The sequence below is a fragment of the Oleispirillum naphthae genome, assembly GCA_027864655.1.
GTDB classification, from domain to species: Bacteria; Pseudomonadota; Alphaproteobacteria; order Rhodospirillales; family Rhodospirillaceae; genus Oleispirillum; species Oleispirillum naphthae.
Genome location: JAQAZG010000017.1, coordinates 1 through 42,049 on the forward strand (window position 1 = coordinate 1; position 42,049 = coordinate 42,049).

A 42,049-nucleotide genomic window follows, 5' to 3' on the forward strand; every position below is an offset into this window, starting at 1 on the left:
GTGGAGCAGCCCGGTAGCTCGTCAGGCTCATAACCTGAAGGTCAGAGGTTCAAATCCTCTCCCCGCAACCAAATACCCCCTCATGCCACCGCATGAGGGGGTTTTGCTTATGGGAACGCGGTGAAGGAACCCCCGGGTCCGTCTGCGGGATGAGGCTCAGCGGTCCATCGGGGTGGAGAGCGGCTTGGTGACGCCTTCGAGCCCGACCATGGCGAACAGCGCGATGAGCAGGCGTCCGGCGTGTTCCGCCTCGTACGCGTGGCTGTACCATTCCGCAGTGGAGTGCAGGTTGCCGCCAAGGCCGCCTCCGCCGAGACCGGTAGCGGGCACGCCAAGGCTCATCGGGATGTTGGCGTTGGTGCCGAGGGGCGGCCAGAGGAGGGGTTCCAGCCCCACCGCTTCGGTGGCCTGCCACAGCGCCTGGATCAGCGTCTCCTCCTCGCCGGTGTGCCCTGCCGGACGGTTGCCGATGCGGCGGAATTCCACGGCGATCGGTTGCCCCTTCCAGCGCGCGTTCTCCGCGGCGACGGCGGCGTGGACGATTTCCTTGATCTTCGCGTCGATGTCGTTCAGCACGTCGGGATCGACGGAGCGGATATCGAGCTTCGCCCGGCATTCGGCGGGAATGGAATTGACCGTGGTGCCGCCGGTTACGGTGCCCAGGTTGAAGGTGGTCTTCGGCTCCGTCGGCGGCACCAGTTCGGAGAGTGCTGCGCCGGCCCGGCACAGCGCCTGGATCGGGTTGGGCATGCCGAATTCGAGCCAACTGTGCCCGCCCTTGCCGGTGAAGATCATCTCGTAGCGGTAGACGCCGATCGCGGTGTTGATGATGGCACCCGGTTTGTCCAGGGTTTCCAGGCAGACGCAGGTGTCGATGTCGCGGTCGTCCTCGAAAACCTTGCGGACTCCCTGGAGGTCGCCCTCGCCCTCGTGGCGCACCGTGCCGGTGAGCATCAGGCGGCCGCACGGCACCAGCCCGGCATGGCGGATCGCCCGCAGGATGGAGAGGTTCATCGCCAGGCCCGCGGTGTCGTCGGACATGCCGGGGCAGTTGAAGACGCCGTCCTTTTCGGTGACGGTGAGCGGCACCTCGGGGCCGAACACGGTGTCGAGGTGGGCGTCGAACATTACCTTCGGCCGCGGCGCGGCACCGTTGACGAAGCCACGGACGTTGCCGATTTCGTCTTCGCAGCAGTCTTCCGCGCCGTATTTTTCCAGCTTGGCCTTGTAGAGCGGCGCGCGCGCTTTCTGTTCGGCGAAGGTGGGCGAGGCCACCTGCACCAGTTCCTTCAGTTCCTCCAGGGTGTTCGCGGCGTCCTCCTTGAGGAAGGCGAGGGCCTTTTGGATCTTTTCATCGGCGGCCAGAGCCGCGATGGCCTGCCGCACGGGCTTTGAAACGGAAATCGGCATGTCGTTTCCTTCCATCGTGGGGTTCGGGATATCCCGACCGCCGCGGCGGAGCGCAAGCGGCCGGGAAGGGGAGCGCCTAGACGACGAACAGCATGTTGCCGATCAACACGGCGACCATGCCGAGCGCACAGGGAATGGCGGTGCGCTTGACGATATCCATGGTGCCGACCCCGGCGACGCCGGCGACGATGACGATCACTCCGGCCACCGGAGAGACCGGGCGCAGCATCTCCGCGGCGAACTGCATCGGGATGATCATCGAGATGCCCGCATGGCCGAAGGAGGCGGCAACCGTGGGGGCGAGCCCCGCCAGCGCCGAGAACGCGGCCACGCCGCTGCCGGTGAGGATGGCGATCAGGCCGATGCACAGCGACAGGATGATCGTGGTGCCGGTCAGGCCCATGCCGCTGCTCTTCGCGCCGTCGATCATCAGGGAGACCAGCCCGGTGTTGGAAAGCCCGGCGGCGAAAAGCTGGGCGACGAAGATGAGCGACACCACCGTGGTCAGCACGCCGCCCATGCCCTTGAACATGTGCATGCCGTCGTCGAACGTCTTGCGGATGTCGCGGAAGCGCAACATGTCCACGCACATCGCGAAGGTCCATCCGATGAACAGGGCGGTGGAGATGTCGAGCACGATGGTCTTCGACACCAGCTTGTTGAAGATGCCGATGAGAACCAGCGGGAAGATCGGGAACAGGGCGTAGTAGACCGGAATGTGCGCGCACTTTTCTGCGAACTTGCGCTCCTGCTCCGCGTCCGTCGCCGAGCCCTGAGCGGCGCCTTCCTTGCGGTCGAAATAGCTCTGCACGATGACGTGGGCGATGGTGATCACCGCCACGGCGCAGAGGGCGACGGGAAGCTGGTACTTCACCAGATAGACGATGAGATCCACCCCCACGGTCCTGGACCCCAGGATGGCCATCGCCGATGATGGAGCATAACTCATGCAGCAGGTGGTGCCGATGATCGCCGCGGCGCTCGCCTTGGAAACGCCCAACCCGGTGACCAGCAGGGGATACATCGAGACCACCAGCACCATGGCCAGGCCGGCGGCGCTGGGCACCACCACCACCAGGGCGTGCCCCAGCAGGAAGGCGCCGCCCAGCAGCAGATAGCGGTTCTTGAAATAACGCAGGGGGCGGATGCAGATCTGCACCAGCTTGCTCGAGGCGCCGATGCGTTCCATGTAGGTGGCGAAACCGCCGGCGACGAGGATCAGGAAGCCGATGTGGGAAACCTGATGGATCGAGATGGTGCGGAGGAGGTCGAAAAGATCGAACCCGATGAAGCCGGTGGACTTCTGCGAGGCGGGAAGAATTTTTGAGGCGCCGCCGAGGATGGCGAGAAGGTTGAGGCCGAGACCGGCAAACAGCAGGGTGATGTTGACGTTGTATTTCTTGATGATGGCCCATGCCGTGAGGGCTGTCCCGGCGATAGCGATATAGGGAATTATAGGTAGCATAAAACCGACTCCCTTGATTCAAGGTTTATTTTAGAATTGTTTTACAATACGCTAATTCTCGATCGCTGACGGACTGCGAGAACGAAATCAGAAAATACTTATGAGATTAGTTGGCGTATTTTATTATTTATTCAGAGTTTCTACTCTCATTCCGTCGGCAGGGTAATTTCTTGTGTTTGATTTTATCCTTCCACGATTTTTATGATTACCTCATGAATATGAGGCGGATGTGAAGGCTGTGCCGTGTGCGATCACCCTGCCGAAGATCGATCTGGATGCGTATTCGGCATCCGCGAGGGGAGCGGAGCGGCCATCGAAAACCATCCTCAGCCGTGGCTGTGTATGCACGTAACAGCTCGTATCACCTTGAAACGGATACGCTTCGGAACGGCTGTATTCTAGGATAATCGCCATTATCGGATGCATACCCCCATGCACCAGAACTGCATGGGGTCGTGTGCGGTGGTGCATGGCGGTATGCACGGATGCATGGCGGTATCGCCTGTCGATCCTGTGCTCCTCGATGACCTCGGCGGGCCGCCGCGCCCGCAGAACGGCGGCCAACGGCTGTTCCACCCGATCAGCCGGTTCTGCGCGCAATGCCGTCGTCGCTCCCCCCCTTCCTTCGGTTTTTATTGCGCCGTCCAGCCCCCGTCGATGGTGATCGCGGCGCCGCGGATCTGCGTGGCCGCGTCCGAGCACAGGAACGACGCCAGTTCGCCGATCTGGGCGGGTGTGGCGAAGTCGAGGGATGGCTGCTTTTCCGCCAGCAGCCGGCGCCGCGCCTCTTCTCCGGTCAGCTTCTCCCGCTCGGCGAGCGCGTCGATCTGCGCCTGGACCAGGGGAGTCAAAACCCAGCCCGGGCAGATCGCATTGGCGGTGATGTCGTGCGCCGCGGTTTCGAGAGCCGTGACCCTGGTCAGGCCGATGACCCCGTGCTTGGCCGCGACGTAGGCGCCTTTGTCGGGCGACGCGACCAGCCCGTGCGTCGAGGCGATGTTGACGATCCTGCCGAACCCCCGGTGCTTCATGCCGGGCAGCGCCGCGGCGGTGGCGTGGAAGACGGCGCTGAGATTGAGGGCGATGATCGTGTTCCAGCGTTCCGTCGGAAAGTCTTCCAGGGGGGAAACGAACTGCACGCCCGCGTTGTTGACCAGTATGTCGAGGCGGCCGAAGCGGGTTTCGGCGTCGGCGATCATGCTGCGGGTTTGCTGCGGGTCGGACAGGTCGGCCGGATTGAAGGCGACGTCCACGCCGTAGGTGCGGGCGATGCGGGTGCGGATTGCCTCGATCGCGGTGGGATCGCCGAAGCCGTTGAGGACCACGGAGGCGCCTTGTGCGGCCAGGGCCTCCGCGATGCCCAAACCGATGCCGCTGGTCGAGCCGGTGACGACGGCGATTCTACCTGTGATGGCCATGCTCAAATCTCTCCTTGTTCGTCGGGGTTCGGGGGGCGGGCGGCATGTCCGGCGTGCCGGTTTCGGCCGTAAAGACGGGGAAATCGCGTGGAGAGGGCGTGCGGGCTGCGGAGGTTGCGTTCGCAGTCGCGACCTGAAATAATAGTAAATCCTCATGCTTGACAAAGATGCGGCGCATTCCGGCGTCGGTCTTCGGAGCGATGCAGTCATGCCATACGCCACAGACTGGGAGCATGCCGTCGGCGGGAAGAGTCCCGACTGGCAGGACATCCGGATCTTTGCCGAGGTCGTCGATACGGGCAGCTTTTCCGAGGCTGCGCAGTCTCTCGGGATCAATCAGGCGACGGTCAGCCGCCGCATCGCCCGCCTGGAGAAAAGCGCCCGCACCATCCTGTTCGAGCGATCCGGCAGCGGCGTCACGCTGACCGCCGCCGCGGCGGAGCTCGTGGAGATCGCGCTGCGTGCCCGCCGTCTCACGCGGGAGTTTGAGGAGGAACTGAACGGCCTGCGCTCGACCAACGTTAGGGTCCGCATCAAGGCGACCGAACGCATCTACAACTACATGCTGACGCCCTTGAAGACCGGGGTGCCCATGGGGCCGTTGCAGGACGCGATCGCACGCCATCCCGACCTGCTGATGCCGGGCATCCAACTGGTCAGCGCCGAGGCAGGCGGAGAAGCGGATATTTCCCTGATCTGGTCCGGCGTCGATGAGATGCCGCCGGAGGCCGAGCCGGACGACAAGATCCAGCTTCTGGCGCGCCTGCGTTACGGCATTTTCTATGCCGAGCCGTATTTTGCCGGCGGGCGTCCGGTGCCGCGTGTGCTGGACGATCTGGCGCATGGGCATTCCCTTGTCAGTTTGCCGCATATTCGTGGAACCGAATCCCCCTCCGCGTGGGGACGATGGTTTTCGGTGGTCGATCGGGCGGGTGACCGGGCCACCGTCGTCGAATGGGCCAGCGTCAGCGAGCGCCTTGTCCTCTCCGGCTCCGCCCTGGCGCTTCTACCGGTCTACACGCCGTGCCTCAGTCCTTCCCTGCGCGAGCTGCGGCTCGAAGACGAGCCGCTGTATCTCAATCTCTGGAAGGCGACGCGACGGGGCGCCGCCCGCAACGCGGACGTCCGCGAGATCTCCGACAAGCTGGTTGCGGCGTTCTCGGATGTGGATTGGACGGTGACCCGGAACAACTTTTTCGGGCTCCATGCGTTTCCGGAAGGCGCGGTCGCTTTCCCCGACTGACCCTCCACGGGCCGAGTTCCGCGTACGCTGCGTTTTTAAGAAAGCAGGCGTCGCTTGCCGTCGAATGCTGCGGTGTAAGTAATAGTTCGTGTCGTCTGGAAACGAATACGCTTATGGATGGATGCGTTCTAGGACAATCGCCATTATTTCATGCATACCCCCATGCATCAGAAATGCATGGGGGTATGCATGTTTGGCGCATGAAGTCATGCATGGATGCACCGCCGTATCGTCTGTCGAAACCCCATCGGAAATATTAGGGGCTGAAGCAGCTGAGGCCTGAAATAAGGGCTGTAGAGTTGCGATATGCGAGCGACGAGGCCGAGGTCTGGCCGCCGAGAGACGCCGCAGCGCAGCGAAGGCGGTCCGAGGGCCGAAGCCCGAGGATGAAAACCGCCCCGCAAACCCAAGCCCGCCGACCCCGGCGGGAGAAGGGCTGCTGATTTCATAACTTTCATAAGTGCCTCATTAATTCCCGATGCTCCAACAGCGCCTGGCTGCGGCATATGCTCGCTCGAGAGGACGTCTGGCAATTCACTGCAATCTGCGAGAGGTGCCGTATGAATATCGAAATCATGGGAATGAAGCTTCCCCACATGCTTGTGCTGTCGGTTCTGGTCGGTCTCGCCTGTGCCCTCGGCAAGCTGCCCGGAGGCATGGCCGGCGGCTTTGCCATCACCATGTCCATGGGTTTTCTTCTTGATTGGTTGGGAGCGCGGACGCCCCTGGTGAACAACTACCTCGGAGGCGGTCCGCTTTTTTGCATTTTCGTCAGTGCCGCGCTCGTGTATTTCGGCATCATGCCCGCGAGCGTCAAAAAGGTTATCGACGGGTTCATGAAGCCGTCGAATTTTCTCGATTTCTATATCGCGGCCCTGATCTGCGGCTCGATTTTCGGGATGCAGGCCAAGCTGCTGGTCAAGGCGGGCGTGCGTTTCGCGGTGCCGATCTTTCTGGGTCTCGCCGCGGCGGCCTTCCTGGCCGGCGTCGTCGGGTTCGTCACCGGCTTCGGCTGGAGCAAGGCGATCGCCTTCGTCTGCTACCCGATCATGGGCGGCGGCCTGGGCGCGGGCGTGCTGCCGATGTCGGAAATCCTGCACGGCAGCACCCAGATGGATACGAAGCAGATTCTGTCCATGCTGATCCCCCCGATGGCGATCGCCAACGTTCTGGCGATCATCTCCGGAGGGCTGCTGGACCGTCTGGGCAAGAAGTATCCGAAGCTCACCGGCAACGGGAAACTCATCCGCAGCGGCGACGAGGACCACGGCCCCGCCGTCTCCGTCCCGGTGACCGTCCAGACCCTCGGCGTGGGGTTGTTCACCGCCTGCTGCATGCTTCTTCTCGGCCATGTGCTGGCGAAGTTCATCCCCCTGCACTACTACGCGCTGATGATCATCAGCGTGGCCCTTCTGAAGGTCTCGGGCGTGGTGCCGCAGTCCTTGCAGGAATCCTGTGCGGCCTGGTTCCAGTTCGTCGCCAAGTACATGACCGCCCCATTGCTCATCGGCGTGGGCGTGACCTACACCGACCTCGGCGTGGTGATCAACGCCTTCACCTTCCAGACCTTCTTCCTCGTCCTCTCCGTCGTCCTCGGTGCGGTTATCGGCGCCGGTTTCGGCGGTCTGCTGGTGGGCTTCAACTTCATCGAATCCGCCATCGCCGCGGGGCTGTGCATGGCGAACATGGGCGGCACGGGCGATGTGGCGGTGCTGTCCGCCGCCAACCGTTTCGAACTCATGCCCTTCGCTCAGATATCCTCAAGGCTCGGCGGAGCGCTTATTCTGATCGTCGTCGGACTGACCGTTCCCTTGCTCTACTAGGATATCCGCGATCATGCTCGCCCAGGGATACAACCATATCGTCACGCCCCGCGAACGCGCCGCCGCCGCCGAGCTGCTGCGGGAGGCGGGGCTCGATATGCCGGAAGGCATCGACACCGGGCTCGGCTTCTACGAAGACGGCCGTCTCGTCGGCGTCGCCTTCCTCGCGGGCAACGTGATCTGCGGCGTTTGCACCAGCAGCACCCACCAGGAACAGGGGCTCGCCTCGTCCCTGGTGGGACGTATTCTGACGGAAGCGCTGGGCAAGGGGTTCGGCAGGGTCTGCATCTTCACCAAGCCGGAAGAGGCGCCCAAATTCGCGGTGATGGGGTTTCACCTCGTGGCCGCCACCGAGGCCGCGGCCCTGCTGGAATTCGGTTCCCCGGACTACGCCGCGTGGATGCGGCAAACCCGGGCCGAACTGGCGCAGGGGGAAAACGTTCCCCTGGGAGCCGTGGTGATGAATGCGAATCCCTTCACCCTCGGCCATCGCGGTCTGGTCGAGGAAGCCGTGCGCCGGTGCCCGCAGGTGGTGGTTTTCGTCGTCGAGGAGGACGCGTCCGCCTTTCCGTTCGCGGACAGGCTGGCCCTGGTCCGCCACGGCGTGTCCGGCATCGCCGGGGCCGCCGTGCTTCCGGCGGGGCCGTACATGGTGTCGCGGGGGAGCTTTCCCGCCTATTTCTCCGGCAAGGCGGCGCACGCCGCCGTGCACGCCGGGCTGGACGCCGAGATCTTCGCCGCCAAGGTCGCGCCGGACCTGGGAATCGCCATCCGCTTCGTCGGCGACGAACCCTACTGCCCGGCGACCGCCACATACAACGCGGTGATGCGCCGCGTGCTGCCCGCCCACGGCATCGGGTTTTGCGAAATGCCGCGCCGGTGCGGCGGCGAAGGCATCATCAGCGCGTCCAAGGTGCGGGAGATACTCCGCGACGAGCGCTACGGGCAACGCACCGAAGAGCTGAGGCAACTCGTCCCGGAGACGACGCTGGAATTTCTCCTGTCGGACAAGGGGCGCGGCATCGCCGAGGCCCTGCGCGGCAGGAGCGGCCGCCACTAGCGGCGGACCGGGGACGTTCGGACACACAACACGGCCGACCGGCCGGAGGAGGATGACAGTGGGGCAGATAGCGAGCGCCCAGGCAGGAACCCTGGAATCCAACGACATCTTCATCAGGATGACCGCCGCGCCGGATGGGAAGGGCGGCTCCATCGCCGTCGAGAGCATTGTCATGCAGCAGTTCGGCGACGACATCCTGCAGACCATCAAGGACTGTTTGGCGGCGGCCGGGCTCGACGGCGTGGACATCCACGCGAACGACCGCGGCGCGCTGAAATGCACGATCGTGGCGAGGATGGAAGCGGTGGCGGCACGCTACAAGGAGGCGCGGCGATGAAAGCCTTCCGGACGATGCTGTTCATGCCCGGGAACAACCCCGGCATGCTGGCCAGCGCCGACAGCCTGGGCGCGGATTCGGTGATCCTGGATATCGAGGATGCGGTCGCGAAGTCGGAAAAGGACGCGGCCCGCATCCTGGTGCGCCACAGCCTCACCGATCTCAGGCCGCAGGGCGTGATGTGCGTGGTGCGCATCAACGGCCTGGAGACGCCGTTCTGGCGCGACGACGTGGCCGCGGCGGTGGCCGGACGGGCGGATGTCGTCCTCCTGCCCAAGTGCGAGCGCCCGGATGACCTGCGCGAGATTTCCGCCTGTATCGACGCCGCCTCCGGCGGCGGGGATGGCATCCGCCTGATGGCCCTGGTGGAAAGCTCCCGCGGCATCGAGAACGTCTCGGCGATCGCCGCGTCCGGCGGCCGCCTGGCCGGCATGCTGCTCGGCGCGGAGGACCTGACGGCGGAGATGGGCGCGCGGCGGACGCCGGAGGGCGCCGAAATCGCCTACGCCCGGGGGCGCATGCTGATGGCCTGCAAGGCTTGCGGCATCGCGGCGGTGGATACGCCGTTCCCCTTCGTCACCGACATGGAAGGGCTGGCGAAGGATGCCGCCTGCGCCGCGCAGTTCGGGTTTTCCGGCAAGGCGCTGATCTCGCCGCACCATGTCCATGCGGTCAAGGAGGCGTTCATGCCGACGGAAGCCCAGATCGCCTGGGCGGCCCGGGTGATGGACACGGCGAAAGCGGCGGAGCGGGACGGCAAGGGGGCGGTTTCCCTCGACGGCATGATGATCGATCTGCCGATCATCAAGCGCGCAGAACGCATCCTGCAGATGGCCGAATAGGAGGTACACCGTGACTCAGAAATTCCTGCCCGATCTCGTTTCCGCGCTGCGGGAAGCCGGGCTTCGCGACGGTATGACCCTGTCCTTCCATCATCATCTGCGGAACGGGGACTTCGTCGCCAACATGGTGCTGGAGGCCGCGGCGAAAATCGGGGTCAAGGGCCTGACGATCGCCATGTCCTCTCTGTTCCCCATCCACAAGGCGATGATTCCGCACATCGAAAGCGGGCTGATCGCCGCCCTCGACACCGACTACATGAGCGGCCCCCTGGCCCAGGCGGTGAGCCGGGGGATCCTGGAAAAGCCGGTGGTGTTCCGTTCCCACGGCGGCCGCCCCAGGGCGATCGGCGAGGGCTCGCTGAAGATCGACATCGCCATCGTCGCCGCGCCCTGCGTGGACAGATACGGCAACATCAACGGCACGCAGGGGCCTTCGGCCTGCGGTTCCCTCGGCTACATCCTGCCGGATGTGGACCACGCGCAGAAGGTCCTGGCGGTCACCGACTTCGTCTCCGAGGCGGCGCTGACCCGGGTGTCGATCCCCCACAACCGGGTGGACCACGTGGTGGTGGTGGACAGGATCGGCGATCCCGCGGGAATCGTCTCCGGCTCCATCAGCCTCACCCGCGACCCCCTCGCCCTGGCCATCGCCCGCAACGCGCAGGCGGTGATCCGTGCCTCCGGGCTGCTGCGCAACGGCTTCAACTACCAGACCGGAGCCGGAGGCGCGTCGCTTGCCGCCTCCCTCTTCCTGCGCGAGGACATGCGGCGGCTCGGCCTCAAGGGCGGTTTCCTGCTCGGCGGCATCACCAAATACATGGTCGAGATGCTCGAGGAAGGCCTGTTCGAGAACATCTTCGACGTGCAGTGCTTCGATCTCTCCAGCGTGCACTCGATGCGGGACAACCCGCGGCACCAGGAAATCTCGGCGGACACCTACGCCAACCCGAAGCAGAAAAGCTGCTGCGTCGATTTCCTCGATGCGGTGCTCCTCGGCGCTTCCGAGGTGGACACCGGCTTCAACGTCAACGTGCTCACCGACTCCAACGGCATGATCATCGGCGGGTCGGGCGGACACAACGACGCCGCCGCCGGGGCCAAGCTGACGATCATCGTCGCGCCGCTGATCCGGGCGCGCCTGCCCATCGTCGTGGAACGCTGCACCACCATCACCACGCCCGGCCGCACGGTGGACGCGCTGGTGACCGAGCGGGGGGTCGCGGTGAATCCGCGGCGGGCCGACCTGATCGACCGTCTCAAGGAGGCGAAGATTCCGGTCTGTTCCATCGAGGAACTGCGGGAAACCGCCCTGCGCATCACCGGCGTGCCCAAGGCCCCGGCGCGGACCGGCAAGGTCGTCGGCGTGGTCGAATACCGGGACGGCACGATCGTGGACAAGGTCTATGGGGTGTAGCCGCGCCGACCGGACGGATCGGGCGCAGCGCCCGGCGGCGATGCCGCCGGGCGGGGCGGCGGTTCTGGACGCGCGCGAAGCGCGGTGGCTGCGCAAGACGGCGCTGGCGGAGCGCTTCGGGGCAAGCGTGCTCGCCTTGGCGCTCAACATTCCCGGGCCGGACAAGAACCTTCCGGGGGTGCGGGAACTCCTGGCGGACCTGAGCGCCTGCCTGGACCGCCTGCTGGCGGCCCGGGAGAACCCCGGGTCCATCCTCCACGACGAAACCGCGCACGGCGCGGACGGTCCCTATCGCCTGCTGGTTTCGGACATGGCCCCGCTCGAACTCAAGCGGCTGGCGGCCCGGCTGGAGGAGGAGCACCCCTTCGGCCGTCTGGCGGATGCGGACGTGCTCTCTCCGGACGGCGGCCCCGTCTCGCGCCGCGACATCGGCCTTGCCCCCCGGAAGTGCTTCCTGTGCGGCGAGGACGCAGCGCTTTGCCGCGCCCGCGCCGGCCATTCCACCGACGAACTGAGACGCCATGTCGAGGCGACGCTGGATGCGGCGAAGGCGGCCTCCGCCGCCGCGTGCCGGGACCGGAGGCGGCGTTCGTAGCGCCGCGCCATCCCTTTCCTCGTGTCTTGCTCTCGCTTTCTCCATAATGGTGCGGTGCAATCAGCAGTCGGAGGCACGGCATGCGGTTCAACTGGCTCTCCTCCCTGTTTCGCAAGACGCGCCTGCGGACCAAGCTCATCCTTCTGGTCTGCGTGATGTTCGTGCCGTCGGTCATCCTCCTGCACATTCATGTGCGCTATCTGATCGATTCGGAATACCGCCAGGTGGCGGGCGCCCAGGCGATGAACGTGGCGGAAATCACCGTGCACATGCCCCTGGTAAAACGCTTCATGCAGGGCGAACGGGATCTCTTCCCCGCCGTCGCAAGCGAACTGAGCCTGCTCTCCAAGGCCAGCCAGGTGCGGTTCATCGTGTTGATCGATATGCACGGCATCCGGGCGTACCACCCCACGCCGAGGAACATCGGCAAGCATGTCGTCGGCGGCGATGCGGGCGACGTTCTGGAAGGGAAGAGCTACATTTCGTTCGCCACGGGCACGTTCGGCCGTTCCCTCCGCGCCCTGGCGCCGATCCACGCCGACGACGGTAGACAGGTCGGCGCAGTCGTCGTCGGCATCATGTCCGATTCCATCGAAAGGACGATCAGCCGGTTCGTGGCGCCGATCTGGCCCGCCCTGTTCTTCCTGATGCTGGGCGGCGTGATCCTGGCGGTTCTGTTCTCCCGGGGCATCATCAACGTGCTCCACGGCCTGGAACCGGAGGAGATCGCGCGGAGCCTCGAAGAGCGCGTCGCCATGCTGAGCACCGTGCGCGAGGGGATCGTGGCGGTGGACAAGGACGCCCGCGTCACCATCGTCAACGAGGCGGCCGCCCGCATCCTGAACAACGTCGGCGTGTGCGGGGAATTTCTCGGCAAGCCGGTGGAGGAGGTGGTGCCCAACTTGCGGCTGCGCGAGGTCCTTCAGACCGGCCGCGCCGAATTCGACAACGAGCAGAACCTCCACGGCACGGCCATCCTCACCAACCGGAGGCCGATCATGGTCAAGGGCATCCTGGTGGGGGCGATCGCCACGTTCCGGGATATGACCGAGGTCCGCCAGCTGGCGGAGAACCTGACCGGCGTGAACCGCTACGTCGATGCGCTGCGCACCCAGTCCCACGAGTTTCTGAACCAGTTGCACGTCATCTACGGCCTGCTGCAGAAGAGGCAGCACGCCGCGCTCTCGGACTACCTTTCGACCCTCATCGGCGTACGGCTCAAGGATCACGCCAGCATCACGTCCGGGATCAAGGATCCGGTGATCGCGGGATTTCTTTCGAGCAAGTTCGCCAAGGCGCGGGAGTTGGGGATTCACGTCGATCTCGAAATCGAGGGTATCCTGCACGAGATAGGGGACCCGAAACTGCGCAACGGCTTCGTCACCATCGTCGGCAATCTCTTCGACAACGGCCTCGACGCCATGGCCGACACGGCCGAGAAGACCATGGCGGTGGCCTTCACCCTGGACGACGACACCATGTGGATCATGATCAAGGACACGGGCGAGGGCATCGACGACGACCTGATGGATAAGATCTTCGCGCGCTACTTCTCCACCAAGGGGCACGGGCGCGGCCTCGGCCTCTACCTCGTCCTGCTCACGGTGGATTCCCTCGGCGGCACGCTGGAAATAGACTCGGCGCGGGGGAAGGGAACGACCGTCACGGTGCAGTTGCCGCTACAGGCGGATCACGGAGCGAACGCATGATCGATGTCGTCATCGTCGAAGACGATCCCATGGTCGCAGCGATAAACGGCGAATATCTCGCCCGCCTCAATGCGTTCTCTCTGCGCGGCAGTTTCACCACCGGCAAGGATTGCCTCGAATTTCTGAAGGAGCACAAGATCAACCTGCTCCTGCTGGACGTGTTCATGTCCGGGATGGACGGCCTGCAACTGCTCCAGCGCGTCCGCCATGAACACCCGCGGGTGGATGTCATCATGATCACCGCGGACCGCAGCAGCGAGGACATCAAGGCGGCGCTCCGCCTCGGAGTCATCGACTATCTGATGAAGCCCTTCACCTTCGAACGCTTCGAGGCGGCCCTGGTCTCCTACCGCGAGAGGCGCAGGCTGCTCGACTCGCACACCGAACTGGACCAGGGCCTCCTGGACAGGCGGGTGTTCATCCGGGCGAAGCCGTCGCTTCCCAAGGGGGTGGACATGAGCACGCTCGAAATCATTCAAACGTACCTCGAGAGCCAGCCGGAAAGCTGTAGCATCAAGGGCATGGAGCAGGCCGTCGGGTTGTCCCGGGTGTCCATCAAGAAATACCTCGTCTACCTCGAGTATACGGGAAAAGTGGTCAGTCATTTGGAGTATTCCGCCGTCGGCAGACCCGTCCGCAAGTACAGGCTGCTGTAGCCGCGGAGGACGAACCTCACGGCGTTCGGAGCATACGCTTGTTCCGATATGGCGGCGGATGAAGGCGGCCGCGGGCAGCGGCGAAAGAACCGCCCGGTGCGCGGGGCGGCAACGCCGCCGAGAGACGCCGGAGCAGGACGCAGGCAGCCCGAGGAAAAAGCCCGGGAATAAAAACCGGCCAAAAGCCGGTGCCTGCAAAGCCCCCGCAACCGACCGGAGCGGAGACCGCCTCCAAGTGAACGACAACATTCCGTAAGGGCTGATTGTTTCAACCCACGCCCCTGCGGGAGGGGCGACCCGCGGCGCTCTCCATACGGGCGCGCGCTATGGGGTTTCAATCCACGCCCCTGCGGGAGGGGCGACCCGGAGCGGAGGCGCGCCGCGCGCGCCGCGAGGCCGTTTCAATCCACGCCCCTGCGGGAGGGGCGACTTGACGATTTCCGGGTTCATTTCGTTGTACTTATCGTTTCAATCCACGCCCCTGCGGGAGGGGCGACATGGGCAAGGTCATCGACCTTGGCGAGGTTGAGAAGTTTCAATCCACGCCCCTGCGGGAGGGGCGACCTGTCCAAGGCGCTGGACCACCTCGCCAGCGCCGCGTTTCAATCCACGCCCCTGCGGGAGGGGCGACTCGCAGGGGGTTCGGCGTGGGCTGGAGCAGAGAGGTTTCAATCCACGCCCCTGCGGGAGGGGCGACTACCCGGCGCCCCGGCTGGGACGCTTGGGGCAACGTTTCAATCCACGCCCCTGCGGGAGGGGCGACGCACCTGTCGCTGGAGGAGCACGGCGCGTACATGTTTCAATCCACGCCCCTGCGGGAGGGGCGACCCGCCAGTCGCCGCCGCGCACGTCTCCCTCGATGTTTCAATCCACGCCCCTGCGGGAGGGGCGACTGATGGGCTTGTGGTTGCCCTGCATTTCCAGCTTGTTTCAATCCACGCCCCTGCGGGAGGGGCGACTCGGCATAGGTCTTGAGCTGCTTCACCGCGTCCTTGTTTCAATCCACGCCCCTGCGGGAGGGGCGACCTCAGGGGCGCGGTGCAGGCCGGTGTGTGGAAGGTTTCAATCCACGCCCCTGCGGGAGGGGCGACCCGGCCCCTATGGCAGCCGCAGCCGCTACAAGCTGTTTCAATCCACGCCCCTGCGGGAGGGGCGACGCGTACGACCATGGCCACGACCGGCCCGGCAAGAGGTTTCAATCCACGCCCCTGCGGGAGGGGCGACGCGCACACGCCGATGCCGCGCGCGCCGTAGTACTGGTTTCAATCCACGCCCCTGCGGGAGGGGCGACCGCTCGCGAACCGTTTGAACGCCGCCTCTCCGCGGTTTCAATCCACGCCCCTGCGGGAGGGGCGACCCGAATTCCCCTCCGCGCTGCCCGCCGCGTTGCGTCGTTTCAATCCACGCCCCTGCGGGAGGGGCGACGGAAGGTACGCCGTAGCGTGGCATCTGCATGTTGTTTCAATCCACGCCCCTGCGGGAGGGGCGACATCCGCTGGCGGATGGCCTGCTCATGCCGTACCAGTTTCAATCCACGCCCCTGCGGGAGGGGCGACTTGCCGACAACAAGCAGACCGGGGGCGAACCCCAGGTTTCAATCCACGCCCCTGCGGGAGGGGCGACGCACCAGGATCTCCACGCCGTCCGCGTCGGCAAGTTTCAATCCACGCCCCTGCGGGAGGGGCGACGTTTTCCCCTATGGTTGCGGTCGGGTCGTTACGCGTTTCAATCCACGCCCCTGCGGGAGGGGCGACGTGACGATGCCGACCGGTTCCTCGTCGCGCACCTTGTTTCAATCCACGCCCCTGCGGGAGGGGCGACGCCAGGAGAGCAGCTTGCCCGAGTACAAGTCCTGGTTTCAATCCACGCCCCTGCGGGAGGGGCGACGCCAAGGCGGAGGCCACCGACAAAGCCCGCGACGAGGTTTCAATCCACGCCCCTGCGGGAGGGGCGACGAGGTGCTTTAAATGGCGCTCGCCTATCTCGACGTTTCAATCCACGCCCCTGCGGGAGGGGCGACAACCCTGCGGCCTGCGCGGCGTCGTGCACGCGGAGTTTCAATCCACGCCCCTGCGGGAGGGGCGACTGGGCTGCCTTGTACAGGGCGGCATCGGAGCCGGGTTTCAATCCACGCCCCTGCGGGAGGGGCGACAAGTCACCACCAGTTCAAACACCCGGAGAAGCCAGGTTTCAATCCACGCCCCTGCGGGAGGGGCGACCTTCCCGTTCTGAGGAAAACCCACCATGAGCAAGTTTCAATCCACGCCCCTGCGGGAGGGGCGACGTCCGGGTCCATGCGATACGACGCCGCGGTGAGGAGTTTCAATCCACGCCCCTGCGGGAGGGGCGACAAATCCTCCACTTCATCGGAGTCATGTGACCATGTTTCAATCCACGCCCCTGCGGGAGGGGCGACGGCCATGTGTGGCAAGCTGCCGTGCGCGCAGTCGGTTTCAATCCACGCCCCTGCGGGAGGGGCGACCCGCCTCACCCACCTCAATGCGGCGTTGCTTGAGTTTCAATCCACGCCCCTGCGGGAGGGGCGACGCCCGGTGGGGCGGCGGTACGCCGTGCGGATGACGGTTTCAATCCACGCCCCTGCGGGAGGGGCGACTCGCCGCATCGATGCTGCCATCGAGGGAGATGGAGTTTCAATCCACGCCCCTGCGGGAGGGGCGACGGCGGCGCGGACGAACGACGGGACGCCGGAATAAGTTTCAATCCACGCCCCTGCGGGAGGGGCGACCCGCGCGGCTTTTGAAGTAAATCCACGTCTGAGCCGTTTCAATCCACGCCCCTGCGGGAGGGGCGACGGCGCGTGGATCGCATGGCCGTCGTCGTCATGGGGGTTTCAATCCACGCCCCTGCGGGAGGGGCGACGTGGACACCCCACCTGCTGCCACATTCGTAAACGTTTCAATCCACGCCCCTGCGGGAGGGGCGACCTTCGTCGTCATCGCCGCCCCCCGTCGTCGTCCTTGTTTCAATCCACGCCCCTGCGGGAGGGGCGACACACCGGGGACGACCTGGCGCTGCCTCCTGACCAGGTTTCAATCCACGCCCCTGCGGGAGGGGCGACTATGTCGCCAGTTCCTCGGCATAGACCCCGAGAGCGTTTCAATCCACGCCCCTGCGGGAGGGGCGACTTTCGATCGACGGGTTGACCACCTGGCTCGAGGGGTTTCAATCCACGCCCCTGCGGGAGGGGCGACAGTAAGCCATGGCGGCGGTCATCGGCATCACGGGTTTCAATCCACGCCCCTGCGGGAGGGGCGACAGGGCGCGACGTTGCGGATCTCCATAGGCTACAAGGTTTCAATCCACGCCCCTGCGGGAGGGGCGACCTTCACGCTGGAGATGCGCCAGGTGCCGTTCGAGTTTCAATCCACGCCCCTGCGGGAGGGGCGACGCGCCCGCTGGACGGCGGTCAAAGCCAAGGGAGGGTTTCAATCCACGCCCCTGCGGGAGGGGCGACACCTCAACGCGGCGATCGCCGCGATGCAGGGGATGTTTCAATCCACGCCCCTGCGGGAGGGGCGACGCGCATTGGCGATGATGCCCCTCGACGCAACGAGGGTTTCAATCCACGCCCCTGCGGGAGGGGCGACCGTCGCCGGAGGTGGAGGTGCTGGCCTATCTGAAGTTTCAATCCACGCCCCTGCGGGAGGGGCGACGCGGAATCGCCCAGGGTGACCAGAAGGCGCAGGAGGTTTCAATCCACGCCCCTGCGGGAGGGGCGACTGGCCGTGTCGTTTATAATGGATATTCTGAACCCTGTTTCAATCCACGCCCCTGCGGGAGGGGCGACCCTACCGTGCGTCGCAGCAAGGCGAGTTTGGCAGTTTCAATCCACGCCCCTGCGGGAGGGGCGACTTGACCGGACGGTCGCGGGGTACACCTACAAGTCGTTTCAATCCACGCCCCTGCGGGAGGGGCGACTATCTGTCTGGCGTTTCTGCCCATCCCGCAGGAGTTTCAATCCACGCCCCTGCGGGAGGGGCGACCCTTGATCGTGATTTGTCGCCCAATGTTAGCAGTTTCAATCCACGCCCCTGCGGGAGGGGCGACCCCGCCGCCGCGCCGCACAACACGACAGGAAAATGTTTCAATCCACGCCCCTGCGGGAGGGGCGACTTCCGCTGCGCGCGATGGTCACGGCGTTTGCCGAGGTTTCAATCCACGCCCCTGCGGGAGGGGCGACCTCGCAGCGTCGCCGTTCGCGCCGAAGGAGGAATGTTTCAATCCACGCCCCTGCGGGAGGGGCGACCGGATACCTCGACGTTGCCCATGGCGTCGATATCGTTTCAATCCACGCCCCTGCGGGAGGGGCGACCGGAGCCGGACACCTCGGTCAGCGCCGGGGCGGTGTTTCAATCCACGCCCCTGCGGGAGGGGCGACGACGACGCCCTGGTGCGCGCCGGGTTCCCCGGCTGGTTTCAATCCACGCCCCTGCGGGAGGGGCGACGTTCTGTCAAAACGGGCTGAGATCGTCGGGGCCGAGTTTCAATCCACGCCCCTGCGGGAGGGGCGACTCGCCACCCGTGAAGCCCCGGTTAAATCGGCGTTGTTTCAATCCACGCCCCTGCGGGAGGGGCGACGGCTCCACTCTAACGCATGGAGACACAAAGGGAATACCGAACGTTTGCGCGAACCCGGCGGCGGGGCGGTCTTGCCGCCGGGTGTAGGGCCGGATTCTTCGGGATTTGTTCCATATTCACAATGTCCAAGAAGCATCGCGAACCTGCCGGGCCGGGCATGGCCGCTGGGGGTTCGCGCGGCGGCCGCGCCTTCCTAGAAGATCAGCGGTCCGTCGAGGTCGAGGCTGGGTTTCGCGCCGACGTGTTCCACCTTGTGCCGATTGCCGGAGCCGAGAAAGTAGAAGCGCAGGCTATCGCGTTCCGGGTCGATCAATCCGGTCAGGGCGGCGCGCAAAGAGGCCCACTGCGCCGGATCGACCTCGCACTCGAACACCGAGCATTGCACCCGTTGGCCGCGGTTCTGGCATGCCTTGGCGACGCGGCGCAGGCGGCGGCGTCCGGCGGCATCGGTGGTGCTGACGTCATAGGTGACGAGAACCAGCATGGCATCACCGTGCGATGAACGGGGGATAGGCGTCGAGGTCGCCGCGCAGCCGCATCGCCAGCAGGCGCGCCTGTGCATGCCAGAGCAGGCCGACGGCGCAGGTTTCCTCCAGAAATGGGTGGCGGATGTCTTCCGCCTTGCGTTTCTGGTAGGCGATGAGAACGGTCCGCCGCGCCTCGTCGGTCAGGGTCACCGCTCCGGCCTCGTCGGCCAGGAAGTCGCGCGCCCGCACCTGTCCGCGGTTGATCAGGCTTAAGACCAGCCGGTCGGCGAACCAGGCGCGGAATTCCTCGACCAGATCCAGGGCGAGACTGGGGCGCCCCGGCCTTTCCCGGTGCAGAAACCCCACCTGCGGGTCGAGGCCCACGCCCTCCAGCGCCGAGCGCGCATCGTGAGTGAGCAGGGTGTAAATGAACGACAGCAAGCAGTTCACCGCGTCAGTGGGGGGGCGGCGCACCCGTCCGGCAAAGGCGAAGGCCGGGTCTTCGTTGCGCAGCAGGGCGGGAAAGGCGGCAAAGTACACAGCGGCGGCGTCGCCCTCCACCCCGCGCAGGGCGTCGAGGCCGGGCGTGGCTTCCAACCGGCGCAGGGCGATGGCCAGGGCATGGATGGCGGCGGAGATGCGGCCCTCTGCGTCCGCCCCGTGGTCGCGCCGCGCCCGCAGCAGAACGCTGCGCTGGTTGGCGATCTTGCCGGTGAGGATGGATCGGGCGATGTCGGCGGAGGCCGCCGGGCCGTCGGCTGCGGCGTACTGGGCGCGGCGCAGGCGGACGTTGCCGGAAACCGGCCCCTCGACGCGGGCGAGGAAGCGCCCCTTCTCGGTCATCCAGGTCAGGGTGACTCCGGCCTCGGCGCACGCCCCGAGCAGGAAAGGACTGGCGGAGACCCGTCCGAAGCCGACGATGCCGTCCACGTTGTGCAACGGCACGCGGGTTTTGCCGCCTTCCTCCCGTGCGATCAGCACGCAGTCGCCGTCCTTCGACAGATAGCTGCCCTGCGAGGTGACGTAGAGGGTGTTGCCCAGGCGTTTCATGGCGGTTCCTCCGTCTCGGCAAGCTGGCGCGCCACGGCGCGGGCGGTCCAGGCGCGGGCGGAGCGCCCGGCCAGGCCGGGGCGGCAAATCTCCACCAGGGAACAGGCGGCGCATCGCGCATCGCCTGAGAGAGGCGGCGGCAGGGCGGGTTCGTGCAGCAAGGCGTGCAGGCGGGCGGCCAGATCCTCCACCCGGCGGCGCAGTTCCGGAAGGAAGGCCACCGCCTCGCGCCGCCGCGGTTTGCCGTAGAACAGGGCTCCTTCGGGAACCTCGACTCCCAGCATCTCCTCCAGGCAGAGCGCCTGCGCGCACAACTGGATGCGGTCGGCGTCGTGCGCCTTAGGCTTGCCGCGCTTGTATTCCACCGGGAAGGGCCGCCGGACGATTGCGCCGCCGGGCGCGGCCTTGCGGCGGAACTCCACCACGTCGGCGATGCCGGAGAGCCCCAGGCGGCGGCTGACGAGGCGCACGCCGCGCGCGATGCGCAGGTTCCCCCGCGTCTCGCCTTCGCCGGAATCGGCGCGCTCGTGCAGGATGCGCCCCTCGGCGGTGAGGCGGTTTTCCGCCCACGCCTGCTCCCCGTGGATCAGGGCGCACTGGCGCGGGCAGAAGGCCAGGTGTTGCAAGGCCGAAAGCGGCCGCAGATCGTCGTCTTCCGCATCCATCCCTCGGCCCTCCGCGGATCAGAAGCCTTCGAGTTCATCGGGCTTAAGTCCGTCCAATTTATCCAGGGTATAGGTGCCATCGGGGTTGACGTGCAGAGACCGATGCACCCTGGCGGAGGAGTACTGGCCGGATTTGCAATTGTGTTTCCACCAGAACACCCACAGCACCGCCATGCTGCCTTCGGGCCGAGCGGAGGACGCATCGTTTTCGAAGAGCTTGGGCAGGATCGCCTTGATCGCCTCGGCGTCGTCGTCGCTGAAGCCGGTGCGTTTCGCCAGTTGCGGGTTGATGCTGCCATAGGTGACGTAGAAGGCTTCGTTCTCGACACGATGTTTCATCCCCATGGTGTCGGAACTCTTCTTGCCTTCCTTGCCTTCCTTCTCATCGTTGTTGACGCTTTTGACGATCTGGTTGCTGGCGATGGAGATGGGTTTAACGCTGAAGGCAGACTGAATGGTGAGCGGCCCCCGGATCGGGATGGACACGCCATCGCCCGACTTGCTGCTATCTTCATCGCTATCTTTGTTCTTCTTGCCTTTGCCCTTGTTTTCGTAGGCGAAAAGTTGGCCGAAGGCGCGCACGTCGAACCATTTGGCACAGGCTTTTTCGGTGTTCTTCTTTTTTTCTTTGTTGTCATAGAGCGATTGGCCGAGAAGGGCTTCGGCCCGTGCCTTCAGGTGGGGAAAGTCGTCGTTTCTGCGGTCATCGGACTGCACGAAAATATCGAACCCACCTTCCTGCAAACGGTCGCGCAGCTTGCGCTTCAGGCAGACGTCGGAGATTTCGCCCAAGCCTTCATAGGTGACGCGCGGGCGGTTGCCGTCCAGAGGGTCGCCGTTGGGGTTGGCATTCTTCACGGAGATGATCAGGGCAAAGTCGATCTTGTGTTGCAGGGAGGTCATTCCTTGTCTCCTTCGGCATTGGTGGCGGCTTCGGATTTCTTAAGCAGAGCGCGGGTCTGGCAGCGGTAACCCAGCAGGAATTCGGGGCCGAGAGGGCTGTCGCCGATGAAATCGTCAGGGCGGAACTGATCGACGATTTCGTTCAGCAGCTTCTCCCGTTTGACCAGGAAACCAGTGTCGTTGTTTTGCAAACGTTTTTTGTAGGGCAGTAGGGCGAGTTCCAAACGGCGCCAAGTAGAAGCCGGATGATCGGCAAAACGCTGGAATAGGCGTGCGGCGTTTGTTGGCCGATTCTCGTCGGCATTTTTTAGAGCCATTTGTTCGATATTCTCGGCGACTGCCAGCAGACGACCGAACAGGTAGTCGCGGCTGGTTCGTTCGGTTTCAAGAGACATGGCGTATTCGTCCTTTTCCAGACGTAGTTGGGAGCCTTTGAAAACGGCGCAGGCGACATCGAGCGTAGCCTCCCACCTGTAGAGAGGGGCTTTCTTGGTCGTTTGCGGATGTTTGGCCGCCTTGCGAAAACACGACACCACGATGTCGTTCGGGATGGGGGTGCCGTCGATGATGCAGGGAATCAGGCGTTCTATGGTTGCGGCGATGGCTTTGTCGTCGGACTGCGAGCGTTTCTTTTTCGTATTGTCTGCGTCGGCCTCTTCTCTGCCGCCCCAGGCGGCTTCCGCGATTGCTTGCGGTGAGGGGGCGAAGGCCGTGGTGATAATAGGGATGGATTTGGTTTTCTTATCTTCCTGGGGCTTTGGAAAATACGTTTGCGGCCAAGCCAGCGCCGAATGCCAATTCCGCAGGCGTTGCAGAAATTCCGATCCCTTGAGTTCGCGATAATAGGTGATTGCCATGCGGCCGGTGGTCGCGGAGTCCAGACCCATGATCACGATGTCCTCGGAGGGGTCGTCAATGTCGCCGTAACCCGCCATGAATTTGTTCAGGCGGCGCGCATAGATCTGTCCGAGGTCGCGGGAGTGGTCTGTCGTGGCTTCCTCGGGAATGAGTGCCACCTCTTCCGGGGCGTCGTCGTCCCAGGATTTCCAATCGTCCAGTCCACCAAAGGGGGCGGGTATATCTTTTCCCGATACCGCCCAGGCGACGAATACCTGGTCGCCGTGGCGAAACCCTTGGTGCCCGATCAACCAACGCAAGGCGCTGTGCGCCTTCTCTGACGCTTCATAACCCACGACACACGCCTGGGCACCCTCTTTGTCGGTGAAACGTCCACGAAAGGTAAAGCCGCCCTCGTCGTTGGAAGAAATCAGTTTTGCGCCATCGGCGGAGTTGCGGATGCCGCGCGGATGCTTAGAAGTCAGAGGTACGGATTTTCCCGTAACCATGCAAAGGCCGGAGGGGAGAAGCGAAGGGTAATATTCGCTCCATCCCTGCAATAGATCCGGGTCGTCCCAAGTGCCGACGTTCGGATCGCCAGGGCTGAGTTCGATCTGCCAGCGGACAACGGCATCCTGGGGCGTTCGCTCGGAACCGACAGCCTTCCATATCGGCCATTGTTCCTTGTCCTTGCGGTCAGCCTTGAGTAGAAATTTTCCGTCCTGGGAGAACGGAATGACGCGGGGAGCCTTGTTCCGCAGATCGGCGATCAGGCACCCTTTTTCCGTATAGGCCAAGATCGCCTTGAGTTTCGGGTGAGGGAACGCTTCCACCCATCGGCGCAGTCCATCGACATAATCCTTGTGGGGTTGATCCGGCGTTTTTAGAAAGCCACGGGTGACTTTGCCGCTGAAGGCGCGGAAATCCCCGGCGACGTATTGCAGCTTGTCGGCCAAGGGATGGGGGGGCGGTTTGCTGCCAGAACGGCTGCCGGAATGCACAGTGCAGGGAATGCAGGTTTGGGCTTCCGTTTTGTCGATGACACGGGCGGCGACGAAGTCCCCCGCCGCGTTCAACGTCACCTCGATATGGACGGCGGCAAAGATGTGACCGACCGGGAGGGGGCGGCGGCCTTCGTTATCCAGCAGCGAATTGCCCTGCGCGGCTTCGTAGGTTTCGTAGAGTTTGTGAATCCAGCTCATGCTTCGGCCTCCTCGTACAGGCCCGGTTCCCGCCAGCCGATGAAGGTTTGGTCGGTTTCGAACTCCTTGGGGATCATCTTGCGGATGAAGCGGCGGGTCGGGCAGTCCTCGGGCCGGGGGAAGGCGATCTCGCCCGCCCGCATCACCGGCTGCCAGAAGCGGGCGTGCAGTTCGTTCTTGCCGGTTTCGTCCTCGTCCGGGTAGTCGAAGCCATGGAACATCAGGCCGAAGGAAACGTCCGGCGCGGCGGCATAGGGGCTTTCGCCCTCGCCGAAGGTGCAGGGTTCCACGTAGCCCTGGCATTCCCGCGTGCCGAGGAAGATATCCTGCCGTCCGCCGCGTTCCAGCATGCGTTTGGCGATGGAGAAATGCTTGCCGTCCACCCAGTCGTCGCGCAGTTCCGGGCGGGCCCGGTTCCATTCGAAGTGCGCCGCGACTTGGTATTCCACGTCGGCGAGGTAGGTGTAGATGGAGAGGTCGTTGCCCGGCTCGTGGTACTTCAGGGGCTTCACCCCCTTGGTCTGGGTGCGGATCGGCTTCATCACCCGCACCCGGTCGATCACCCAGGTCAGGCTGGGCTTCCAATAGATCGACTTGGCGACGCCCTTCAGCGCCTCGTAGGTGGGGATGGGATAAGAGCACTTCTCTCCGCCCACCCGCGTCAGCGGGTCGGTGAACAGGGCGAAGCGTCCCCGCAGGGTGAACGCGATGCTGTTTTTCGGCGTGGTGAATTCCAAGGGGGCCTCCCTAGGCTTCGAGGAAAGACAACGGTTCGACGGGTTCGTCGGAGAGGCCGAACTCCCGGCTGTAGTGCCGTTCGTCCAGCACCAGGATTTCGGCGTCGGGAATTTGTTGCAACGCTCCCTTTCCCAGCAGAATGCGTTTGCGGTTGGGGAACAGGTTGACCGAATAGCGTTGCGCGCGGCGCAACAGGGCGCGTCGTTGCTCCGGCGTGATCTCCGCCTGGAGTTCGGCGATGATTTTCTTTCCCGCGCCATAAGGAACGATGACGCCCTCGGTCGGTGCGTCGATTGTCTGGAAAGTCCGCGCGGCGGTCATGAAGGATTGCCGCAGCATCAGCGGGTGGGGCATGTTGCCGCCGTTCAATCCATTCTCCGCCAGGATTTCCAGCAGGGTTTCGTCGCGTCCGGTATCGGTGGGGTAGTCCATGTCGTTCCGGCAGTCATGGAAGGCGTATTTGAAGTATCGCACCATTGCCAAGGGGTGCAGCAGGCTGCCGCCCAGGCTCTCCGGGTCGGCGGCGAAGTCGCGCAGGACGCGGGCGGCGCATTCCTTGCCGCGCGCGATGTCGGGCAGGGGGGAGAGGTTTTCCGCTTCCGGCGTCACGATGTGGACGCGGCCTTTATCCGCCGCGCCGTTGCGGTTGCAGCGGCCCGCCGCCTGGGCGATGGAATCCAGCCCGGCGAGGAAACGGACGACGGCGCGGAAGTCGATGTCCACCCCGGCCTCGATCAACTGGGTGCTGATGCACAATACCGGGCGCTTCAGGTCCAGGCGCTTGCGCACTAGGCCAAGAATGCGTTTGCGGTGGTGCGCGCACATGTCGGTGCTGAGGTGGAAGACATCGCCCGGGCATTCCGTCCGGAGCGCGCGGTAAAGTTCCATCGCCGCCTTCTTGGTGTTGACCACGACCAGACAGTTGCCGAGGTCGCGGCACTCCGCCAGCGCGAGATCGGCGATTTCCGGCATGGTCATCGTTCGGTTGCCGGAGGTGTGGTCGATGATCTCCACCCGATCCAGTTCCTGGAAAAGTCGGTTCAGGTCGCCCATCATCTCCACCGGGGATTCGATGCATCCCTTCTCCGCGTCCACCTCGGTCAGTAGCGGCTGTGTCGCGGTGCACAGGACGACGCTGGACCCGCCCTGCCGCACCAGGAAATTCACCACGTTGCAGAAGAGGTGGATGCAGCGGATGGGCAGGGTCTGCGCCTCGTCGAACACGATCACCGCATCGCACAGGCGGGGCAGCCGCCGCGCGCCGCGCGTGCCGCCGCCGAAGGCCGCCTCCAGAAACTGCACCATGGTGGTGAAGATCACCGGCGCATCCCAGGTTTCGCCCAGATGCTTGCTGATCCAGGTGTCGCGTTCCGGTTCCAGGTTGGAGTGGTGTTCCAACACGATGCGGCCCGTGTCGTTGCCGGTTTCCAGCGCCCGACGCGCCGCAGCCGCGTTCTGATCGATGATCGAGGTATAGGGGATGACGTGGATGATCCGCTTCAGGCCATGCTTGCGCGCGTGATGCAAGGCGAAGCGCAGCCCCGCGTGGGTTTTTCCTCCGCCGGTCGGTACGGTGAGGGTGAAGAGGCCCCGTGCGTCCTCGGCATGGGCGCGACAATCGTCGGAAATCCGCCGCCGCAGGCGATTGACCCGGCCTTCGCCGGAAAAGCCCGCGAGGTGCGCCTCATGCCGCGCGATCAGCGCATCCCAGTCCGGCGTACCGTCGCCGCGCAGGTCGTGCAGGGTTGGGAATTCGAATGCGGCGCTGTCGAAGCGGTCGGCGTCCAGCAGGCATCCCAGAAGCATGCGCACCAGGAAGCCACGATCGAATGCGGCCAGACGTTTGTTATCGGTCGATTTGTATCGTGTGGTGATTTCCAGAAGCCGACCGTGAATTTCCTTCAATGCCGGTAGCATCCGCTGTTGCGCCTCAGCCACCAGTCCGGGCAGGTTGGCGAGGGCTGCCGCCAGATGGGTTTCCGATTGCGGTTTGCCGACGCGGCGGCGGAATTGGTCTTGCCCTTCCGGTGACAGGCAGTCGATCAGTCCCGAATGGTGAGAGGCCAGACACAGCGCCAGCGCCTGGGCGGCGGGCAGTGCTTGGTTCCCCTTTGCGACTCCCCGTTCCCATAGCCATTGCGCCGCAGCCGTCGAATGGTCGATTTTCCCCTTCATGCGGGCAGCATCGACGAAACCGTCGGAGTCTTGGTCCAGAGCGCCGGCAGCGGAACGCAGGTAATCGCGGAATTCCGGGCAGGCCTTGCCCCAGTCATGCAGCAGCCCCAGCAGGAACCCGGCCTGCGAAAGCCCCAGCGGCGCGGCGTTTTCCCCGGCCAGACGGGCGACGCCCGCGCAGTGGGCGGCGACGCTTTGTTCCACGCCGTCGCTTTTGCGAACGTGGGCGGGAAATCCGGTTACGTCCATTGCGGTTCCCCCCGGAACCTAAGGTATGGTTGTGCGCATGTTGCGCGTGTCCATCCTCCCCGAACAAGTGAAAGTTGCCGAGGGAACACCTCCACGATGGCGTATGGGGGTGACAAATCCGGTCTTGTGTAAGGGGGTGACCGATTCTGGCCGGTGGAGAAGGTAGAAGGGAACGAAGGCGGGGGAAGCGTGACGATGGCCATCGACCTTTACCGGAAAATCGCGGAGACCGACGGCGCATATGCCGGGGATGGGCCGGGGCGGCGGCATCTATTGCGGCAGGCGGCGGTCGAGGCGGCGGATTCCTGGCTGCCGCGTCTTTCTTCCATGCGGCGATCCTTGCTGGAAGTCTATCTTCTTTCTCCGATGGACCGGGTATCGCCCGAACGGGAGAAATGGCTGCGCTTGGCCCTGGCCGCCTAGTGCGAGGCGCGCTGGGACGGGGCGACGCGGCTGCCGCGCGATCCCGCGATCCTCCGGTTGTTGGAGAGCATCGCGCTGAACCGGGAGCTGCCGCCGGAGCCGCGGTCCGTGCCGAAGTGGCAATCGGCTCTGCAATGGGCGGTGGCGCTGTGCCTGATCTGTGGGGTCGCCGTCCTCCATGTGGAGCATACGCAGGAAAAGACGCGTCTGGCGGTGCAGCGCCGGAGCGAAGCCGTGTGGAAGCCACCGCAGCTCGGTGAATTTCTACGGCAGTCCCTCCCAGTGCTGCCGATGCGGGTTGACCAGTTCGGCGAGGGCGGGGGGCTCCAGAACCTCCACCGCGTCGCCCCAGGCCAGCAGATGCCAAGCCATTTCCAACAGTCCCCCGGCGCAGAAGCGGACGATGAGGGATCCGTCGGCCTGGGGTTCCCGTTCCTGCGCCGGGTGGAAGGTGAACTCGGCGGCGGTTTGCGCGGCATGGGGGGCGAAACGCCAGACCACTTTGGACGGCGGCTCGTGGAAGACCCCGAAGGCTTCGGCCGCATAGGCATTCAGGTCGAACGCGACGTTGCGGACGAAGGGTTCTCCGGTGGCCTCGGCGACGGTGATGTCGGGCAGGCTGAACAGTTGCGGACCCTTGCCGTTTCCATCGGCGCGCACCGCTACCAGGTAATGGCGATGTCCGTGCAGGAAGCCATAGGGGTGCAGGCGATAGGTTTGCAGGGCGCCGTCCCGCCGCGTGCGATAGCGCACTTTCACCGTGTCGCAGGCGAGCACCGCCCGGCGCAGGGTGTCGAGGATTTGCGGTTCGATCGGGCGTTTCGGGCCGGGGCGGGCGGCGATGCCCTCGGCCTCCATCAGGGCTTCGAGGTCGGGTTCGACTCTCCTTCGGATATCGGCCTTCATCAGGGATTTGATCTTCTGCGATAGGTCGCCCAACAGAACCGCGAGGTCGGGGCGGTTGGCGTCTTCCATCAGGTTGGCGGTGGCTGCCACCGCCGCCAGTTCGTCGGCGGAGAAGGCGATCAGCCGGTCCAGGGTGGCGGGGGGAATGCGCCAGCGTTTCTTCCGGTCGTCGCCCAGGATTTCTTCCGCCTGGGGGAAGGCGCGCAGCACCGCGTCGCGCATCCGCATCGCGGTGCGCCGCCCCACCGCGAAGCGCTCGGCGATGCCGTCCAGGGTCAGGCCGCCGCGCGCCGCCTGCATTTCCATCGCCAGCAACAGCAGGTTTTCGGCCTTCTCGTGACGCATGGCGCGCTCCCCCTCACCTGAGATGACCGATTGTGTCATGCACATGGTGCGAGATGAAACCGGGAAATCATCGCCATGCGGGAAAAATCATGACCGCTCCGGTTCATGCCCTGGAGGTTCGCGACGGCACCCTGCTGCTGGCCGATTGGCAGGCGGGGCTGGGCCGCACCTTGCGTGCCGATGGGCCTTATCCGCTGTCCTGCGCCGACGTGCCCGGCCACCCGTTGCTGGATGGGCAGGGGCGGCCCCTGGCCGGACTGCCGGATGCGGAACGCGCGGTTCTGGAGACCGTTCCCGAAGATATCCGCCGTCTGGCCGCCCCTTGCGGGCGTTTCCAGTGGCCGGCCCTGGAGGCGATGCGCCATGCGGACGGCTTTGCGGATTTCCTGCGGCAGGAGGCGTTCGGGGCGGGCTACGGCTTCGTTCTCGCCTGCTGGGCGCTGTCCGGCGTGCGGGTGCGTGGCCGCGGCGACCGTCTGTCTCTGGCTCGGCGGGCAATGGAAGACCCGCGCGCCGAACTGCTTGCCGACCTGGCCGGTCTGGCGCTGCCCGACGCCGCGATCGTGCGCCTGCTGGAGAGGGTTCCGGCGGCGGAGATCGATTATCCGTTGGTGGTGGCCTTGTCGCGGCTGTGCGGCGAGCAATCGGCACGGCGCGTCCTGTGGGAAATCCCGCGCCTGAGCGCCGATGGGGTGCGGGGCTTGCTGACCCTGCCGCCCTGGTTGCTGCGTCCGGCGGTGGCGCGCGCCGTGGCGGCGGGGGCGACGGAGCATCGCCTGCGGGGGCTGACGGGGGAGTTGGCCGATTTGAACGCGGTGGAGCGGGTCCGCCTGTTGCGCATGGTCCGGGGGGTGACGGATTGGCCGGACCTGGACCGGCGTTTGAGCGAAGGCGCGCGGCGCATCCTGAGATCGCGCCCCTTTCCCGTGCCGCCGATCCCCGGCGACCGCCTGTTGCAGCCGATCCGGGACGGCGACGACCTGGCGCGCGAGGGGCGCGACCTGTCCCACTGCGTGGCGGGCTATGCCTCCGAGGTGCGTTCCGGCCGGTGCTACTTCTATCGCTGGCTGGGCGAGGAGCGGGCGACGGTGGAACTGATCCTCGGCGAGGATTTCCGCTGGCGGCTGACCGAGGCCCTGGGGCCTTGCAATGCCGCGGTTTCGACGGCGACGTGGGACCGGCTCGAGGAACTGGTCGCCGCGCAGGCGGCGGCGCGCCCGCTGCTGCTGGAGACCTATGTCGCGGGCGGCATGTATTATGACGCGGGAGAGGCCTTGCGGCGGCTGGCCTGGGGAACGCCCCTGCGGCTGCGGCGGGAACCCGCCAATCCGCACGATCCCCTGGCGGTCGAAGTGCTGACCGAGACCGGCCTCAAGCTCGGCTACCTGCCGCGCGCGGTCAACCGCCAACCGGCGGAACTGATGGACCGCGGCGGCGCGCTGCGGGCGGGGGTGGTCAGGGCGGACGGTGTGTACGACATCCGCATCCGGGTGCAGGCGGCGTGAGCGTTCCGGCCGCGCCGCCGATCGCCCGGGGCGGAACAAAACATGACCGTTTCAGTCATGCCGTCATGTGCAGAATAGGGTATGCAGACGCCCTTTGCAGTCCCCGGATCGGATCGTATGCGCCCCGCCTGGTGGTGGAGCGGCACACGGCTTTGGGAGTTTCTTCCCGGCGGCGGGGTGCGCTTCTACTTGCCGTGGGGCCGGAGTTTCGGATGTTGGAGATGGACCGGCGCGGCGTGGGTGGAGGATGCCCCACCCGTGCCGGTGTTCGACCGGCGGGGGACCTGGTTGAATCCGGCGGGACCTTGTCACCAGGCCTGGCAGGATTCCTGCGCCGCGCGCGCCGTGTATTTTTCGGGCATTCCTTGGGCGGTGCGCGCCCGGGCGGCGCACGAGAGGGATTCCTGGGGTTTCCTGCTGAAGGAAGCGGCGCGGCTCTTCGGGGGGCGGCCCGCCGGGGAGCCGTTCGCAAAGAATGCCGGGCGTTTGGACCGGGCTTGTTGCCGGTCATGGGGACGGAAGCTGGGCCGGTGAGTCCGGATTACGAGCCGCGTTCCAGCCGCGCCAGCAGGTCCGCGGCGAAGGTGGAGAGGGTGTCGTCCCGCGCGCCCATCACCACGATGCGGTCGCCCGGGCGGGCGAGGCCGAGGAGGAAATCGCCGCAGGCCGGACGGCCGGGGAAGAAGCTCGCGCGGCGGCCGCGCGCCGCGACGCCCTGCACGATGTCGATGCCGGTGACGCTGCGCTCCACCGTGCCGCCGAAGTAGACCGGGTCCGGCATCGCCAGAACGTCCTCCGGCGCGAGGTGCGCGGCGAAGGTCTCGACGAAGCCCTCGCGCAGCAGCTTGAGCGGGCCGAAGCCGTGCGGCTGGAAGAGGATGAGCAGCCTGCCCGGGAATTCGTGCAGGGCGGCGAGCGTGGCGGCGATCTTGTCCGGGTTGTGGGCGAAGTCGTCGATCACCGTGACGCCGCCTGCGCTGCCCACGGTCTCCAGGCGGCGGCGGATGCCGGAAAAGCCCGCCAGAGCCGCGGCGGCGGCGCTCAGCGGCACGCCGCAGGCCTGCGCCGCGGCGAGGGCGGCGAGCGCGTTGGAAACGTTGTGGCGGCCCGGCACCTGCAAACGCACGGCGGCGGCGAGGCCGCCCGCAGCGCGCATGGTGAAGGCGATGCCGTCCGCGGCGGGGCGGATTTCCCCCGCCAGGAGGTCGGCGGCGGGGTCGGAAAGGGAGTAGGTGAGGCGCTTCGCCTGCGGCAGTTCGGCGGCGAGGCGCGCGGTCTCCGCGTTGTCGAGGTTGAGCACCGCAATCTCCGCCTTGGCGACGAAATCGCGGAACAGGGCGCGCAGCTCGTCCATCGACTTGTGGTCCAGCGCGATGTTGTTGAGCACCGCGACGCGCGGCGCGTAATGGGCGATGGAGCCGTCGCTTTCGTCCACCTCGGCGACGAAGAGGCCGCCGTCGCCGACCAGGGCGCTTGCAAAGGGCGTCTCGGCGGTGACGAAGTTGCGCATCACCGCGCCGTTCATCACCGTCGGGCGCAGCCCGGCGGCGTGCAGAATCCAGGCGGCCATGCCGGTGGTGGTGGACTTGCCGCTGGTGCCCGCGATGCCGACGGAGCGCGGCGCGGCGTTGAACAGCTCGGCCAGCAGCTCGGCGCGGGTGATCATCGCAGCGCCCGCGCGCCGCGCCGCCTGCACGTCGGGGATGGTCTCCTCCACCGCCGCGGAGGTGACCAGCACGGTGTCCGCTCCGGCGATGCCGCTGCCGTCCTGCGGGTGGAGCGCGACGCCGCGCCCGCGCAGGAAGGCGAACTTCTCCGCCAGCAGGCCCTGGTCGAGGGCGCGGTCGGAGCCTGCGACGGCGAAGCCGCGCTGCTGCACGATCAGCGCCAGGGGCAGCATGCCGCTGCCCCCGATTCCACAGAAAAAATAGTGCCTGTCGCCGTGCATGTGCGGAGGCTACAATCTGGCCGCCTAAGCGGCAAGCGGAATGGGAGGCGGCGACGATGCGGATAGGCGTGGTGGCTCCGGGAGGCCCGGTTGCCCCCGGATTGGAAACCCGGCTGGCGGCGGTGGTGGCCGCCCTGCCGCCGCATGCGCGGCCGGAAATCCGCTTTCACCCGCAGTGCTTCGCCGCCTCCGGCCACTTCGCCGGGGACGATGCGTTGCGCGCCCAGGCCTTCCTCGACGTCGCCAACGATGCACGCTTCGACGCGGTGTGGTTCGCCCGCGGCGGTTACGGTTCCTTCCGCCTGATCGAGACGGTGCTGCCCCGCCTCGGCGCGGCGGCGCGCGGCAAGATCTACCTCGGCTACAGCGACGTGGGGGCCCTTCTCGGCGCGCTCTACGGCGCGGGAATCGGGTGCTGCGCCCACGGGCCGATGCCGATCGACCTCGACCGCCCGGGCGGCGAGGCCGCGGCGCTGCGCGCGCTCGCCTTCCTCGCCGGGGACGATGCGGCGCTGGAGCCCGCGGCGGCGCGCCATGCTCCCGCCGCGGCCTTCAACATCACCATCCTCTGCCACCTCATCGGCACGCCCTGGCTGCCCGACCTCGCCGGGCACGCGCTGGTGCTGGAGGAGGTCAACGAGCCGATGTACCGCATCGACCGGGCGCTCGGGCAGATCGCCGGCGTGCCCGCGATCCGCCGCGCGGCGGGCATCCTGCTCGGGCGCTGCGGCGCGATCGTGCCCAACGATCCGGACTTCGGCCAGGGCGAGGACGAAGTGGCGCGTTTCTGGTGCGCACGGTCGGGCATTCCCTATCTCGGCCGCGCCGACATCGGCCACGATGCCGACAACAAGGTGGTGCGCTTCGGGGTCTGGTGAGCGTGGCCTAGGCCTCGAACGCCGCCGCGGTGACGCGGTTGCGGCCCGCCGCCTTGCTGGCGTAGAGCGCCGCATCGGCCTTGGCGATCAGCTCCGCCTTGGTGACGTCCCCCTGTGCGGGGCGCCAGGTGAGCACGCCCGCGCTCACCGTCACCGCGATCGGTCCCGCCGCAGTGGCGACGGGCGCATCGGCGATGGCGAGGCGCAGGCGGTCGGCGAGGTCCCCGGCATGGGGCTCTCCGGTTTCCGGCAGGATCACGGCGAACTCCTCTCCGCCGTAGCGGGCGCTGATGTCGGTGCGGCGGAACAGGCGCGGGCAGACGCGGCCGATCTCGCGCAGCACCTCGTCGCCCACCGGGTGGCCGTGGGTGTCGTTCACCCGCTTGAAGAAGTCGATGTCGAAAAGGATCAGCGACAGCGGGTGGCGGTAGCGCCGCGCCCGCTCCATCTCGCGGTCGAGGGTGCTGTGGAAGGCGCCCCAGTTCAACAGGCCGGTCAGCATGTCGTAGGTGGCCATCTCGATCAGGCGCTGTTCGTCGAGGAGCGCGCGGATCACCGGCTTGAGCAGCACCACCGCGGCGGCGAGGATGATCGAGGCGGCCACGCCCAGGGTGATCAGCAGGGTGCGCAGCTTGTCGCGGATCTGCTCGTAGAAGCCCTCCTGATCGACCACGGTGAAGAGGGAGAGGCCGGGGACGCCGGTGGCGGCGCTTTCGAGGACATAGCCGGGCTGTCCGCGTCCGGTGGTGAGGAAGAGGCTGAGCGCCGTCATCGCCGCTTCGTGGGCGGGCGGCGTCTGGCGGAAGGCGATGTCGGTGGAGCGGGAGGCGAGGGCGAAGCTCGCCATCGGGCGGTCGAGGGCGTCGATGGCCTGCTGTACCGCATCGGTGGCGGCGGCGATGACGTCGAAGCCGACGAGGCCGTAGCGCGCGTCGCGGATCGGCGAGCAGTAGGCGAAGCGCAGCGGCGAGGCCGTCATCGGCAGGGGGCGCGGCTCCGTCAGCGGCAGGGAGAGGCAGTCGGCGGCCAGGGTCTCCGGAATCGCCTCGCCGACCGAGAAGAGGAAGCGTCCATCCGGGGCGTGGCGCACGATGCCGACGATTTCCGTGCTGCTGCGCACCGCATCGGCGAGCTTGGGCGCGGCGAAGGCGGCCAGATCCGCGGCGCCGATGCGCCCCTGCAGGAAGTCGATCTGGCGGCTGCGGATGACGGAGCGGCTGGCCACCTGCGCCGCGAGGTCGCGGTGACGGGTGAACACCGCATCGACGGCGTGCATGCCGTCTTCCAGGTTGTGGGAAATCTGCGCGGCGAGGAAGCTCCGCAGCAGATCGGAGAGGGGGCGTATGCCGAACAGGTAGAATGTTGCGGAAATCAATGTGCCGGACAGGATAACCAAGGCGTAGACCGCCGAAATGGATCTCGGCCTCCTGCGTGGGCCGCCATGGTAATTCGATCCCATCATCGTGCGGTATCCCCGCCGCAATCCGTGGTGAGCCGGGAGCTTATTTATCGCTATTGTTTCTATATATGGAACCTCTGCGGGCGGTTTTCAGGGGTTGCGGCGAGGCTTTATCGCCTTTAGGTGGAATTTTTCTCAAGTGTGCATCGCCGGTGGACGCGCTACACTTCTCCATGGTGCGCGTGACACGGTGCGATTCTCCCTGCCGTGGCCGTCGTTTTGGAACGGGGGCATGATGTGGGGTTCCGAGGGAGGCCCCACCGCGCGCCATCCTCTCCGCCGCAAAAAAACACCCCCGCCGGGACCGGCGGGGGTGTTTGCCGTTGGTCTCCCCGGCGGCAAAAACCTGTGCCGGGGTGGTCCCTTCCGGATGACGTGAACGATGCCGCCGGCGATCTGCCCCGACGCGCCGCATGCGAGGGAAAATTGCGGGCAATTTTTGCAGGTGCCGATTCGGCAGACGATTTGACCGGCCCTGGACCCGCGGCGGGCGATCGCCAAAACCGCATGGGAGAGGGGAATCCTGCGAAAAATCCCACACTTTTGCGCGTTGACACGATTTTTCGTTTGCCGGATGATTTTAACGAAAGTTTTTTTCAGTAGATGAAATTTTATTTTGATAATTTCTTCCGCCGATACGTCTCTTCCTGCCCGGGAATGCCACCGGCAAAGGGTCTGCGGCTTGAAATAGAGAAAAGGAACAATAAGATCTCCGACGCACGGTCATGCGCAAGAACAATTGTAACAAAGGTTATGAGTAGAATATAACCGTTACTGATGGGAGGAATGCGATGTTCAAGAATAAGAAATCCCTGGTTATATGGCTTGGAATTCCAATTATTCTGCTTTTTATACCATGCCCGGCAGGATTGGATCCCAAGGCTTGGCATCTTTTCGCTTTTTATTGCGCTGCTATTCTCGGCCTGATTCTACGCCCGTTTTCCGAGCCTGTGGTGCTGCTGGTTGCGCTCGCCACGTACAGTATCGGCTTCAACGGGACAAGCATCGCGTTGGCCGGTTACGGCTCGGCCACCACATGGCTGGTGTTCGCGGCCTGCCTGGTGGGCAAGGCCTTCGTCGATACGGGGCTCGGCAGCCGCATCGCCTATTTCCTCATCGACAAATTCGGGTCCACGTCCCTGCGCCTCGGCTACGCCGCCGCGATCACCGACTTGATCATCGCTCCGGCGACTCCCTCCAACACGGCGCGCACCGGCGGGATCGTCTACCCGATTTTCCGCTCCATCGCGATCACGCTCGGTTCGGAGCCCGGACCCACGTCGAAAAAGATCGGCGCCAATCTCTCGTTGCTGTGCAACGCCGTCAGCCTGACCACGGCAAGCATGTTCATGACCTCCAGCGCGCCCAACCTCCTGGTGTTCAGCTTTGCCGTGAGCATTCTCGGCCTGAACATGTCGTGGGGCGAATACGCCTTGGCGGCCTTCCCCCCCTGCTTCGTGCTGCTGATGATTATCCCGCTGTTCTATAACAGGCTGGCCCGTCCGGAGTTGGATAAGATCGACAACAAGGTGCTGGCTGCGGAAGGACTCAAGAAGCTCGGTCCGACGAAAATTCAGGAAAAAGTCCTGGCCGCCCTCTTCGTCCTGGCGTTGATCCTGTGGGGCACCTCCCAGTGGACCAAGGTGAACAGCGGAGCCGTGGCGATCGCCTTCATCGCCGGCGTGCTCTTCTTCCGGGTGGTGGAATGGGACGATCTGCTCAAGGAAAAGAGCGCCTGGAGCACGATGATCTGGTACGGGGCGATCATCAGCCTGGCCACCGGACTGGCGAAGCTCGGTTTCTTCAAGTGGATCGGCAGCATCGTGGCGGCGCATATCTCCTTCGGCGGCCTGAATCCCGGCATGGTGATGGCGCTGCTGATTCTCTCCAGCCTGCCGTTGCGCTACATCTTCGCGTCCAATGCGGCGTGGGTCGGCACCATGGTTCCCGTGTACATGATGCTCGCCCAGGGCGCGCACGTGCCGCCGGCGCTGATCGCCGTGTCCCTGTGCTCCACCGCTTCGTTGGGGTGCTTCGTCACCCACTTCGGGCACGGCATGTCCGTCGTGCTGTTCGGCGCGGGCTATGTCGATCAGAAGACGTGGTGGATTCTCGGCGGCATCATGGCCGTGTTCGCCAACCTGCTGGTGCTGTCGCTGGGGATGCTTTGGTGGCCGTGCATCGGCATCTGGTGACGGCGGTTGCGCCGGTCGCTTCGGTTCACTGAGTCTGGAGTGAGGAACAAGCCATGAGTATGAACCTCTACACGACGGATGTTCTTGTTATCGGGTCCGGCTTTGCCGGAAACCGCGCCGCGCTGGGCGCCGCCGAGGCCGGGGCCGAAGTGCTCCAGGTGACGCTCGGCGGCGGCGGAAGCCCCAACATCATGGGGTTCAGTGCGGCCGTGACGGAGGGTGATTCGTCCGAGGTCATCTTCGACGATCTGATGAAAAGCGGCATGGGCATGAACTGCCCGGTGCTCGCCGAAACCTATGCCCGCGGCACCGACGAACTGATCGCGGACATGGAGGCCTTGGGGGTTCCGCTCAAGAAGGGCGACAAGGGGCGGTACGCGCCGCTGCATTCGCTGGGGACCGCGTTCCCCCGCCTTGTCCACCAGTATCAGTGCCTGACGGGGAATTATATCCAGCGGGCGTTGAACAAGGCGTTGCGGGCGCATCCCTCCGTCACCGTCCGCACCGGCACCTTCATTTCCGACCTGCTGGTGGAAGACGGCAGGGTGTACGGCGCCTGCGGCGTGGACGCGGCGACCGGCGAACTGTTGCTGTTCCGCAGCCGCATCGTGGTTCTGGCCGCGGGCGGCAGCGGACGCATCCACGCGTTCACCACCTACCCCGCCGACGTGAGCGGAGACGGCATGGCCATGGCCTACCGTGCCGGTCTGGACCTACAGGATATGGAACTGATCCAGTTCGAACCCTGCTGCTTCGTGGCGCCGGAGCGCATCCGCGGCTTCGTCAACCCCACGACCTTCTTCAAGATGGGCGCTACGCTCAAAAACGGCCGGGGAGAGGCGTTCATCGACGACTGCGCCTCTCTCCAGAAGGACGTTCTGTCCCGCAAGATCATCACGGAGGTCATCGAGGGGCGCGGCACACCTGCCGGGGGCGTCTATTACGACGTGACCATGATCCCCGAGGAAACCGTCAAGGTGACGCATTATGTCCATTATCAGCCCGCCCTCGAAGGCGGGGTGGACATTTGCCGCGAGGTTTCCGAAGTCGCGCCCGCGGCCCATTCGTTCCAGGGAGGCGCCGTGGTGAACCCCGATTGCAGCACCGCCGTGGACGGGCTCTACCTCTCCGGCGAAGTCATGGGCGGAATCCACGGCGCGAACCGCATGGGCGGGGATGCCGGGGGCGCCGCCCTGGTGTTCGGCAAGGTTGCCGGCCGCACCGTGGGCGGGGCATATGCGGAGCATCCCCTGCCGGAAGAGAGGCGCGTGCGCACCCTCGCCGCCGGTTTGGAGGACATGGCGCATGCCGCCGCCGGGCGGAAGGGCGAACCGCCCGCCGTGCTCAGGCAGCGGATTCAAGAGGTCATGCAGGCCCGCGTGGGCCTGATCAAAACCGAAGCGGGCCTCACCCGGGCGCTGGCGGAGTTCGAGGCGATGGAGGCCGATTTCGACAGGATCGGCGTGTCGTCGCCGCGGCAGGTGCGGGATCTGCTCTCGGTGCGGAACATGCTGCTGACCGCGCGCGCGATGGCGCTGTGTGCGCGCGAACGGCGGGAAACCCGCGGCGTGCATTATCGCGAGGATTTCCCCGAGCGCGATGACGCCGCATGGTTCGGCAGGAATGCCGTTGTCGGCATGGACGCCGATGGAGGCATGACGGTATCGGTCAGGAAGAATCGGGACTGAGCGCCATGGGGTGCCGGTGCGGGGCGTGCCTCTCCGCACCGGGATTTCCCGGACGCATCTCCCGGAAAGCTGGAGGCATCCGATGAAGATCACGCCGCTTTTTCAAGGATTCCCAGGGAAAATGACGACCGGGTATCTCGGTTGGAGCAGTGTCGTGCTGTTCGAACAGGATGGGAGGAAGGTGTTGTTCGACACCGGCGGCATTGATAAACGCGTTGACCTTTGCAGGGACCTGCATGCGGTCGGGGTTTCCGAGGATGAGATCGATATCCTTGTGGTCAGCCACTTCCACGTTGATCACGTTTATAATTTTGATTATTTTCGCAATGCCGAAATCTTGCTGCACGTGAACGAAATCGCTTATGCGGAAGAGGGGAAGGATCCCTGGCAGCCGAGCTATATGCTCGACGCCATCAAAAGAACGGGACGGCTGCGGGGGATCGAGGACGGCAGCATGGTCATCCCCGGACTCACCGCCCTGCACCTGCCGGGGCATACGCCGGGCTGCATCGGCCTTGCCGCACAGGCCGACGACGGCACTCTCACCGTGGCGACGGGAGATGCCGTCAAGACCCTGGCGGAAATGGCCACCGGACGGGCCCCCATGACCATCGACGCCGAGGCCACCCTCAAGAGCGTGAAGCGCGTCAGGGCGTTGGCTTCGACCGTCATCCCCGGTCACGACAGGATGTTGCGCATCGAACGGGACCGCGTCGTCGCAGTGTCGCCGACCACCCGGACGATCGTCATTCCCGCCGGTGTCGCGGACCCGGAACAGCCCCGTACCATAGAGCTGCGCCTGGAGCCGACATCCCTGCCGTTCGGCTTCGGCTGAGCGCCCCGGCGGGGACACCGCAGACGCGGGCTTGTCCGTCTGGAAAGACCTCGACCCGCAAGGCCTCGACCTTCCGGAACATCCACCGCGTTTACGCGCGAAGATCGCAAGTATCCTTATAGCCAGAGAGTGCCGATGGAAAAGAACACTATCAGAAGTCTGGATCGCGGGTTGGCCATCCTCTCCTGCTTCGACATCCACACCGAAAGCCTCGCGCTGAACCAGATCGCCGAAAGGGTCAATCTCTCGGTCGCGACGTCGCTGCGCTTCGTCAACGCACTGGTGGAATATGGTTTTCTGAAGAAGACCGACGGCAAACGCTATTCGCTTGGCATGAAAGCCTACATTCTGGGAGTGGTGGCGATGAGTCACTTCAAGATTCATCGGGTGGCACAGCCGATCATGACCGCCCTGCGGGATGAGACCCGCGAGGCGATCTCCCTTTACACCTTCGAAGACGAAGAAAGGGTCTGCTGCCAGCACGTCGAAAGCCTGTTGAGCATGCGCTGCGCGGTGCGCGTCGGGGAGCGGTTCCCGCTCTGGGCCGGAGCCTCCGGGAAGTGCCTTCTGGCCTATGCCGCGCCCGAGGTGGTGGAGCGGGAAATGGCCAAGCTGCATGCGATGACCGATTCCACCATCGTGGATAGGGATTCCTTCCTGAAGGAGTTGCAGCAGGTCCGGGAAACCGAGCAGGCCGTCAGCCATGGCGAACGGGAGCAGGGGATCGTGTCCCTGGCGGTGCCGATCTTCACTACCCGCAATCAGGTGGACTATGTCCTCTCCGTGGCTGCGCCGGCCAGCCGGGCGACGCCGGAGTTGGTGAGGAAGTACATCGCGTTGTCGAAGGACGCGGCGCGGAAGATCGCGCGGCAGATCTACGGCTGGTAAAGCCGCCGCGGAAAGCCCCGCGCCGGGACCGGCGGGGGGCTTTGCCGTTGCCTAGGCGGAGCGCACCCCGGCGAGGAATTCCTCGACCACGCCCTTCAGCGCCACCGCCTCCTCGGACAGCGACTGCGAGGCGGAGAGCACCTGTTGCGAGGCGGCCCCGGTTTCGCCCGCGGCCTGGTTGACGCCCTCGATGTTCTGGGCGATCTCCTGGGTGCCCGAGGCGGCCTCCGCCACGTTGCGCGCGATTTCCGCGGCGGCGGCGGACTGTTCCTCCACCGCGGCGGCGATCGCCGAGGAGATGTTGTTGATCTCCGCGATGCGCGAGACGATGCCGCCGATCGCCACCACCACCTCTTGCGTCGCGGTCTGCACCGACGCGATCTGGGTGCTGATCTCGTCGGTCGCCTTGGCGGTCTGGTTGGCGAGGTTCTTCACCTCGCCCGCGACCACGGCGAAGCCCTTGCCCGCGTCGCCCGCGCGCGCCGCCTCGATCGTGGCGTTGAGCGCCAAGAGGTTGGTCTGGCTGGCGATGTCGTTGATCAGGCTGACCACGGTGCCGATGTGGGCGGAGCTTTCCGCCAGGCCGCGTACCGTCTCGTCGGTGCGGGAGGCTTCCTCCGTCGCCAGGCGGCTGATCTGGTTGGCCTGCTCCACCTGGCGGCCGATCTCGGTGACCGAGGCGGCCAGTTGCTCGGCGGCGGAGGCCACGGTCTGCACCGAGGCGGAGGCCTGCTCCGTCGCCGCGGCGACGGCTCCGGCCTGGCGGCTGGTCTGTTCGGCGCTGGCGGAAAGGCCCTGCGCGGTGGCGTCCATTTCGGTGCAGGCGCCGGAGACCACTTCGAGAACCCCGGAAACCCTGGCGTCGAAGTCGCGGGTCAGCGCCTCGATCGCCGCGGCGCGCTTTATCTGGACGGTGCGCGCCGCCTCCTGTTCGGCGGCGAGGCGGTCCGCCTCGATGGCGTTCTGCTTGAACACCTCCACCGCGGCGGACATCGCGCCGACCTCGTCCCTGCGGCCGTGCGCCGGAATCTCGATGCTCTTGTCGCCGTCGGCGAGGCGGCGCATCGCCTCGGTCATCGCCATCAGCGGCGTGCCGATGCCGTTCTTCATCGTCAGCCCGGCGCCGATCGCCAGCAGCACCGCGACGCCCGAGATCACCAGCGTCTGCAGCAGCGCGGCGGCGCGGATTTCTCCGGCTTCCTGGGCGGAACGGCTTGCGCCTTTCTCGCTCGCGTTCACCACGGTCTCGATCGCCTCGGACATCTTCAGGTAGGACTCGCGGGAGGCGTTGAGTTGAACGCGCGCCTCCGCGTCGCGGTCCTCCCGCGACAGGGCGAGAATGCCGTCGAGCGTGGTGTTGTAGGCGGTGTAGCGGTCCTGGAACTCCTTGAACGCCGTCTTGCCCTGCGCGGTTTCGGTCAGTCCGCCGAGGGCGGCGGCGGCTTCGCCCACCTTCTTGCGGTAGGAGGCGTTGAGTTCGTCCAGGGTTTTGTATTCCTCCGCGCTGTCCGCGACGACGTGCATGTATTCGCTGGCGCGTTGCGCGGTCAGCAGGAATTCCAGCTTGCGGGCGGCGGAAGCGGCGGGCATCCAGTGCGTGCCCAGTTCGTCGGCCGCGGCGCCGAGGCGGTTCAGGTGCTGCAGGGAGAGGCCGCTCAAGGACGCGACCAGCAGGGTGAGGAGGGAGAAGACGATCAGGAGTTTCCTCCCGATACGGAGATTGTCGAACCAGCGCATATTCGGCCCTCAGAGCAGGGCTCCGGAACCGTCCGGAGCATTTATGTGACGTTTCTTTCATGAAACTCGTGCGCCGCGAGTCGCGTCAATTAGAAACTGCTGAAAAAGAGACCTTGCACGTTGTAATTTGAGAAGAGTCAAAAAACTCCATGGCTTTTTGAAGGCTAGCGCGCATACGTTTGTATGCGCCCAGGAAAGAACAATTCCAGGTCGTGTTTCACGCGGTTTCCCGCGGGGCGTTGCCGTGGTCTTTGCGGGTGGGGCGTGGGGCGGGGCGGCGAGTCGTGATGGAAACACCCCCTGGGTATGGGGGTGTTTTTGGTGTTTGGGGGGATAAGGGGTCGGGTTTTAGAGGTGGTAGGTGACGCGCATGACGCCCCAGGGT

General features: G+C 65.4%; 31 protein-coding genes and 1 CRISPR repeat array. Of the genes, 17 read left to right on the plus strand and 14 right to left on the minus strand.

Translation table 11 applies throughout. From position 1 onward, the window contains the following. Positions 1-156: 156 nt before the first annotated feature. The 3 genes from O7R11_RS14480 to O7R11_RS14490 all read right to left on the minus strand — a co-directional run bounded on the left by O7R11_RS14480 (position 157) and on the right by O7R11_RS14490 (position 4,293). A complete protein-coding gene (locus O7R11_RS14480) occupies positions 157-1,410 on the minus strand; it encodes a M20/M25/M40 family metallo-hydrolase (RefSeq protein ID WP_337998251.1) in 1,254 nt (417 codons plus the stop codon). Between the two features lie 76 nt (positions 1,411-1,486). Then, complete coding sequence (gene dcuC, locus O7R11_RS14485) at positions 1,487-2,875, minus strand: C4-dicarboxylate transporter DcuC (protein ID WP_337998252.1); 1,389 nt, start codon at positions 2,873-2,875, stop codon at positions 1,487-1,489. A 632-nt stretch (positions 2,876-3,507) separates the two neighbouring features. Then, positions 3,508-4,293: a 3-hydroxybutyrate dehydrogenase gene (locus tag O7R11_RS14490; RefSeq protein WP_337998253.1), complete on the minus strand. Its 786-nt coding sequence runs from the start codon at positions 4,291-4,293 to the stop codon at positions 3,508-3,510. 154 nt (positions 4,294-4,447) lie between these two features. On the opposite strand from O7R11_RS14490, the gene O7R11_RS14495 reads away from it, so the two are divergent. The 9 genes from O7R11_RS14495 to O7R11_RS14535 all read left to right on the plus strand — a co-directional run bounded on the left by O7R11_RS14495 (position 4,448) and on the right by O7R11_RS14535 (position 13,972). Then, positions 4,448-5,536 (plus strand): LysR family transcriptional regulator, encoded by a 1,089-nt coding sequence (locus O7R11_RS14495; protein ID WP_337998254.1) that lies wholly within the window; start codon positions 4,448-4,450, stop codon positions 5,534-5,536. Between the two features lie 560 nt (positions 5,537-6,096). Continuing rightward, a complete protein-coding gene (locus O7R11_RS14500) occupies positions 6,097-7,359 on the plus strand; it encodes a 2-hydroxycarboxylate transporter family protein (protein WP_337998255.1) in 1,263 nt (420 codons plus the stop codon). Between the two features lie 13 nt (positions 7,360-7,372). Further along, on the plus strand, positions 7,373-8,419 hold the full coding sequence (locus O7R11_RS14505; protein WP_337998256.1) for a GNAT family N-acetyltransferase: 1,047 nt from the start codon (positions 7,373-7,375) through the stop codon (positions 8,417-8,419). Between the two features lie 58 nt (positions 8,420-8,477). Then, positions 8,478-8,756, plus strand: a complete 279-nt coding sequence (gene citD / locus O7R11_RS14510; protein WP_337998257.1) for a citrate lyase acyl carrier protein — start codon at positions 8,478-8,480, stop codon at positions 8,754-8,756. After that, a complete protein-coding gene (locus O7R11_RS14515) occupies positions 8,753-9,598 on the plus strand; it encodes an HpcH/HpaI aldolase/citrate lyase family protein (RefSeq protein WP_337998258.1) in 846 nt (281 codons plus the stop codon). Before citD ends, O7R11_RS14515 begins: the two co-directional genes overlap by 4 nt. Before the next feature lie 10 nt (positions 9,599-9,608). Then, a complete protein-coding gene (gene citF / locus O7R11_RS14520; protein ID WP_337998259.1) occupies positions 9,609-11,012 on the plus strand; it encodes a citrate lyase subunit alpha in 1,404 nt (467 codons plus the stop codon). Next, positions 11,002-11,607: a citrate lyase holo-[acyl-carrier protein] synthase gene (citX, locus tag O7R11_RS14525; protein ID WP_337998260.1), complete on the plus strand. Its 606-nt coding sequence runs from the start codon at positions 11,002-11,004 to the stop codon at positions 11,605-11,607. The genes citF and citX overlap by 11 nt, the downstream gene beginning before the upstream one ends. Before the next feature lie 80 nt (positions 11,608-11,687). Continuing rightward, positions 11,688-13,316: a DcuS/MalK family sensor histidine kinase gene (gene dcuS / locus O7R11_RS14530; RefSeq protein ID WP_337998261.1), complete on the plus strand. Its 1,629-nt coding sequence runs from the start codon at positions 11,688-11,690 to the stop codon at positions 13,314-13,316. Further along, positions 13,313-13,972 (plus strand): response regulator, encoded by a 660-nt coding sequence (locus O7R11_RS14535; RefSeq protein ID WP_337998262.1) that lies wholly within the window; start codon positions 13,313-13,315, stop codon positions 13,970-13,972. The genes dcuS and O7R11_RS14535 overlap by 4 nt, the downstream gene beginning before the upstream one ends. A gap of 265 nt (positions 13,973-14,237) precedes the next feature. Further along, positions 14,238-18,571: direct repeats of the CRISPR family, unit length 32 nt; unit sequence GTTTCAATCCACGCCCCTGCGGGAGGGGCGAC. A gap of 193 nt (positions 18,572-18,764) precedes the next feature. Here the strand turns inward: O7R11_RS14535 and cas2 are convergent. From cas2 to O7R11_RS14570, 7 genes are read right to left on the minus strand one after another with little or no spacing between them, the layout of a single operon-like run. Beyond that, positions 18,765-19,055, minus strand: coding sequence for a CRISPR-associated endonuclease Cas2 (gene cas2 / locus O7R11_RS14540; protein ID WP_337998263.1), 291 nt, complete (start codon positions 19,053-19,055; stop codon positions 18,765-18,767). 4 nt (positions 19,056-19,059) lie between these two features. After that, positions 19,060-20,088: a type I-C CRISPR-associated endonuclease Cas1c gene (gene cas1c, locus O7R11_RS14545; RefSeq protein ID WP_337998264.1), complete on the minus strand. Its 1,029-nt coding sequence runs from the start codon at positions 20,086-20,088 to the stop codon at positions 19,060-19,062. Beyond that, positions 20,085-20,753: a CRISPR-associated protein Cas4 gene (gene cas4, locus O7R11_RS14550; protein WP_337998265.1), complete on the minus strand. Its 669-nt coding sequence runs from the start codon at positions 20,751-20,753 to the stop codon at positions 20,085-20,087. Before cas4 ends, cas1c begins: the two co-directional genes overlap by 4 nt. Before the next feature lie 18 nt (positions 20,754-20,771). Continuing rightward, entirely contained in the window at positions 20,772-21,656 is an 885-nt protein-coding gene (gene cas7c, locus O7R11_RS14555; protein WP_337998266.1) for a type I-C CRISPR-associated protein Cas7/Csd2, read from the minus strand. Beyond that, the gene (cas8c, locus tag O7R11_RS14560) at positions 21,653-23,695 is read right to left on the minus strand and encodes a type I-C CRISPR-associated protein Cas8c/Csd1 (protein WP_337998267.1); all 2,043 of its coding nucleotides are present in this window, start codon (positions 23,693-23,695) and stop codon (positions 21,653-21,655) included. Before cas8c ends, cas7c begins: the two co-directional genes overlap by 4 nt. Further along, positions 23,692-24,432 (minus strand): type I-C CRISPR-associated protein Cas5c, encoded by a 741-nt coding sequence (cas5c, locus tag O7R11_RS14565; protein ID WP_337998268.1) that lies wholly within the window; start codon positions 24,430-24,432, stop codon positions 23,692-23,694. The genes cas8c and cas5c overlap by 4 nt, the downstream gene beginning before the upstream one ends. Before the next feature lie 10 nt (positions 24,433-24,442). After that, positions 24,443-26,857, minus strand: a complete 2,415-nt coding sequence (locus tag O7R11_RS14570; protein WP_337998269.1) for a CRISPR-associated endonuclease Cas3'' — start codon at positions 26,855-26,857, stop codon at positions 24,443-24,445. Between the two features lie 195 nt (positions 26,858-27,052). Here O7R11_RS14570 and O7R11_RS14575 point away from each other — a divergent pair, with 195 nt between their 5' ends. Next, positions 27,053-27,280, plus strand: a complete 228-nt coding sequence (locus tag O7R11_RS14575) for a hypothetical protein (protein WP_337998270.1) — start codon at positions 27,053-27,055, stop codon at positions 27,278-27,280. A gap of 264 nt (positions 27,281-27,544) precedes the next feature. On the opposite strand, the gene O7R11_RS14580 is transcribed toward O7R11_RS14575, so the two are convergent. Beyond that, positions 27,545-28,531 (minus strand): helix-turn-helix transcriptional regulator, encoded by a 987-nt coding sequence (locus O7R11_RS14580; protein ID WP_337998271.1) that lies wholly within the window; start codon positions 28,529-28,531, stop codon positions 27,545-27,547. A gap of 89 nt (positions 28,532-28,620) precedes the next feature. Between O7R11_RS14580 and O7R11_RS14585 the strand changes: the two genes are divergently transcribed. Then, positions 28,621-30,036: an HIRAN domain-containing protein gene (locus O7R11_RS14585; RefSeq protein WP_337998272.1), complete on the plus strand. Its 1,416-nt coding sequence runs from the start codon at positions 28,621-28,623 to the stop codon at positions 30,034-30,036. A 541-nt stretch (positions 30,037-30,577) separates the two neighbouring features. Here the strand turns inward: O7R11_RS14585 and O7R11_RS14590 are convergent. Next, positions 30,578-31,984, minus strand: a complete 1,407-nt coding sequence (locus tag O7R11_RS14590; protein ID WP_337998273.1) for a UDP-N-acetylmuramate--L-alanine ligase — start codon at positions 31,982-31,984, stop codon at positions 30,578-30,580. Positions 31,985-32,040: 56 nt separating this feature from the next. Between O7R11_RS14590 and O7R11_RS14595 the strand changes: the two genes are divergently transcribed. Beyond that, positions 32,041-32,862 carry an LD-carboxypeptidase gene (locus tag O7R11_RS14595; RefSeq protein ID WP_337998274.1) on the plus strand — a complete coding sequence of 274 codons (822 nt, stop codon included), beginning with the start codon at positions 32,041-32,043 and terminating at the stop codon, positions 32,860-32,862. A 7-nt stretch (positions 32,863-32,869) separates the two neighbouring features. Here O7R11_RS14595 and O7R11_RS14600 read toward each other — a convergent pair whose 3' ends face one another. Beyond that, positions 32,870-34,258: a GGDEF domain-containing protein gene (locus O7R11_RS14600; protein WP_337998275.1), complete on the minus strand. Its 1,389-nt coding sequence runs from the start codon at positions 34,256-34,258 to the stop codon at positions 32,870-32,872. 438 nt (positions 34,259-34,696) lie between these two features. On the opposite strand from O7R11_RS14600, the gene O7R11_RS14605 reads away from it, so the two are divergent. From O7R11_RS14605 to O7R11_RS14625, 5 genes are all read left to right on the plus strand, one after another. After that, a complete protein-coding gene (locus O7R11_RS14605) occupies positions 34,697-34,924 on the plus strand; it encodes a hypothetical protein (protein WP_337998276.1) in 228 nt (75 codons plus the stop codon). A 188-nt stretch (positions 34,925-35,112) separates the two neighbouring features. Then, positions 35,113-36,516: a DASS family sodium-coupled anion symporter gene (locus O7R11_RS14610; RefSeq protein WP_337998277.1), complete on the plus strand. Its 1,404-nt coding sequence runs from the start codon at positions 35,113-35,115 to the stop codon at positions 36,514-36,516. A 53-nt stretch (positions 36,517-36,569) separates the two neighbouring features. Next, positions 36,570-38,204 (plus strand): FAD-binding protein, encoded by a 1,635-nt coding sequence (locus tag O7R11_RS14615; RefSeq protein WP_337998278.1) that lies wholly within the window; start codon positions 36,570-36,572, stop codon positions 38,202-38,204. Positions 38,205-38,286: 82 nt separating this feature from the next. Beyond that, positions 38,287-39,039 (plus strand): MBL fold metallo-hydrolase, encoded by a 753-nt coding sequence (locus tag O7R11_RS14620; RefSeq protein ID WP_337998279.1) that lies wholly within the window; start codon positions 38,287-38,289, stop codon positions 39,037-39,039. A 135-nt stretch (positions 39,040-39,174) separates the two neighbouring features. Then, the gene (locus O7R11_RS14625) at positions 39,175-39,927 is read left to right on the plus strand and encodes an IclR family transcriptional regulator (RefSeq protein ID WP_337998280.1); all 753 of its coding nucleotides are present in this window, start codon (positions 39,175-39,177) and stop codon (positions 39,925-39,927) included. A 51-nt stretch (positions 39,928-39,978) separates the two neighbouring features. On the opposite strand, the gene O7R11_RS14630 is transcribed toward O7R11_RS14625, so the two are convergent. Further along, positions 39,979-41,664 (minus strand): methyl-accepting chemotaxis protein, encoded by a 1,686-nt coding sequence (locus tag O7R11_RS14630; RefSeq protein ID WP_337998281.1) that lies wholly within the window; start codon positions 41,662-41,664, stop codon positions 39,979-39,981. Between the last annotated feature and the right edge of the window lie 385 nt (positions 41,665-42,049).

What these genes read in the sequence shown, in the direction of transcription:
- O7R11_RS14480 (WP_337998251.1), bottom strand. Translation starts at nt 1,410, where the DNA reads ATGCCGATTTCCGTTTCAAAGCCCGTGCGGCAGGCCATCGCGGCTCTG.
- dcuC (WP_337998252.1), bottom strand. Translation starts at nt 2,875, where the DNA reads ATGCTACCTATAATTCCCTATATCGCTATCGCCGGGACAGCCCTCACG.
- O7R11_RS14490 (WP_337998253.1), bottom strand. Translation starts at nt 4,293, where the DNA reads ATGGCCATCACAGGTAGAATCGCCGTCGTCACCGGCTCGACCAGCGGC.
- O7R11_RS14495 (WP_337998254.1), top strand. Translation starts at nt 4,448, where the DNA reads ATGCTTGACAAAGATGCGGCGCATTCCGGCGTCGGTCTTCGGAGCGAT.
- O7R11_RS14500 (WP_337998255.1), top strand. Translation starts at nt 6,097, where the DNA reads ATGAATATCGAAATCATGGGAATGAAGCTTCCCCACATGCTTGTGCTG.
- O7R11_RS14505 (WP_337998256.1), top strand. Translation starts at nt 7,373, where the DNA reads ATGCTCGCCCAGGGATACAACCATATCGTCACGCCCCGCGAACGCGCC.
- O7R11_RS14515 (WP_337998258.1), top strand. Translation starts at nt 8,753, where the DNA reads ATGAAAGCCTTCCGGACGATGCTGTTCATGCCCGGGAACAACCCCGGC.
- citX (WP_337998260.1), top strand. Translation starts at nt 11,002, where the DNA reads ATGGGGTGTAGCCGCGCCGACCGGACGGATCGGGCGCAGCGCCCGGCG.
- dcuS (WP_337998261.1), top strand. Translation starts at nt 11,688, where the DNA reads ATGCGGTTCAACTGGCTCTCCTCCCTGTTTCGCAAGACGCGCCTGCGG.
- O7R11_RS14535 (WP_337998262.1), top strand. Translation starts at nt 13,313, where the DNA reads ATGATCGATGTCGTCATCGTCGAAGACGATCCCATGGTCGCAGCGATA.
- cas2 (WP_337998263.1), bottom strand. Translation starts at nt 19,055, where the DNA reads ATGCTGGTTCTCGTCACCTATGACGTCAGCACCACCGATGCCGCCGGA.
- cas1c (WP_337998264.1), bottom strand. Translation starts at nt 20,088, where the DNA reads ATGAAACGCCTGGGCAACACCCTCTACGTCACCTCGCAGGGCAGCTAT.
- cas4 (WP_337998265.1), bottom strand. Translation starts at nt 20,753, where the DNA reads ATGGATGCGGAAGACGACGATCTGCGGCCGCTTTCGGCCTTGCAACAC.
- cas7c (WP_337998266.1), bottom strand. Translation starts at nt 21,656, where the DNA reads ATGACCTCCCTGCAACACAAGATCGACTTTGCCCTGATCATCTCCGTG.
- cas8c (WP_337998267.1), bottom strand. Translation starts at nt 23,695, where the DNA reads ATGAGCTGGATTCACAAACTCTACGAAACCTACGAAGCCGCGCAGGGC.
- O7R11_RS14570 (WP_337998269.1), bottom strand. Translation starts at nt 26,857, where the DNA reads ATGGACGTAACCGGATTTCCCGCCCACGTTCGCAAAAGCGACGGCGTG.
- O7R11_RS14575 (WP_337998270.1), top strand. Translation starts at nt 27,053, where the DNA reads ATGGCCATCGACCTTTACCGGAAAATCGCGGAGACCGACGGCGCATAT.
- O7R11_RS14580 (WP_337998271.1), bottom strand. Translation starts at nt 28,531, where the DNA reads ATGCGTCACGAGAAGGCCGAAAACCTGCTGTTGCTGGCGATGGAAATG.
- O7R11_RS14585 (WP_337998272.1), top strand. Translation starts at nt 28,621, where the DNA reads ATGACCGCTCCGGTTCATGCCCTGGAGGTTCGCGACGGCACCCTGCTG.
- O7R11_RS14590 (WP_337998273.1), bottom strand. Translation starts at nt 31,984, where the DNA reads ATGCACGGCGACAGGCACTATTTTTTCTGTGGAATCGGGGGCAGCGGC.
- O7R11_RS14595 (WP_337998274.1), top strand. Translation starts at nt 32,041, where the DNA reads ATGCGGATAGGCGTGGTGGCTCCGGGAGGCCCGGTTGCCCCCGGATTG.
- O7R11_RS14610 (WP_337998277.1), top strand. Translation starts at nt 35,113, where the DNA reads ATGTTCAAGAATAAGAAATCCCTGGTTATATGGCTTGGAATTCCAATT.
- O7R11_RS14615 (WP_337998278.1), top strand. Translation starts at nt 36,570, where the DNA reads ATGAGTATGAACCTCTACACGACGGATGTTCTTGTTATCGGGTCCGGC.
- O7R11_RS14620 (WP_337998279.1), top strand. Translation starts at nt 38,287, where the DNA reads ATGAAGATCACGCCGCTTTTTCAAGGATTCCCAGGGAAAATGACGACC.
- O7R11_RS14625 (WP_337998280.1), top strand. Translation starts at nt 39,175, where the DNA reads ATGGAAAAGAACACTATCAGAAGTCTGGATCGCGGGTTGGCCATCCTC.
- O7R11_RS14630 (WP_337998281.1), bottom strand. Translation starts at nt 41,664, where the DNA reads ATGCGCTGGTTCGACAATCTCCGTATCGGGAGGAAACTCCTGATCGTC.